Genomic DNA, 57,671 nt, shown 5'->3' with positions numbered 1-57,671 from the left:
ATAATGGTTTAAGATCAGGTGCTCGTAAGCGCCCTGGACTGTCTTCAGGTTCTTATTCTCTTCTCCTGCCGGGAACACGTAGGATGTGACCTCACGGCAGCAACCGGAAAGGATCTTTGTCACTTCATCAAGATACAAGTCAGCCACGTTGGAATCCGCGATGATGCAGATCTTTTTCTTCTCAGTGCCCAGCGCGGAGATCTCCTTTGCAAGGGCGTCAAAAGAATCTTCCAGTACGATATCATAAATGGTCTTCCCGTCGAGATGGACAGGGATCCGGTTTACATGTTCTGTGATCATAAGGCTAACCTCCTATTTATAGCGGTACACCACGACAGATGTCCGCCCCTTTTTCGTAAGATTTCCTGGCTCGCCAAACCGGAATTTGCCGATGCCGCGGATCGATAAGATCTCTCCGCCCCGAAGATTCAGCGATACATTCGTGCAGACAGCCCCGTTGACAGAGACCTTCTCGTCTTCGATATATGATGCTGCCCTCGTCCTGGAAAGTCTTCCGCAAAGCGCGATAACAGAATCCAGGCGGACGGAACTCACTGTTCCTGAAATTTCCTCCATCTCTGGCTCCGGAAGCTCAGAAAAATCTGCCGTGATCTCCGTGACAACAGAGGTGTGCCGGATCATCGTGAGATTCTCCGCAAGATATCTGCTCATCTTTTCCATGACAAACGCCCAGGCATTTCCATCCTGCAGGACGATGTCCCCGATCATGGCCCTCTCGATTCCGAGATTCATGATCGCCCCGAGATAGTCTCTGTGGGTGAGCTTCTCCGCGAAGCGCCTGTTTGCGGGAACGATCTTTAAACACACGAAGGGCGGCGCGTAAAGTTCCTCCTCATAGGACGCCAGAAAGCACAAAACCTTTCTTTCAGACATCGGAAAGCCGCCGGAAAGTACGAACTTCACCGGCGGCAGTGTAGCCGACATATTCTGGAAGACAGTCTGTTCTGCGAGCGTCAGAAAATCTGTGTGAAGCGGGATATCGCGGGAGTAAGCGTTTTCTGCCAGTTCCTGGATCCGCTTCCTAAAAAGCTGTTCTTCCTTTTCCATATGGATCCTTAATTAAAGATGGATGTTGAGTCCGGATACGTCTAAGTTTCCTCCGGTAAGAAGATCCTGGAAGTCACCGGACAGCTCAACGGACTGCGGGGTTGCGATAAAAATGTAGTTGGAAATTTTCTGGAGATTTCCGTTCATGGAATATGTGGATCCGGATGTGAAATCGATGATCCGCTGTGCGGTCTCGGTGTGGATTCCCTCCATATTAAGGACTACTGCCTTTCCGGCAAGCAGGTAATCGCAGATCTCCTTTGCGTCATCTAAGGAGGTCGGTTTAATTAAGGAAACTTCCATTCCGCTTCCGCGGCGCATCGGAACAACCTTATTGCTGTTGGTGGTGCGGGGTAAAAATCTTGGCTTCTCCTCCTCATAATCATCGAAATCATCAGCTGTCTGCTTCTTGAAAAGGTTCTTTCTCGCCGGCTTTTCATCCTCATAATCGTCATCTAAGAAGTAATCGTCATCTTCATCGTCGTTCAGACGCATCGTATCCATAATCTTGCCTAAAAAGCTCATATCTAGTTCTCTCCAATCTATCTGGAACCAAAGATTCCGGTTCCTACTCTAATCATGGTTGCACCCTCCTCAACGGCTACCTCGAAGTCACCGGTCATACCCATGGACAGCACACTCATAGTACCATTATCAATGTTTTTATTTTTGATGTCAACATATAATTGATATAATTCTTTAAAATATTTTCGATTTTCTTCTGCATTTTCGACATTTGGTGCAATGGTCATCATTCCCTTTACGCAGACATGGGGAAATGCCTGGATCTCCTTTAAATTCGGAATTACGTCCTCTAAGAACATGCCGAATTTGCTCTCCTCTCTCGCCACATTGACCTCAAGGAGCACATTGGCGATCATATCGCGCTTTGCGGCTTCCTTCTCGATCTTCTCTGCCAGGTGGACGCTGTCACAGGAGTGGATCAGGACCACTTTGTCGATGACTTGTCCGACCTTGTTTGTTTGGAGATGGCCGATCATGTGGAACTTTGCGTCCTCCGGGATCTGCGGGCGCTTCTCCGTGATCTCCTGTACCTTATTCTCGCCGTAGTCGCGCTCTCCCGCCTCATAGGCCTCCATCAACATGGAGACCGGCTTCGTCTTGCTGACGGAGATCAGGGTGACCTCCTTCGGATCTCTTCCCGCGCGAAGGCAGGCTGCGTTTATGCGTTCCCTTACGTTCTTTATATTCTCTGCAACTGACATGATAAAAACCTCCTACTGATAGATGATCATTCCGTTTCCGGTCACGGCGTTGGCATCCAGGACGATGTGGTCGTAGACGGACAGACCATAATCGGTGCCCTTTTTGATGGTGTAATACTCATCATTCGAAGAAAGGATCTCAATCCTTCTGAATACCGCGTATCCACGGTTGATATTGTAGACGCCCTGTACCGTCTGGGTCATTCCGATCTGGTAACGCTCTTCGGAATCGTCCTTTGTAAGGAAATCCCCGGCTTTCAGTTCACTGTTCTCCCCGGCATCTACGTAATAGTATTCATCATCCGCGTAGTAGATCGTGCACGAAGTGATGACACCCACCGTCTTTCCATCCGCGTAGGTCTCCTTGCGGAAGCCGCTTTGGGAGACGGAGGAGGAATCGGAAGCATCCTTCTTTGCGCTCACGTAATAATCCTTCGGGATCACATAGAAAGTCACATCGGTGACGGAGCTTCTCGGGATCTTGAGTCCCCGGACCTCATCGGTCACGATCTCAAAATCCACATACCGGTCGGAAACAAACTGTTCCATATATTTAGAAAAATCGAGTTTTCCGTATGTCTTTCCATCTCCGCCTGTCACTGTGGAGAACGCGCCGGAGGTCTCAAGATCCCTGCCGTTAAACTTCACGGCGAGGGAAGTCTTTCCATTATAAGTGGTAAGTTCCTGCTCCGACATCGGGAACACGATGGACCAGTCCTCGGAGGTGATGATCTTGTAGGCCGGTGCCCCGGTCTCCACGAGCTGTCCTGAGCGCACGCTGGATTTCTTGTAGGAACTCTTGTCAAACATATCCGCTGTCACCTGGTTCGGTGTCAGTGTCTCCATGGAATCCACCGAGTAGGACACAATGCCGGACTGATCCGCCCGCACCTGGGTGAAATTTCCGCCCAGTTCAGAGACTGCGCTGTCGAGATTTTTTAAGGTATCAACGCTCACATACTCCAGGACTTCCGCATCCAGGGTGTTTTTCGTATCATAGACCTCCCGGAAATCTTCGTTCGTGAATGTCTGGCTAAAGCTGGACAGCTGCTTTTTTAAGGAAGCGAGGTTTTCCTTTGAGAGGGCTACAGACCCGTCCGTTTTTTCCGCGAGCAGGGCGGAAAGAGTTCCCGTCTCATCAATGGAATAGACTCTCGTACCGACAGCTGCCCTTTTCCCCTCTCTCAGATAAAAGTTGATATTTCCGGCACGGTCCGTGTATTTCGGCTCCTCTGTCCGGAAAATGATTCCGGTGTGCCTCGTATCGTTTACGATACTTCCCTCCACAACTTCATAAAACTCCACCTTGTCCCTGCGAAGGTAGGTATAGAGATAAAACGCCATATATAAGAAAATGAGGGCAAAAATGATCATGCCCACATTGATATTCAGGGGTCGGCGATAACGAACGACTTTCTTGTTCTTTTTCTTCGCCAATTGATAAACCTCCCAACGGTCATATTCCGTAATATGATACCATCATTCGGAAAAAAGTGCAAGCAGACAGACAAAAAAACAGAAAAAAAGCCGGTCCCCGGAAAATTCCGAAGACCGGCGAAAATCTGAAATTTCAGCACCTGGTTAAACGAGCAGAGGATTATTTCTCCTCTTCCTTTTTAACCTCGACCGGACGGTTTACACGGCCAGCGATCTCAGCCTTGATGTTTGCGATAAATACGTTGAGATCTTCAGCGCCCTCATCGCCTTTGAAGCGGCTTCTTACGGATACAGTTCCATCTGCCTGCTCCTTCTGGCCGACAACTAACATGTACGGGATCTTCTGCCCCTGTGCCTCACGGATCTTGTAGCCGATCTTCTCAGAACGGAGGTCGATCTCAGCACGGATGTCAGCCGCGTCAAGAGCTGCTTTGACAGATTTTGCGTACTCCTCGTACTTCTCGGAGATCGGGAGAACCTTAACCTGAACCGGTGCAAGCCATGTCGGGAATGCGCCAGCGAAATGCTCAATCAGGATACCGATGAAACGCTCGATGGAACCGAAGCATACGCGGTGGATCATGATCGGTCTGTGCTTCTCACCGTCAGCGCCGATGTACTCAAGCTCGAAACGCTGCGGAAGCTGGAAGTCAAGCTGGATCGTACCGCATTGCCATGTTCTGCCGATCGCGTCTACCAGATGGAAGTCGATCTTCGGACCGTAGAATGCGCCGTCTCCTTCGTTGATCACATAGTCAAGTCCAAGGTCGTCTAATGCGCCCTGTAAGGAGTTTGTTGCAAGCTCCCAGTCCTCGTCGCTTCCCATGGAGTCTTCCGGTCTTGTGGAAAGCTCTACATGATATTTGAATCCGAACAGGGAATATACCTGGTTGATCAGACCTGCTACGTTCTTGATCTCATCACGGATCTGCTCCGGAGTCATGAAGATATGGGCATCATCCTGTGTGAAACAGCGTACACGCATGAGTCCGTGAAGCTGACCGGATTTCTCATGGCGGTGAACGATACCGAGCTCACCCATACGGAGCGGAAGGTCACGGTAGGAACGCGGCTCGGAAGCGTAAACAAGAACGCCGCCCGGGCAGTTCATCGGTTTGATGGCGTAATCTTCGCCGTCGATGACGGTTGTATACATGTTGTTTTTATAGTGATCCCAGTGACCGGATGTCTCCCAGAGGCTTCTGTTTAAGATGATCGGTGTGGAGATTTCTACATAACCTGCTTTTTTGTGGATCTCGCGCCAGTAGTCAAGCAGTGTGTTCTTTAAGATCATTCCCTTTGGAAGGAAGAACGGGAATCCTGGGCCTGCATCGCTCATCATGAAGAGACCGAGCTCTTTGCCGAGCTTTCTGTGGTCACGCTTCTTCGCCTCTTCCATCATGGTAACGTAAGCGTCTAAGTCCTCTTTTTTCGCAAAGGCTGTTGCGTAGATACGGGTCAGCATCTTGTTCTTCTCGCTTCCGCGCCAGTAAGCGCCTGCGATGTTCATGAGCTTGAATGCCTTGCCGACTTCCTTTGTGTTCATGAGGTGCGGACCTGCACAGAGGTCGGTGAACTCACCCTGCTTGTAGAAGCTGATGATGGAATCTTCCGGAAGATCCTCAATGAGCTCTACCTTGTACGGCTCGTTCTTCTCTTTCATAAGGGCGATCGCCTCTGCTCTCGGAAGCTCAAAACGCTCTAACGGGAGAGCTTCCTTGATGATCTTCTTCATCTCAGCCTCGATCTTTGCGAGGTCGTCGGATGTTACCGGCTCATCACGGTCGATATCGTAGTAGAAACCGTCAGCGATGGACGGACCGATGGCAAGCTTTGTCTCCGGCCAGATTCGCTTGATCGCCTGAGCCATCACATGGCTTGCTGTGTGGCGGAGTGCTGCAAGTCCTTCCGGATCCTTTGCTGTGAAGATATTTAAAGTGCAGTCCTTGTCAACGATAGTGCGCAGATCCTTTACTTCTCCGTCGATCTCTGCGACACAGGCCATTCTTGCAAGACCTTCGCTGATGTCTTTTGCGATGTCGATGACAGCCATCGGCTGTGCATACTCTTTAAAAGAGCCGTCTTTTAATGTTACTTTCATGTTCATTCTCCTTTTTCTCTTGGAAAAATTTCGTGCAGCCGAGATATTTTACAGCTGCTTTTTCTCAGTGAAAATCTCACGCGAGCCGTGGCTTGTAATACCGCGTTTTCAGTTTCCTGTGTGAACACAGTCTCTGTTTTGTCACTCGCGCAAACAAGTGAAAACACGCTTCGCGAGTTTCCCCTTGTTATCGCGGCAGTTGCCAAGGTCTCGCACAAGCGCGGACTTTGGCTCGTTGTTCGCGTAAATAAAAAAGTCCCTTGATTATGCGTTTTCACATAATCAAGGGACGAGATTACCCGTGGTTCCACCCTGCTTGTATAGAATTTCTATACCACTTCATTTGATGATAACGGAATCACCGTTCCCGATTAGGGGACACTCCAGGGTGGTCTTCAGCTCGTTCCGTGCAGGATAACTCTCACCAAATGTATCCCTCTCTGAGCAGTTTCCGAACGTACTCTTCCTGTCAACGTGTTGTTTTTTTCACTTGTCATTTAGTATATCACCGGAATCAGATTTGTCAAGATGAATTTGCCGTAATTTTCCGAGTTCCGTTCCGATCCGGAGAAGTTCCCGGTTTTTTTTATTCATAGTTCCGAAGACGTTTAACGGGCAGAAAACGGCCTCACAGGACTCTAGCACTTTCTTCGCCCTAAGAAACGCCTGCTCTCCCACCGGTTCGAAGGCCGCTTCCCGGATCACTTCTGCTGCCAGCACTCTCGCTGTCTGGTACTCCATATCGTTTTCATGGATCACGCCCGCAGCAAAGGGAATCCCCGCCCGGTTTAAGGCATGGTACACAGGAATCCCGCTCCCCATGCCGCCGATGACAAAGACCCTCGGCGCTCCGTCTGTTCTCGGGAGTTCCGGAAATCCAAGGGACGTCAGATAGCTCCCGTGTTCGATTCCGTAGAGCTTTGCGATATAGTCTCCCTCAAACACCTCCCGGGGCGTCCCTGTTCTCCCGATGGTCCCGTTTTCCGCGCAGAGCACATAGTCAGAGATCCTCTCCGCAAGATCCAGCTCGTGAAGCGACATGAGGACTGCCACATTGCGCTCATGGACCAGTTTCTTTAAGATATCGAGAAGCTCCAGTTTGTGCCGGATATCGAGAAAGGATGTGGGCTCGTCGAGAACGAGAAGCTCCGGTTCCTGGCAGATCGCCCGGGCTAAGAGGATCCGCTGTTTCTGCCCATCGCTGGTGTTCTGGAACAGGACATCCGCAAGGCTTTCGCACCGGACCATTTCGAGGGCATCCATGACCTTTTTCTTGTCTTCTTTGGACAGGATCCCGAACCGCCCGGTATACGGATATCTTCCTGCTGCCGCCACGTCAAAACACGTCATAAGCTCCGGATCCGGCCGACCCGTCATGACCACCGCGGTCTTTTTCGCAAAATCAGGATCCGAGTAATCCTCCAGGGCTGTGCCGTCAAGAAATACACTTCCGCCTAATGGGGAAAGTTCCCGGATGATACTCTTTAAGATCGTGGATTTTCCAGCCCCGTTCGGTCCAATCAGCGTGACGATGGATCCGCGGCGGATGTTCATGGAGATGTCGGACAGGATCGGTTTTCCGCGGTATCCGACGGTTAAATTGTCTGCTGTCAGGTAGTTCTGCATGGGCTCTCCTTTCAGACTATTCCTATCAACGTTTCACTCTTTTTATCATCATGGCAATCACCACCGGCGCTCCGAACACCGCCGTCACAGAACTGATGGAAAGTTCTGTCGGTGAAAACAACGTTCTCGCCAGCAGATCGCTGAACAGGCAGAATACTGCACCGCCAAGGAAACATCCCGGGATCACAACGATGGGCTTCGCGGTCTTAAACAGCTGTTTGATCATATGGGGCACCGCGATCCCCACGAAGGAGACGGGGCCCGCAAAGGCTGTCACTGTAGCGGAAAGAACGCTGGATAACAGGATCAGCTCGATCCGGAACCGTTTGATATTGACACCCATGTTTCTCGCGTAGACCTCCCCCAGCTGATAGGCACCCATGGCTTTTGAGAGCAGCATGGAACAAACGAGAGCTGTAGCAGTCACAAGGAGACAGATCTTTACCCCATCAATGGAGATGCCGGAAAAACTTCCCATGGACCAGTTGTGGAGGTTCACGATATTGGAGTCATCGGCGAAGGTTACGATAAAATCCGTTGCCGCCGAACAGATATATCCGATCATGATCCCGCTTACCACTAACATGGACATCTGAGGAAGCTTTTTTGAGACCGCCAGCACGAAGCCCATGGAGGCCATGGCACCGAGAAAAGCCGCACCGATCATGACCCAGGAATTCATGATGAGTCCCTGTCCGAGAAACAGGATCATGAAGATCGAAACGACGAGCTTCGCTCCGGAAGAGATTCCAAGGACGAAGGGGCCGGCGATGGGATTCGAGAAAAATGTCTGCAGCAGGAAGCCCGACACCGATAACGCCCCGCCGAGGATCAACGCCGCCAGCATTCTGGGGAGGCGGATATCAAAGATAATATGACGGGTCATATCAGTCCTATCTTTTCCACCCAGGGCCGCAAGAATATCTGCTGCCGATACGCGCACGCTGCCGACGGCCAGGCTCAGAAAGCTTAAGGCTGCAAGCAGGACAAATAACAGCAGGTAGGCCCGGACGATCCGCTTAGACTGGGTTGACATAAGCGTTCTTCCCCTTTCATTTATAATTTTTCGTGTTCTCATCAGCAGGTGTGAATTCAACGCAGTGACGATCCCGTGCTGTTGATCAGCTGTCACCTGCGTGTCACTTCAGTTGATGAAGATATGTAAAGCTATATTCGGTATCGTCGGCAAACACCGCGTTCATATCCCGGATCATATCCCCCAGGCCCATGGTCTCCTGGAACATGTTCTTCCCGGTACACCAGACATTGCCCTCTTTCACTGCCTTGAAATCCGCAAAAAGCTGATTCTTTGCGCAAAGCTCATCGATCGCGGTGAGTTCCCCGTCAATGGTACTGTTGTAGATCAGCACATCCGCATCCTTCGCGGCGGCATAGAAGGACTCAAAATCCATGTTCATCGTTGAAAGTGCGTTCTCATCAGAACCGGCATTCCCGGGAATGTAAGTTCCGCCTGCCAGGGCGATCATTTTTGCGATATAGTCCCCATTCTTCCTGACATTGACGCTGCCGGAATTCGTCACATAGAAAAAAGCGGCCGTTTTTCCGGATGGTTCCATGTCGAGGACATCGGACAGAGCGTCCATATTTTCGCGAAATACCTGTTCCGCCTCAGCCTCTTTTCCCGTCAGGACACCGTAGAGCCGGATCCACTCCATTCTTCCCAGGGGATGGCCCTCATAGCTGGACCGCTCCACGAGAACCGGGATCCCAAGGCGTTCCAACTGTTCTTTTACCTCGGGAGTATGGTAGATCATGGTGGACTCCACGGCGAGACCGCAGTCACTGCTTAAGATCTTCTCGTAGTCCGGAGCGCTGTACTTTCCTGCATAGGCAATTTTTCCCTCTTCCATTGCCGTTCTTGCTTCCGGCAGATACCATCCGGTGTCCTTTGTGCCGGAGAGCGCAATCAAATCCATTGCGTCCAGGTGAATGAAATCATCCATAGCGGATGTCGCCACAAGATAGATATTTTTTACCGGTTTCTGGAGGATTTTGATGGAATCCGGCAGTCCGACCGGCGCGGACATCCCTTCCGGCAGAAGAAGGAACTGGTCTGTATCCCCGATGGTGATGAGCGAGATGTCATTCTCATAATAATCCACGGAAAACTGATCCGCATAGAGAAGATCCATGGAACTTACCGGGGACATATTGTTCCAGCTGCGGGAAGCTGTAGCAGCTGTCTCCGTTTTTGGGGCTGCCTCAGTGCTGCTGCCGGCTTCGTTTTGCCGGCTGTCTGCCGCAGCGGTCTGTTCCCCAGAGCCACCGGCAGAGCTTCCCACTGCGTCTTTCCCGGTGCACCCAGCACATAGCATGACTACACTCAAAAGAATCACGGTGAGGCATCTGACATACCGCCTGTACCTCTTATCTGTCTCCCGCCTTCTGCGGAATAAATGAATTCTGTTCTTGTCCATACCGTGTTATTGTTTCTGCTCTTCCAGCGTGCTGGAATCAAAGGTCAGCGTGTATTCGATCTCATGCGGAGTGCTCATGGCCGTCGTGTCGGCGTAAACAGTCAACGGGCTGTCAAAACCAGTCACCGTGATCACAAAGGTGGAATTTCCTTCCGTATTGACCGGAAGAAACTTCTCCTCGTCCACCCGCATATAGTCGTAGTTGGAGCTGCTCCATATGATCGTCGCTTCTGCCTTTCCGTCCTTTACCTCGACCACCGCCGGGGACTCCACAGACGCACGGCCGGACCCGCCGGTCAGAGCGGCTTCTACCGTATAGGTTCCATCTGCGAGACCGAGATCTTCCACAGTCTTTAAGGATGTATTGAGAAACGCATCTGCCGGAATTCCCGATGCCTCAAAGACGAGTTCTCTGTCATACCATTTCTCTTTCTTCTTGCTGAACGCGGTGCACGGAAGCACCTCATTTAATGTCTCCACCGGGACCGTAAAGCTGTGGGTCCCATCAGAATCCTCTTCAAAGGAGATCAGGTCGGATTCCGGAACCTTCGATGCCTCCTCGCCGGTTCCCATGTAGACATAGAGATATCCGGTTCCGCCCATGGTCATTCTCGCGGTCATCGCGCCTTCCTTGACGGTCAGGGCACAGGATATGATCTTAAACATGGAGGAACTGGACTCTACGGAAATATCGTAAGTTCCATCTTTCAGGTCCGCTGCGGATACCGGAACGAGGCCCACGGTGTCAATCGTCTGTTCCGCAGCGGTCTCATTGCCGGAGGCAACGGCGGCTTTTGATTCAACGGCAGCAGTCGTCTCCACCGTAGTTTCAGCCTTGGTTTCTGCAGCAGAGGCAGACGGTGTCTCAGCCGTGCCGGACTGTCCGCATGCTGTGGACAGGGCGCAGACCGCCACGAGCGCAAATGTAAACTGTTTCAATTTATGCATAAAATTTTTCTCTCCCTTCAAATTATCAGTGCAGTGCCTGCTATCAGCATTCTGGCTGCTTCAGATAAGTCAGCATCACTACATTCCTGTATCAGAAAAAGGCGGTCGAATCATCGACCGCCCATAGTGAGCTATCTTATTTTGCGAGACTGTCAATGGCAGCCTGGGCATGCTGCACAAAGAGCTGCTGGATCGGCTCGAGTTCACCGAGTCCTCTTACAAGGCAGGTAACCTCATAACCTGCAGCCTTAAACTGGCTCTTCCAGGAATCGTCATCGTCACCGGCCATATCGTTGTTCGCATGGTCACCAGCTACGATCATAAGCGGCTCTAAAACGACCTTCTTGTAGGAGCCCTCTTTTACCTGTGCAATAACATCCTCACAGGACGGAGTTGCCTCAACAGTACCTACATAATAGTTGTAAAAGCCCTCTTCCTTTAACATATCCTGCATTTTCTGGTAAACAGCGTTGGAATCGGCCTCTGTGCCATGACCCATGAAGCAGATCGCTGTCTCGCCGTCATCATACTCCTTTGTTGCGTCTGTGATTGCGGAGATCACAGTCTTGAAGTCATCGTCGGAAGTTAAAAGCGGCTCGCCGACAGCAACATGCTCGAAGGCATCGGAGTTTTCTGCTAACTCATTTACAAGATCTGTGTACTCAAGACCATTCATAAGGTGGGTCGGCTGTACAACAAGATTCTTGACACCGTTGTCGATGGCACGGTTTAAAGCCTCTGCCACGTTATCGATCGCAATATTGTCTCTTTTCTTTACATGGTCAATGATGATCTGGCTAGTGAAGCCTCTTCTGACGGAATAGTCCGGGAATGCGTTCTCGATGGCGTTCTCGATGGCGCCGACTGTCAGTCTGCGGCTGTCATTATAGCTTGTACCAAAGCTTACTACGAGAAGCTCATTCTCGCCGATCTCATCCTGATTTCTTGTGTTATCCATGGAAGCATCTCCTGTATCGTAATTCTCTTCGTCCTCTTCTTCAGCCTCTGTCGCTTCTGCTGTAGTTTCCTCCGCGGTTGTCTCTGCGACTGTAGTAGTCTCTGCAGCAGTTGTTGCTGCTGTCTGGCTTCCGGAGCATCCGGAAAGGATTGCCATGGATACGGCTGCCGCTGTCATAACGGCATAAAGGTTTGCTTTTCTCATTTACTCTTCTCCTCGCTTGAAAAATGAATTTTCAGGTCCCAGCCTGGTTCTTTTTTCTCCCAGCAGACATCCGGCAGGTTTCCTGGCTCATCCATCATCGCGCATGAGACGCCTTCCCGGCAGAAACTGCCAGTGACTGTCCGTTTGTGACGGACAATGCTCATGTACTCCGGATCTACAGTGACGGGCTCGCACAGGCTTTTGACCTGTTTCCCTTTTAACTCTCATGACGCCTGGGCATATGGATAAAACAACAGCCCGGTGGTTCATGACAGCACCGCATGTATATGGACCTGTAACGATTATCATAACATCCCCGCAATAAAAAAGCAATCGGATATCACGGAAAAACCTTGAAACCCAAGGAGTATTTCCGTAATACCTGACTGCTGATGTGCTAAAGCACGGTCTGATACCTTTAGTGCGCCTTCCGGTTAATAAACTCCGCCTTCGTCTTGGAGTATGTAAACTTCTGTCCGCTGTAGAGACCATAATATCCCGACAGCGTAAAGCTGATGGCGACCGCCACCGCAAAGTACGGCATTGCCTCAAAGCCAAATAGCTCGAATCCCAGGAACATGGTCGCGATCGGGCAGTTTGTGACACCGACAAAGGTAGCGAGCATTCCTGCTGCCGCACAGAGGGACGGTTCGAAGCCTGTGAGCAGTCCGAAGGTGCATCCGAAGGAAGATCCCACCGCCAGTGTTGGAACAATCTCTCCGCCTTTAAATCCGCCGCCCAGGGCGACTGCCGTGAAGATCATTTTCAACAAAAATCCAAGATATGCTGATTCCCCGTCAACCGCTTTCTCTACAAGGTTGAATCCGGCTCCGCAGTAATCCCGTCCGAAGATAAGTGCCAGCGCGATGGAAAGTCCTGCCGCAACAAGGATCCGCACATAGACATTCCCGATCTTATTCTTATAGAGATGCTGGGTCTCATGGAGCAGGATGCAGAAGCAGACACTTAAAAGAGCGCAGGTAAGACCAAGACCAACGGTGTAGAGCGCCGGGACAAGAGAAAACTCCGGAATATGAAGGATCAGGAAGGATTCGCCGTGAAGACCGAGAGCTCCTGAAATCTGCGCCCCGATAAAGGAAGCAAATACGCAGGGAACGAGAGCCGCGTAGTAGGCGACACCAATGCTGATGACCTCAATTCCGAACATGGCTGCCGCAAGCGGCGTCCCGAAAATCGCACCAAAGCAGCCGCTCATGCCGCTCATGATCATGACTTTCTTATCTCTCTCATCCATATGGAACACATCGCCGAAATAATTTCCGATGCATCCGCCGATCTGTAAGGCCGCTCCCTCTTTTCCGGCGGAAGCACCTACAGCCTGGCTTAAGATCGTCGAGATAAAGATACAGGGCAGCGTTGCCATCGGGATCCGCTCGTCCGAGGAGATGGACTCTAAGATCAGGTTCGTTCCCCTGTTTCCGAGCTCATGGAACATCTGGTGAAGCAGGACGATCAGGACGCCGGCCACAGGCATCAGGTACAGCATAAAGCTGTGGGTCTTAAACAGCCGCTGGGCATAGATGACCCCGTATCCAAACGCCGTTCCGATAAGGCCACAGACGGTTCCCATCACGATGGAGATCGCGGTCCAACGGATAAAATACAGGATATTCTTATTAAGCGCTGTCTTAGTTTCGCTTCTGTACATACATTTTCCCCTTTATTAAGTAACAAATTGCCAGATATCCAGGCATATCTTGCCCGGATCTGCCTGGACATCTGGCAATAAATGAATATTACATATAGATTCCGTTCGTCTTAGTGATCACCGGGCAGTAGCCTGCTGCCTCTAAAGCCTTGATGATCTGATCCTTATGCTCGGTTCCGAAGGACTCGAGAGTGATCGTGAGCTCTACGCCTGCGGTACGGTTTACGTTGGCAAATACGTTGTGCTCCAGCTTGATCACGTTGCCCTGCTCCTTTGCAATCAGTGAGGAAACAGCTGCCAGCTGACCCGGCTTATCCGGAAGCATAACGCTTACGGTGAAGATACGGTCTCTCTGCATCAGTCCATTCTGGACAACGGTAGCCATGGTGAGAACGTCCATGTTTCCACCGCTCAATACGGATACGACTTTCTTACCCTTAAAGTCAAGATGCTTTAAGGCCGCTACAGTTAAAAGTCCGGAGTTCTCGACGATCATCTTGTGATTCTCTGCCATATCGAGGAAGGATAAGGTCAGTTCAGAGTCGTCCACGGTGATCACATGATCCACGTTTGCCTGAAGGTACGGGAACAGCTTGTCACCAGGTGTCTGTACCGCGGTACCGTCGGCGATGGTATTGATCTTTGATACCGTTGTCACCTCTCCTGCCTCTAAGGATGCCTTTAAGCAGGCAGCTCCTGCCGGTTCAACGGCGATGACCTTGATCTTCGGGTTTAAGAGCTTTGCCAGGGTGGAAACGCCTGTGCAGAGTCCGCCGCCGCCAACCGGAACGAGGATATAGTCTACGGTCGGGAGCTCCTTGATGATCTCCATGGCGATGCTGCCCTGACCGGTAGCCACCTCTAAGTCATTGAACGGGTGAACAAAGGTATATCCGTGCTCATCAGCGAGCTCATAAGCGTGGGCGCATGCCTCATCGAAGACATTTCCGTAAAGGACAACTTCAGCACCGTAGGATTTCGTGCGGTTTACCTTGATGAGCGGTGTGGATACCGGCATAACGACTGTCGCCTTAACGCCTGCAAGCTTTGCGGCGTAAGCGACGCCCTGTGCATGGTTTCCGGCAGATGCTGTGATCAGACCGCGGGAGCGCTCTTCCGGTGTGAGCTGGCTGATCTTATAGTAAGCGCCGCGTACCTTGTAAGCACCGGTACGCTGCATGTTCTCCGGTTTAAAATAGATCTTGTTTCCGTAACGCTCAGAGAAATATTCGCTGTAGATCAGCTTTGTCTCCTGTGTCACTTTCTTTACGATCTCGGAAGCTTCTTCAAATTTTTCGAGGCTGAGTTCCTGCATTTCCATTTGTATTCTCCTTATTGTTACAGCTTACGCTGTCATTTACTGTATAATGCCGTGGACAGCCGCGTCTGACGCAGGCATCTGACAGGGCATATTTTTCGGGTTATTCCGGCTGCTTCGCGAACAGGGCCTTCACAAAGTCCTCGGAATTGAATTTCTGTAAGTCATCGATCTTCTCTCCGACTCCCACATATTTTACCGGGATGCCGAGCTCGGACTGGATCGCAACGGCGATGCCGCCCTTTGCGGTTCCGTCAAGCTTTGTGAGGATGATGCCGGTGATATCAGCTGCTTCCATAAACTGGCGGGCCTGTACCAGGGCGTTCTGTCCTGTGGTTCCGTCGAGGACTACGAGAGTCTCACGGTAAGCTTCCGGGTATTCTTTATCGATGATGCGGTTGATCTTCTTAAGCTCCTCCATGAGGTTTTTCTTATTGTGAAGTCTTCCCGCCGTATCGCAGATCAGCACATCCGCATTTCTGGATTTTGCTGCGGAGATGGCGTCGTAGATCACGGCAGCAGGATCGGATCCCTCTTTCTGGGCGATCAGCTCCACGCCCGCGCGGTTCGCCCACTCGGCAAGCTGGTCGATGGCTGCAGCCCGGAAGGTATCAGCTGCGGCGAGGACGACTTTCTTTCCCTCTGCCTTTAACTGGTCCGCAAGCTTTCCGATGGATGTGGTCTTTCCGACACCGTTGACACCGATGACAAGAACAACGGATTTTCGGTGTTCGAATTCATATGCGTTCTCACCGAGGTCCATCTTGCTGCGGATGCTGGCGATCAGGGCTTCCCGGCACTGCTCCGGGTCCTTGATATGCTGTTCTTTTACGTTCTTCTTGAGGTCCTCGATGACCGCCATGGTGGTCTGGATCCCCATATCGCCCATAATCAGGGTCTCCTCAAGCTCCTCATAGAAATCGTCATCGATCGCGGAGAAGCCGGAAAATATGGAATCCATTCCGGACACAATGTTTTCTCTGGTCTTTGTGAGACCTTCGACGAGGCGCGAGAAAAAGCCTTTTTTCTTCTCTTCCATACGAATCCTCCCTATTTTAAATCATTTTCAATCAGGTTCACGGAGACAAGCGTGGATACGCCTTTCTCCTGCATCGTGATTCCGTAGAGACGGTCAGCGGCGACCATGGTGCCTCTCCGGTGTGTGATGACGATGAACTGGGTATGTTTTGTCAGTTTATGCAGATATTTTGCGTAGCGGTCCACATTGGAATCGTCCAGGGCCGCCTCAATCTCATCTAAGAGACAGAACGGGGACGGTTTTAAGTTCTGGATCGCGAAAAGCAGAGCGATGGCCGTCAGTGCCTTTTCTCCGCCGGACATCTGCATCATGTTCTGGAGCTTCTTTCCCGGCGGCTGGGAAATGATCTGGATTCCTGCCTCCAGGATATCTTCATCCTCGATGAGCTCCAGACTTCCGTGTCCGCCTCCGAAGAGTTCCCGGAATACCTTGTCAAACTCTGCCCGGATCATGGCGAATTTCTCTGTGAACTGCTTCCGCATCCCGATATCCAGCTCCTCGATGATCTTATAGAGGGCATCCTGTGCCGTAATAAGGTCATCGTGCTGGGTCTTCATGAACTCGTACCGCTCTGAGATCTCCTTGTAATCCTCGATGGCATTGACGTTGACATTTCCAAGACCGCGGATCGCGTTTTTCCGCTCGGCGATCTGTCGTTTCATGTCCGCCACATTGTCGAGGGATCCGTCCCGCAAGAGCTCCGCCGTCGAGAATGTGAGACCATATTCGTTCCACATATACTCCACCTGGGCATCCTGGCGTTCTGCCAGTTTGTCGCTCTGGTTCTGCAGACGGAGAAGCTCTTTGTCAAGGTCAGAGATCCTCGCGGAGAGCGCTTCCCGCTTCTCAAAGAATCCCTTCTGGGCTTCATTCTTTGCCGCCTTTTCATCCTGAGCGGCAGTCATCTCCTGGTAGTAGGTTTCCGCGTCTTTTCCGGCATTCTCAATCTTCTGCTTTAATTCTTCAATCTGTGCGAGGCGCTTCTCCACCTCGTTTTTACTGTCCGTGTGTCCGTCCCGCAGGGACATTTTTTCAGTGAGAAGACGGTTCTTCTCCTCCTCGAGACGATGGATATTCTGGTCGAGGAAGGAATCCTGCTGTTTTAAGTTCGCGGCTTCCAACTGGACCTCGGAGAGCGCCGCGGATGCGTTATCCCGGTCCGCCTTCGCCTGCTCTAAAGCTGCGGAATCCGATTCGATCTTTTCATTCCGGTCGGTATTTTCCTGTTCCAGACGCTTCATCTCTTCTGCGATGGCAGCGAGACTGTCCCGCAGCTCGTGGATCTGCTCTTCCAGCTGACGGTTCTCCAGGTTCATATCCGCGGAGGACTCGTAGAGTTCCTCTTTCTTTCCCTCCAGCTGCTTCAGCGCGATCTTTGCCGTATTTTCTTCCAGATATTTCTTCTGAAGGTCACTCTTTACATTTTCCAGTTCGCCGCTCTTTTCCTGGAAGATCCCTTCCTGGAATATGGTCTCCGCCTGGATCTTATCGACGGTGGTCAGGGCTTTCTTACAGGCTTCTTCTAATTCCTCCATCTCCCTCTTCCTTCCGAGAAGGTTGCTGGAGTTTTTAAAGGCACCGCCGCTCATGGATCCGCCTGGATTTAAGAGATCTCCCTCCGGCGTTACAATGCGGATGGAGTGGCGGTATTTTCTCGCAATGGCGATGGCGTTGTCAATGTGATCCACCACGAGGACGCGGCCGAGAAGGTATCTCGCCAGGGTCTGGTATTCCGGCCGCACATGGACGAGATCCGCGGCGATTCCGATGGCACCAGGTTCTTTTAAGGCACCCGGTGTATTAAATCCATTTCCCGCCGAGATTGCGGATAATGGAAGAAATGTGGCACGTCCGAACCGGTTCTTTTTCAGGTGTTCGATCAGTACCTTCGCGGTCTGTTCGGAGTCCGTGACGATGTTCTGGATCGATCCGCCGAGAGCAGTCTCGATAGCGATCTCATATTCCTTCGGAACATCGATCAGGTCCGCCACAACGCCGTGGATGCCTTTTACCCGGTCACGGACCTCCATGACACGCTTGATGCTGTTTCCGTAGCCGTCATAGCGCTCCACCAGGTTCCTTAAGGATTCCAGCTTTGTGTGGGCCGTGTGGTAATCCTGTTCCGTGTGGCTTAGGTTTCTGTTTAAGCGGCGGATCTCTTCGTTTGCCGCCTTTGCTTCCTCTTCCAGGGATTCTGCCTGGGAAAGAAGTTTTTCAATCTCGGCGTCGATGGCTGTCAGGCGCTCGTTCTGCTCCGCAATCTGGTTATTCCAGTTTTCCTCGTCGCTCTTGACCTTTAAGAGCTTTTGGGCGACTTCGGATCTGCGGACCTGTACCTGCTCCAGCATCGTATCATAGCGCTGTTTCTTTACGGATAACTCTGATTTTTCATTCAAGGCCGCGATCAGCGCACCCTTTAAATGCTCGATGGACTGTTCAAGGCTGTCGGCGTGGGTGCTGGAAATCTTTAAGGCACCTTCCGCATCGGAGAGATGTTCCAGGACTTCCTGGATCTTATTTCCGAGAGCCTCCCGCTCCTCTTTGAGAGCTTCCTGCTCTTTATTTTTCGCGGATAATTCCTCGTCGATGGCAGCAGTCCTGTTTTTAATGTGTTCCGCGTTCAACTCCTCGGCATGGATCTGCTCCCTTAAGACATTGATCTGGCCTTCCAAGTTCCCTGCGGACATCTTCGCTTCATTCGCGGCGTTCTGCTTTTCGGAGATCTTTTCGTCCAACACGCGGACCGCCTCGGAGATCCGGTCATATTCCTCTTTTAAGGCTTCGGCAGCGGCTTTGGATTCCTCCATATCGCCTGTTACCGTGTGCTCTTTTCTTGTGAGTTCCAGTTTCTGGTCCTCGATGGCTTTTAAATCAGCGAGGAAGAGATTTACATCGAAACGTTTCAACTCTTCCCGGAGTCTTAAATACTCTTTCGCCGTCTCAGCCTGCTTTGCGAGAGGTCCCACCTGTTTTTCCAGTTCGCTTAAAATATCAGAAACACGGACGAGATTCTGCTTCTCATCCTCAAGTTTCTTCTGGGCGATGGCCTTTCTTCTCTTGAATTTTACGATTCCTGCCGCCTCATCGAAGAGTTCCCGGCGGTCCTCAGGACGTCCGCTCAAGATCTTATCGATCTGACCCTGTCCGATGATGGAATAGCCTTCTTTACCAATACCGGTATCATAGAAAAGCTCGTTGATATCCTTTAAGCGGCAGGCACTGCCGTTTAAGAGATATTCACTCTCACCTGAGCGGTAGATCCGCCTGGAAACTGTGACTTCGTCGTAATCGATGGCAAGCTGGTGGTCAGAGTTATCCAGTGTGATAGCCACATAGGCAAATCCCTGGGGTTTTCTCATCTCCGTACCGGAGAAGATCACATCCTGCATGGAGGAACTTCTGAGCTGTTTTACCTTCTGTTCACCGAGCACCCAGCGGACTGCATCGGCAACATTGCTTTTTCCGCTTCCGTTCGGGCCAACGATGCCGGTAATTCCGTTGTGGAATTCAAATATGATCTTATTAGCAAAGGATTTGAATCCCTGTACTTCGATACTCTTTAAATACATGCGTTAATTTTCCTATTTCTTAAAATACGTGATCTGTGTCTTACTGGATCTTACAGATTCCGTGGTAGGCGGCAACCTGTTCCGCCGCTTTCTTCGTACGTCCGAGACCTCTTCCGATCTCCTCATCCCCGATTTTTACGCAGACCTCAAAAGACTTGTTGTGGTCCGGCCCCTCTTCCTTGAGAAGTTCATAGACAAGCGTTTCTTTGTACTTTGCCTGAACCATTTCCTGCAGGATAGTTTTGCTATCGTAAAAGAGCTGTTTATGTTCAATATCATTCAGAATAAAACGATGGATGAACTCTTTTGCATTAGCAAGACCACCATCCAGATAAATTGCGCCGATGACCGCCTCCATCGCGTCAGAGACAACAGACGGCCGCTTCCTTCCGCCGGTCAGATCCTCGCCTTTTCCGAGAAGCAGATAGTCGCCAAGCGGTATCACATCCGCACAGTAAGCCAACGTCGGCTCGCAGACAAGGCTGGCACGGAGTTTCGTCATCTCGCCCTCCGGCATAGACTCGTATGTGTGGAACAGGAAGTCGCTGGAAATCACCTCGAGCACGGCATCACCAAGGAATTCCAGACGTTCATTGCAGCGTGTCTTATCCCAATGCTTTTCGTTTGCGTAGGAACTGTGAGTCAGGGCGTGAGTCAGAAGTCCTGGATCCTTGAACTGGTAACCGATCATTTCCTGAAGTTTTTCAAGTTTTTCTTTCATGATTAGCCTTTCTTTAAAAGAAGGTGTCCCTGTGAAGAGACACCTTTTCCTGCGATTAATTTAATGCGTTTTTGATTGCCTCAACAGCATCGCCGACACTTGCGATCTTCTCAGCTTCCTCAGTCGGGATCTCAATGTCGAACTCTTCCTCGATACCCATAATGATCTGGAATACATCCAGGGAATCTGCGCCGAGATCATCAACGAATGTAGTGTTCATTGTGATCTCCTCCGGATCGATATTGAGAACCTCTGCGATGATCTGCTGTAATTTTTCAAACTCCATAATTTCCATCCTCTCCTATTTTGCTTAATAATTTAGATTTAGTTTTATAATGTGTAACGGTTCAGTCCGCAGCGCACATAACGCCCGGCCAAACGGTTATGCTTCTGTCTCTTCCGGGGCAAGACACCCTTTTATTTTATCAGAAATCTCATTCTCCTTAAAGGAGATACACTGGATGATCGAGTTCTTGACCTCTTTCGCCTTTGAACTTCCGTGGGTTTTCACGACGAGTCCCTTTAAGCCTAAGAGCGGTGCGCCGCCGTACTGGCTCGCGTCGAAGCTCTTTAACGTAGATTTTAATGCCGGTTTGATGAGAAGCGCACCGATCTTGCTTCTGAGATTGCTCATCAGGCCCTTCTTCACCATCGTCATCATCGTCGCGCCCACACCCTCGTAGAGCTTTAAGATCACGTTACCCACAAATGCCTCGCAGACGATCACATCCGCGCCGCCGTGGGGGATCTCACGAGCTTCGATACTTCCGATGAAGTTTATATTTTTACACTCTTTTAAGAGCGGGAATGTCTCTTTCACAAGGGTATTTCCCTTTTCCTCTTCCACACCGATATTGACGATCGCCACACGCGGATTCTCGATTCCCATCACATATTTCATATAGAGGGAACCCATCTGGGCAAACTGTACCAGGTGAGACGGTCTCGCGTCAACGTTTGCGCCGCAATCGATCAGAAGAGAGACTCCCTTTTCCGTAGGAATAAGCGGTGCTAACGGCGGGCGTTCCACACCTTTGACACGTCCGACGATGACCTGTCCGCCAACGAGAACAGCTCCGGAGCTTCCGGCAGATACAAAGCCGTCCGCTTCCCCGTTTTTTACGAGGTTCAGACCGACCACAAGGGAAGAATTCTTTTTCTTACGGATCGCATTGACCGGCGGTTCTCCCGTCTCGATCACTTCCGGGGCATCAACGATCTCAATCTGCTCTATTTTATAGGTATATTTTGAGAGCTCTTTCTCGATGACATCTTTCTGTCCAGTTAAACAGACGGTAATGTCTTTTCGTTCTGTGACCGCATCGACAGCACCTTTTACGATCTCTCCAGGGGCGTTGTCCCCGCCCATGGCGTCTACAGCAATTTTTATCATGTTTTTCTCTCCAATTCCTGTCCGCGCTCAGAAAAGCGTTGATAAATATTTCCATAGCACGGAGCATCCCATCGAACGGCGTAAAAACGCACTGCCGCTCTCCGGGACTTTTATAGTAATTAATATACTAAATACCTTTCATAAAATCAATACCTTTTTCATGCAGTTTTCATGAACAGGGAATGACAGGTTTTTGGAAAAAAATACCTTATATAAAGAAGAAAGAGATAAAAAAGCCATGATGATCGGTCTAAGATTCAGATCCTATTATCATGACTTTTTCTAATTCATATGCCCTTACCACTTATCAGACCTGTCCTTACCAGGTTCCTTACGAGGCATGCATATCCGTTTAACGGCTTCTTCGCATTTTATTCCTGCACAAGTTTATGGATCATCCCGCTCACCTGTGGCGGGTTTGCTTTTCCTTTCATCTCCTTCATGACCTGTCCCATAAGGAATCCGATGACTTTGTCTTTTCCTTCCTTTAACTCGCCCACAGCTTTCGGGTTTGCGTCCAGGATCTTCTTCACTGTTTCCTCCAGAAGTCCGGAATCACTCTCGATCTTTAGTCCATGTTCCTCAACATAAGCTGCCGGATCCACATCAGACTCAAACATGACAGCAAACACATCCTTTGCAGTCTGGTTGTTGATGACGCTCTTCTCAAGGAGTGCGATAAGAGATGCCAGATGCTCTGCTGTGAAGGTGATCTTCGATGCCTCTGATTCCTTCTCCTTTAAAAGACGAAGCGTCTCGCCGGTCAGCCAGTTCGCTGCCTTCTTCGGTGCCGCACCTGCCTTGATGGTGTTCTCGAAAAGTTCAGCCAGCGCCTTATCCCCTGTGAGGATATCCGCATCATAAGCACTCAGCCCGTACTCGGACTGGTATCTCCTGGATTTTGCTTTCTTTAACTCCGGCTGAGCTGCACGGATGGAAGCGATCCATGCGTCGGAAATATCGATCGGCGGAAGATCCGGGTCCGGGAAGTAACGATAGTCCTTCGCGTCTTCCTTGGAACGCATCGCATGGGAAGATTCCTTGTTGTCATCCCAGCGGCGTGTCTCCTGGACAACAGCACGACCCTCCTCAAGAAGCTCTATCTGGCGCTCTCTTTCTCCCTCGATGGCGTGGGCAATGGCCTTGAAGGAGTTTAAGTTCTTCATCTCAGTTCTCGTCCCAAATACCGGGCTTCCCACCTCGCGGACAGAAAGGTTTACGTCGGCACGCATGGAACCTTCCTGGAGACGGCAGTCGGAAACGCCGAGGTACTGCATGGTGGACTGAAGATGCTCTAAGTACTGGATGACCTCATCGACGCTTCTCATATCCGGTTCGGATACGATCTCAATCAGCGGAACGCCGCTTCGGTTGTAATCTACCAGGGAACTGTCGGTCCACTCGTCATGAACCAGCTTTCCCGCATCCTCCTCCATATGAATCTCATGGATGCCGATGCGCTTTGTTCCAGCTGCCGTCTCAAGCTCCACATAACCGTCGTGGCAGATCGGCAGATATAACTGGGAGATCTGGTAGTTCTGTGGGTTATCCGGGTAGAAGTAGTTCTTACGGTCAAACTTGCAGAACTGGTTGATCTGGCAGTTTAAAGCAAGGCCCGCGCGAAGTGCGAACTCCACGACCTGCTTATTTAATATAGGAAGAGATCCCGGCATACCCGTACAGATCGGGCAGACATGGGTGTTCGGCGCTGCGCCGAAATCTGTTTTGCATCCGCAGAAAATTTTCGTCTTTGTGGCTAACTCCACATGGACCTCAAGACCGATGACGGTTTCATACTGTTTCATGATAAGGTCTCCTTTCTGGCAAACGGAAGTGTCCATCCACCGCGGACATTCTCGATGGCGGATGCTGCGGCAAACAGGGTCTTTTCTCTGAAGCAGTCACCGAGAAGCTGGACACCGATCGGTAGTCCCTTTTCGTTTATGCTGCACGGGACTGTGAGTCCCGGAAGACCTGCAAGGTTTACGGCAACCGTATAAATATCGCTTAAATACATCTTCATCGGATCGCTTAAAGAAGTTCCGATCTTTGGAGCTGCCGTCGGGGCTGCCGGTCCGAGAATGATGTCGTACTTTGCAAATGCCTCGTCAAAGGCTTTCTTGATCAGGGCACGTACCTTTAACGCTTTCAGGTAATATGCGTCATAATATCCGGAGCTTAAAACGAAGGAACCCAGCATAATTCTTCTCTTGACCTCCGGCCCGAATCCCTCGGATCTGGAACGCTTGTACATGTCGTGGAGACCTTCGTACTCTTTCGCGCGGTAGCCGTATTTGACACCGTCGAAACGCTCTAAGTTAGAGCTTGCCTCCGCAGCCGCGATCACGTAATATGCCGGGATCGTGTACTCCATAAGACCGAGGTCAAAGTATTCTACATCTGCCCCGCACTCCTTTAAGTAGGCTGCACACTGCTCGATGGCTGCTCTCACATCATCGTCAAGTCCGTCCGACAGATACTCCTTCGGGATACCGATCTTCATGCCGCGGATATCTTTTCCGATGGCGGAAGTGAAATCCGTGTCCGTTCTCTCCATGGAGGTGCTGTCTTTCTCGTCATGGCTTGTGATGGTCTCAAGAAGGGCCGCACAGTCGGCTGCATTCTTGCCGATCGGTCCGATCTGGTCCAGGGAAGACGCGTAAGCCACAAGGCCAAAACGGGAAACCGTTCCGTATGTCGGTTTGATTCCGGTAACGCCGCAGTAGGAGCTCGGCTGGCGGATGGATCCGCCGGTATCAGAGCCGAGAGCCGCGAAGCATTCACCGGCTGCGACCGCCGCGCAGGAACCGCCGGAGGAACCGCCCGGAACATGTTCCGTATCCCACGGGTTCTTTGTAACCGCAAATGCGGAAGTCTCGGTGGTACTTCCCATGGCGAACTCATCCATGTTTGTCTTTCCGAGAATCACCATGCCGGCATCTGTGATCCTTGTGACCGCCGTCGCATCATAGAACGGGACAAAGTTTTCAAGGATCTTTGAAGCACATGTGGTCCTCATGTCTTTTGTACAGATATTATCTTTCACTGCGATCGGGACACCTGCCAACGGGCCTGTGTATTTTCCGGAACGGATTCCATTGTCCACTTCCTTTGCCCGTGCTAAGACCTTCTCCTCATCCACGGTGAGGTACGCGCGGATCTTCTGATCTTCCTTCGCGATCTGCGCCAGGGACGCCTTTGCGGCTTCCTCTGAGGTGATCTCGCCTGCTTTTATCTTCTTTGCCAGCTCTGTGGCGGAAAGTTCCAGTATTTTCATATCCGTCTCCTCCTAACCGATGGTTTTTGGAACAAGGAACTGTCCGTCCTTTTCCTTCGGCGCATTCTTTAACAATTCTTCCTTCGGGGTACTCTCAAGAACAACGTCCTCGCGGAACACGTTCTTGATCGGGAAGATGTGGGTCAACGGTTCCACATCGGAGGTATCTAATTGATTCAGCATATCAACATAATCGAGCATCTGCTGAAGATCCTGTCTTGATTTTTCTTTCTCGTCTTCTGTCAGGTGAAGTTTTGCCAGGATCTCAATCTCATCCATCGTCTTATCGGTGATCATCTCTGCCATAATCTCAAATCCTTTCTCTATACCATCACGGTTTTAATCTTGTCATATCTCTCGGGAACAGGCATGCCTCACGGACGTTGTCCTCTCCGATCATCTTCATGGTCAGGCGCTCAAGGCCGATTCCGAGACCACCGTGGGGCGGCATTCCGTATTTGAAGCAGTCAAGATAATCTTCCATCCCCTCGATGTCCATGCCTTTTTCCGCGATCTTCTTTAAGAGCGTCTCGTAATCATGGATCCGCTGGCCGCCTGTGGTGATCTCAAGACCGCGGAATAAAAGGTCAAAGCTTAAGGTGAATTCCTTGTTCTCCGGATCGTCCATCGCATAGAACGGACGTTTCTTTGACGGATAGTGGGTAACGAAAACAAAATCTGCTCCGTACTCAGATTTGAAGTACTCGCCGATCAGCGCCTCTTCCTCCGGCTCTAAGTCATGTGGGCTTCTGATCTGTCTGTCATACTTTTCAGCGATCAGCCGTTTCGCTTCATCGAAGCGGACGAATGGGATTTTTTCCACGTTCGGAAGTTCGATCTTTAACAGGGCGACCTCCTTCGCGTAGTCTTTCTTCAGAAGTTCTACCACGTACTGCAGCATCGCTGTCTCCATCTTGCAGATATCCATGAAGCTGTCGATGAATCCCATCTCAAAATCAAGGCTTGTGTACTCGTTTAAATGTCTCTTTGTGTTGTGCTTCTCTGCACGGAACACCGGACCGGTCTCAAAGACTCTGTCGAACACGCCGACCATCATCTGTTTGTAGAACTGCGGGCTCTGCGCCAGAACTGCCGGTCTGTGGAAGTACTGGAGCTTAAAGAGGTTTGCACCGCCCTCTGCGGATTTCGCGCCGATCTTCGGGGTATGGATCTCGGTAAATCCCTGGCTTGTCATAAACTCGCGGAAGCCGCGGCAGATACCTTCCTGGATGCGGAATTTCGCTCGCTCGCGGACGTTTCTTAATGCGATGGCGCGGCGGTTTAAGTTTGCCTCCAGGGATGTGGGAAGTTTCCACTTGTCGATGGCAATTGGCATCGGCTCTTCCGGTTTTGAAAGGATCCTTGCATCGGCAAGATGGATCTCAATTCCGTGGGGTGCGCGCTCTTCCTTGAAAACAGTTCCAGTCACGCGAACTGCCTGACCTTCACGGATCTCGGAGAGGACTTCCTTTCCGGTTCCTGCCTGGATCACGGTCTGTAAGAGACCATCGCGGCTTCTTAAGATCACAAAGGAAATTTCTCCCATATCGCGGATGCTGTGTACCATGCCTTCAACGGTAACTTCGGTACCAACGGACTCTTCTCTTTCCAATTCTTCAAGAGTTTTTACTTTTCTGTCTTCTAATCCTGTTACAAACTCCATAATCTGATCCTCCTAAATTTGTGGGGTAAAATTTGAGGCCTTTTAGCTTGAACAACAAAAATCCCGCCCCGGAGACTTTTGCTTTTAAAAGTTCTCCGGGACGGGATCTATATCACCCGCGGTACCACCCGCATTGCATTTCCATGCCACTCATGAGTCGCCGCTTTCGCTGTCGGACCATCATCCTAACGACTCGGCCGCGTAACGTGCAGCTTGCGTGCTGTCCTACCATCGTATCCGATCTTCGAGCAGCCGGCTCCGGAGCGTTCCCGCCTTTCTCGTTTCTTCCATGCTCTCAGCTGTCACACGGTTCTCTGTAAAGTCTTTCGAAAGGGAGTTTCCTTCAACGCCTTTGTTTGATATCTTTTTGATGTTTTATGTTTTATCAGAGATTTTTGATTCTGTCAAGTGCTTTTAAAGAATTTTCGTAAGTTCCGAAAGCAGTGATCCGGAAATATCCCTCTCCGGACGGACCGAATCCTGCACCAGGAGTGCCCACGATACCAGCATTGTTTAACAGATAATCAAAGAAATCCCAGGACTTCATGTCGTTCGGAGTCTTTAACCAGATATACGGGGAGTTTACACCGCCGTATACGGTATAGCCTGCGTCCTTTAAGCCTGTATAGATGGTCTTTGCATTCTTCATGTAGCGGGCGATCTGCTCAGCGACCTGCACCTTTCCTTCCGGAGAGTAGACAGCCTCACCGGCACGCTGGATGATATACGGGGTTCCATTGTACTTGGAGCCCTGACGGCGCATCCACATGGCATTTAAGCTGACATCGCCGCACTTTAAGTCCTTCGGGATCACAGCAAAGCCGAGACGCATGCCTGTAAAGCCGGCCTTCTTGGAAAAGCTGCGCAGCTCGATGGCGCAGGTCTTTGCACCCTCACACTCATAGATGGAGTGCGGGATTCCTTCTTCTGTGATATAAGCCTCGTAAGCGGAATCGAAGATGATGACAGCGCCATTCTTATTTGCATAGTCCACCCATGCCTGAAGATCAGCCTTCTTGATCGCTTCACCGGTCGGATTGTTCGGGAAGCAGAGATAGATCACGTCTACATGTTCCTTCGGGAACTCCGGAAGGAATCCGTTGTCAGCCGTACACGGCATATATACGATCTTGTCGAAACGGCCTGTCTCACCGTTGTAAAGACCGCTGCGGCCTGCCATAACATTGGAATCCACGTATACCGGGTATACCGGGTCGCATACAGCGATAACGCTGTCTAAGGAGAATAATTCCTGGATATTTCCGCAGTCGCACTTTGCACCGTCGGATATGAAGATCTCGTCAGCAGAGATGTCGCAGCCTTTCTCCTGGAAATCTTCTTTTGCAATAATATTTCTTAAAAAGTCATAGCCCTGCTCCGGAGCGTAGCCGTGGAAAGTCTCGGCATGTCCCATCTCATCGACAGCTTTGTGCATCGCCTCAATGATCGCCGGTGCGATCGGCTGTGTCACATCACCGATTCCAAGACGGATAATCTCCTTTTCCGGGTGCTCTGCCTGAAATGCGGATACTCTCTTTGCGATATTTGCGAAGAGATAGCTGCCCGGCAGCTTGGCAAAATTTTCATTGACTTTAAACATGTCTCAAATCCTCTCTTTCTGTAAATGCATGTGGGGTCTGGTTGTCAAATGACTAAGCGGCTCTGCGTGCATGCACGCTATCCGGTTAGTCGCTTTGCAACACTTTTATATGTAAATATACCACACATATGCAAAAACTGCAGTAAAAATCCGGAAAATACTTTAACTTTTTGTTACAGTTCAGCCATGCGCTGGTTTGAATGAGAAAGTGTGTTGCAAGCTTGCTTGCATAAGCACTTTTTCATCCAAATCAGCATATGGTGGAACCACCAAGCTTCTTGTTTTCATGAATATGAAAACAAGAAGCTATAATGACTGAACTGTAACAATTTTTTTCGCAATAACCAGGTAAAGTGCCGGATGATTACCGACTTGCAGGTCCAGCTTGGCTCTCCGCACACGGCGGGGATAAACATTAATCTTCCTGGATCAGCATGGTGACCATATGGGCGCTCTCCGTCATGGTTCTTCCTGTGTCCATGCTGGTCTTCTGGAGATAGCGGTGCGCTTCCGGCTCGGAAAGATGATTTCTCTTCATGAGAAGCTTCTTTGCACGTCTGAGCACGCCCTGCTCCTCCGCACTTTCAACAAAGCCTGCGAAAAGCGGATGTGCATGGTTCGGTCTTGATTTTAATTCTGGATGAGCCTGGATTCCCACATAGAACGGGTGATCCGGGAGCTCGATCATCTCAACGATATGACCGTCCGGGGACTGACCGGAGATCATCATGCCATGGGATGTAAAATCATCGCGGTAATGGTTGTTGATCTCAAAGCGGTGTCTGTGACGCTCATTGATCAATTGTGTTCCATAAAGGGCATATGCCTTGGACTTTTTGTCGAGAACACACGGATAGGAACCAAGACGTAAGGTTCCGCCAAGGTTCTCAATGCCGTTCTGATCCGGCATCAGATCAACCACCGGATGTGTTGTATCCGGATTCAGTTCGGAGCTGTTTGCATCCTCATATCCCAGAACATTTCTCGCAAATGCGACCATGGCCATCTGCATGCCGAGGCAGATTCCGAGGAATGGGATCTTGTTCTCTCTCGCATAGTTGGCTGCCAGGATCATTCCCTCGGTTCCTCTGGAACCAAAACCGCCCGGAATAATGATTCCGTCCACACCGGCAAAGGTGTCATCGAGGATCTCCGGAGTTAAGAACTCGGAATCCACCCACTTGATGGATACCTTTGTGCGGTTTGCGATGCCTCCGTGCTTTAATGCCTCCATAACGCTGAGGTATGCGTCATGAAGCTGGATATATTTTCCTACCAGGGCGATGGTCACTTCGCTCGTCGGATTCTTTAACGCGTCCACCATCTGTTTCCAATCGCCGAGCTGCGGCTCCGGGCACGGAATGTTCAGGCACTCACATACGACCTGGGCCAGGCGCTCTTTTTCCATTGCAAGTGGAGCTTCGTATAAATATTCAACATCCAGGTTCTGGAGCACATGATCCTCCGGGACGTTGCAGAATAATGCGATCTTGCTCTCAATGCCATCCTCAAGCGGAACCTCAGTACGGCATACGATCACATCCGGGAAGATTCCCATTCCCTGAAGGGCTTTAACACTCTGCTGGGTCGGTTTTGTCTTTAATTCGCCGGATGCCTTTAAATATGGAACAAGCGTTACATGGATCAGAACTGAGTTCTGGTATCCGATCTCGTGGCGGAACTGACGGATCGCCTCTAAGAACGGCTGGCTCTCGATATCGCCGACGGTACCGCCGACCTCAATGATCGCGATGCGGTCCTCATCCGGGGATTTCGCGCGGTAAAATCTTGCTTTGATCTCGTTTGTGATGTGTGGGATCACCTGTACGGTACCTCCGCCGAAGTCTCCGTGACGCTCTTTTTGAAGAACGGTCCAGTAGATCTTTCCGGTGGTTACGTTGGAGTTCTTATCAAGGCTCTCATCAATGAAGCGTTCATAATGTCCAAGGTCCAGGTCGGTCTCTGTTCCATCGTCTGTGACGAACACTTCTCCATGCTGGATCGGATTCATGGTACCCGGATCAATATTGATATAAGGATCGAACTTCTGCATCGTTACCTGGTAACCTCTTGCCTTTAAGAGACGTCCAAGGGATGCGGCGGTAATACCTTTGCCGAGTCCGGAGACAACGCCTCCCGTGACGAATACGTATTTAACTGCCATACCTTACCTCCAAATTTATATTACTGTTAATGTGGGGAAACTGTAGTTTCATATAATGCTGAAAGCCAGCTGCTCCGTGGCTTCGGCACTCCCGCAGCTACCGCCAGCATTCGTAATCCGGGCTATCGCCCTGCTTACCATACCGGCTTGGCCGTCAAATGCCTATTCTTCACTGCGTGCAGGCACGCAGAATGTCTAACCGCTTGACAACGCTTTCAAGTAAAAAAAGGTGACAGAAGTACTAAGACTCTGACACCTTTGTCTAATTCATTCCATCACTATGAAACTTATTTTTACGCAGGATTAATTGCTCATAGGTATTGACTGCGCTAAAAAAATATGGAACTACTATATTCCATTTTTTCAAATTTGTAAAGTAGTTTTTTCGCAGTTTGTTAAAGTTTTTTCATCCAATTCCTTCCATACGGGATCCGCAGCCTGAAAAGACGATTCTTATGTCCTGACATAGAATTGTTTAAAACTGTTTTGACTCCTTGAAACGGCAGAACAACTGTAAGACCATCCGAAACAGAAAAATGTTTAATAATAGGAACGCTGTCTGTGATCAAAAAAAGATTCAAAAAAATGTGTTGACAAATCCTGAAAAACGAGTATATTATACCACCATAAGAGCAAGGGCGCTTGGGTGCATGAAACATACACCCCGGTGCCCTTCTCGCATTTTACGGATCTTCCCCATAACCCCCTATACTTAAATATCGATCCGTAAAGTGACTACTGTCTGTTCCCCACCCCGGAACAGGCAGCAAATCAAGTATAATTTCCCGCATATGGGAGCAAAGAAGTTCCCCAGCGGAGTTGAAAGGAGAAACATCTATGAGCAAAAGCATTCCTGAACTGTATGGAAGTCTTGTATTCAACGACTCCGAAATGAAAGCACGTCTCCCGAAGGATATCTACAAAGCACTTGCAAAGACCATCAACAGCGGTTCCCATCTGGAACTGGATGTCGCAAACTCTGTAGCTGTTGCCATGAAAGAATGGGCTCTGGAGCATGGCGCTACCCATTTCACCCACTGGTTCCAGCCGATGACAGGCATCACCGCTGAGAAGCATGACAGTTTTCTCTCTCCGACCGGTGTCGGCGAAGCAATCATGGAATTTTCCGGAAAAGAACTCGTAAAAGGTGAGCCGGACGCGTCCAGCTTCCCGTCAGGCGGTTTACGCGCTACCTTCGAAGCCCGCGGCTATACCGCATGGGATCCTACCTCTTTCGCATTCATCAAGGGACATACGCTCTGTATCCCAACTGCCTTTTGTTCTTACAGCGGCGAGGCACTCGATAAAAAGACTCCGCTGCTCCGCTCCATGGAAGCTGTCAGCAAAGAAGCTACCCACTTACTCCACATTTTAGGAAAAACAGATGTCAAACGCGTCAACACTACGGTAGGCGCTGAGCAGGAATATTTCCTGGTAGACAAAGAGTGCTACCGCTTAAGAAAAGACCTGATCTTCTGCAGACGTACCTTATTCGGCGCTCCGGCTCCGAAGGGACAGGAAATGGATGACCACTACTTTGGTTCCATCAAGCCGAGAGTGGAAGCCTTCATGGAAGAATTAAATGAAGAACTCTGGAAGCTCGGAATTCCGGCAAAGACTGAACACAACGAGGTTGCTCCTGCGCAGCATGAGCTTGCTCCTGTCTTTGAAACCGTCAATGTTGCTGTTGACCACAACCAGCTCGTTATGGAGATGATGAAGAAGGTTGCTGACCGCCACGGTCTTGCGTGCCTGCTCCATGAGAAACCGTTCGAGGGCATCAACGGAAGCGGAAAACACAACAACTGGGCACTCTCCACGGATACCGGTGAAAATCTTCTGAATCCAGGAAAGACACCGGCAGAAAACACACAGTTCTTACTGTTCTTAGCAGCCGTTGTGGAAGCTGTTGATGATTATGCGGATCTTTTAAGAATCTCCGTTGCAACGGCCGGAAACGATCACCGTCTCGGAGCAAACGAGGCACCGCCTGCAGTCGTTTCCTTGTTCTTAGGTGAAGAGCTGGAGGCTGTTGTCGATTCCATTAAATCCGAAACATATTTTGAAGGAAAGGGTGCCGTTCAGATGTCCATCGGCCCGAAGGTACTCCCGCACTTCACAAAAGATAACACAGATCGTAACCGTACATCTCCGTTCGCCTTCACAGGAAATAAGTTTGAGTTCCGTATGCCGGGCTCCTCTCTCTCCCTGTCAGGTCCGAACGTGATCTTAAATACAGCAGTTGCAGAGTCTCTCGCAGGCTTCTGCAAGGTCTTAGAAGGGCTTACCGGCTCAGAGCTTGATTTGGCGATCCACAAGCTTTTAAAGGATACCTTCACAGACCATGCAAGGATCATTTTCAACGGCAACGGATATACCGATGAGTGGTTAGCGGAAGCCAAGAAACGCGGACTCCCGAACCTGAAATCAACACCGGAGGCTCTTCCGCATTTAATTGCCGAAAAGAACATCGAGCTTTTCACAAAGCATCATGTATTGACAAAAGAAGAACTCTTCTCCCGTTACGAGATCCTTCTTGAGGATTACGTAAAAACGATCCATATCGAGGCTAAGACTATGGAGGAAATGGTACAGAAAGACTTCCTTCCGTCTCTGTTCTCCTATGTAAATGATCTCGCATGCACAGGCAGCACCAAGAAAGAGCTTGTTCCTGGCATTACAACAAAGGCGGAAGAAAAGCTGATCACAAAGCTCTCCGGACTCGCAGATACGATCTCTGATGAGCTTGATACCTTAAAGGATATGATCGGTACCGCGGAAGGCATGGATGACTACTTAAAGGCTGGTACTTACTACCATGACACGATCCTTGCCGAGATGGAAACGATCCGTCTGGCTGTCAACGATGCGGAAGTCCTGATCCCGGAGGATTATCTCCCGTATCCGACATACGATGCATTGCTCTTCTACATTTAATTGTTTTGCTCATAGGGAAGACCGCCGGTTACCAGAGAAATCTGGACCGGCGGTCTTTTCGTATCATATTTTACTATGCGCCATTTGCATTTAAAATTGCTGCAATCATTTTCAGCGTCACGTTCTTATCCACTCTTGCATTGCTTTATGAAAGTTTAACTTTCTTGAACTCTTCCATGAAATCAACAATATAGTTTGCTGTGGTCTCGAGCATTTCCTTGCCCCACTCTTCTGTAGCGGTACTCGGATGATCCGGTCCAATCCATCCGTTGTCTGTAACATGCGGAGTTTTGCGGGGAATCTCAACGGTAACTCCCTTATACTCAACAGAACGAAAACCAGTTGTCTTCAGATTATCAGACAGGTGCTTAAACTGGAGTTCACCACCTATCTCACTCTTGTCAACTAAAGACGGATCAATTCCAAGAATCGCAGCTGTTTCCTCACCGCCGCCGTGACCGCCTTTCCATGCTGGGTTCATATCCCATGCCATCAGCCACCAGTTAAGCATAGCAACCAGACAGCCTTTATCCTCGAATTCCATGCCAAGGCGCTGAATCATCTTGATGTTACCGCCATGTCCGTTCAGAAAAACGAATTTTCTTGCGCCGTGACGATACAGACTCAGGAAAACCTGACGGCAAAACTGATAGAGTACCTCGCTGTCAATATCAATTGAACCAGGATACGGAGCTAAACCTGGGCTGGAACCATATGGAATGGTCGGAGCAATCAAAACATCACTCTTCTTCTCGATTTTCTCCAACAAATGATTTGGAATCAGTGTATCGGTTCCAAGCGGCATGTGACGACCGTGACACTCAATACTGCCGATAGATATAAGTACCATATCATTTTTTTCAAAATATTCCTGTGCTTTCGGCCAAGTCAAATTTTCAAGTCTCATAGTTTCTTTCCTTTCACATAATAATTATTATCTGCTGAAAAATCGGACGATCCGAAAACCAGACAGCCCGACATTCATCAATTACTGTGTTGCCGTTAATTACTGTGCAACCTTAACCTTATCCAAGCTGTAGTAACCATTTGCGTCCATAATGAATCCTTCAACATTTTTATTGATATCTTTCCATTGACATCCCAATTTCGTAATGTCTGAACAGATACGCCTATAATTTTTGAAAATTTATGTATAGAATAATATTTACTCAGAGTATTAACTCCTTTTAATAGTACTCTACCCTATATCCTATAAAACTCAACATCTATCTATATGATTTATCTCAGTCGAGAAGACTCTCACCTCTTCAGGTGGCGAGTAATAACAAATTAGTCTCAGTGGGAGTTAGTCTCCGACTGAGATAAACGCTCCACGAGGATGTACAGTGATTCTGTAAAGAATATGTCAGCTTACGCTGAGCAGAATCACGCACCAAGTCTCACGGACGTTTGACTTAAAATTTAACTGTTAATAACCTCCTGTGCCTCTTTAGCATTGAATTTTTATCTGACAATTTAAAAGTTTCGTACCATTCTTGCTAAAATAAGTATAGTCTATGCCAATAGGATTGTCAATAATTTTAGCTTTCTCTTAACAATAAAAAAAGATATTCATTATTTCGTTAATTTTTTGTATTATTTTTTATTATGACAGCATTTTCAGAAGTTTTCATGACTGCCTAACACACTCTTTTTATGCTTTGGCAATCATATTATAAAACAATAATTATTAATGATATTATTGTGTTCCTTTTGTGTAATAGGAAATTTATTATTGCACAAAATAAAGCTTTCGTTTTTATTAACAATCTATTATAATTATAATGAGTTTTTAGCTAACGGACAAAAACATCCGTGTAACCTTTTTCTACTGGTAAGGAGGAAATGAAACATGCGAAAAATTGGTGGTATGTTCCACTACGAACCCAACACACCTATCGAAAACGGATACTTTTCGCGTATCTGCTCACCTGGTGATGATCTGGCATTTACCATGTCCGGACGATGCGGTATCTATTATTGTTTACAGGATATTGCACGGTACGATACGCGTAAAGTCGCGTATGTGCCTATGTATACCTGTGGAACGGTCCTTGCTCCTTTTAAGAAAGCCGGATATCAGCTGAAATTTTATGAGCTGGACCAGAATTTGCACAGCATTTTTGACACAGCGGTTATCGATGAAATCAGTGTTTTATCTCTTTGCGGTTACTATGGCTTCTGCAACTATGATCACAGCTTTGTTAAAGCCTGCAAAGAAAAAGGAGTTGTTATTTTTGAAGATGTAACTCATTCCATGCTTTCAGCTGACGGTATCGATCCTCTCTGTGATTATTTTGCCGGAAGCTTCCGAAAATGGATGGGGGTTGCCTGCGGGGGATTTGCTGTTAAACGAAACGGAACCTTTGAAACACCTCTTCTGCCGGTAGAATTAACACATCTCAAGCAACGCAAAGAATCCATCGAGACAGAAAACAGAGATATTTTCTGGGAGGGAGAACTTCGACTTCGTCAGATGTTTGATAGCTTTGCCAGTGATGATAATTCAGAATATCTCCTACGCCATGCTGACTTCGATTCCATTTGCAGGACAAGGCGTGAAAACTATGCTGCACTTTTAAAAGCCCTTGCAGCACCGCTTCGCGGTGTGCAGATAGTCTTTTCCGAACTTCCGGAGTCTGCTGTTCCAAGCCATTTCTGCCTGTATGCCGAAAAACGCAGCGAATTACAGCAATACCTGACAGATCACCAGATTCTCTCGACTGTCTACTGGCCAATGGGACCGCTGGTTCATCCGCTACCGGAATCATCAGTACAATACATTTATGACCACATTGTATCCCTTCCCTGCGATCAGCGCTTCTCACCTTCTGATATGCAGTATGTCGCGCAGATCTTAATGGATTATTCTGAAAATTTCACGAGATAAATATGCAGGAACAACGAAAAGCTTCAAATGCAAAAAACCAGATACCGCGGTATCTGGCTTCTTGCTGTAGACGAAAAAATCCCCCGGGGGAAAACCACCGGAGGATCTCATAATTCTTAATTAGTCTTCAACTTTAACGATTTCACGCTTGTTGTAGCTGCCGCATGCCTTGCATACTCTATGAGGCATCATTAAAGCACCGCACTTGCTGCACTTTACTAAGTTCATAGCGGACATTTTCCAGTTCGCTCTGCGGCTGTCTCTTCTCGCTTTGGAAGATTTATTCTTAGGACAGATAGACATGGTTACACCTCCTTAAACTGTTTGAAAATATCCTGGATGGCTGCCATCCGCGGGTCAGGAACCCATGTATCACAGCCGCAATCTCCCTTGTTGAGATTTGCTCCACATCTACTGCAGATTCCCTTGCAATTATCCTTGCAAAGGACCTTCATAGGCAGGTACAATGATAACTCATTGCAAACCAGCATATCGGCATCCAGATTATAACCAGATAAATAAGATTGTTCATCCAAGTCCTTCACTCTGTCCTCATCGGAAGCATTCATATCGATCTCCTGGTCAAACTCAATATCTGTGGTGTAATTCACCGGTTCCAGACATCTTGAACAGGGAATCGCAAGAGTCACGGAAGTATTTCCCGTAAGACTCAGCTTTCTGTTTCCAAGGTTTTTTACAGTGATCTTTACCGGGTTCGCAGAAACCACCGGATACTCAACTCGGGAGCCCTTGTAAGCTTTCGCTTCAAACGGTACTTCCCAGGTTTTCTCTTTGCCTTCCAGAGTAAAAACTTCAGATAAATTAATCAGCATATTATGTTTCTCCTAATACGCACTAAGATATTATATATGAACAGGAACAATTTGTCAACAATTTTTCTAATAAAATATTAAATTTTAAAAGCTCTGTTTTTCATGCATTTCTGCGCTCAAACCATATTCTTGTGACAAATTCTTAACCGCGCCAGAGCGCGCATCAAGAGCACCAGGAACGAAATACTTTCGTACCTGTAAGAAACCCCAGCGTATGCCATGAGGGCTTCAAAGCCATCCTGAAGACGTTAAAACCTCCAGACAGCACAGAAGCCAACCCGCTCATCTCCTGCTCTCACAGGGTTCTGAACGGGTCAGCGTCATTGCGAATCAGTTCACCATACAGATATCCGCACGGACAAACTGTCAAAAATTATTTTACGAGAGCCAGAGTCTCTCTTGCGATCGCAAGCTCCTCGTTTGTCGGGATTACCATAACTTTAACCTTGGAATCCGGTGTGGAGATTACGATATCTTTTCCTCTTACGCTGTTAGCCTCGTCGTCGATCTTGATGCCAAGGTAGGATAAATGCTCGCAAACAGCTTTTCTCATGGACTTGCCGTTCTCACCAAGACCTGCTGTGAATGCGATCACATCTACGCCGTCCATAGCTGCTGTGTAAGCACCGATGTACTTAACAACGCGGTAGTTGTAAGCTGCAAGAGCTTTCGCTGCGCGGTCGTTGCCAGCCTCAGCTGCTTCCTCAATGTCACGGAAGTCGCTGGATACACCGGAAAGGCCAAGAACACCGGACTTCTTGTTCAGAACGTTCATAACGCCTGCGATGTCGAGGTTCTCTTTCTTAGCGATGAACTCCATGATAGCCGGATCCATATCACCGGAACGTGTTCCCATGATAAGTCCCTCAAGCGGAGTAAGACCCATGCTTGTATCTACAGATTTGCCGTTCTTTACAGCGGAAAGGCTTGCACCGTTACCAAGATGGCAAACGATGATCTTTAAATCCTCGTACGGTTTTCCGGCAACCTCAGCAGCTCTCTTGGATACAAAGCTGTGGGATGTTCCGTGGAAGCCGTATCTTCTTACTTTGTACTTCTCATAGTACTCGTACGGAAGACCGTAAAGGTAAGCCTCCTCCGGCATTGTCTGATGGAAAGCAGTATCGAATACAGCTACCATCGGTACGTTCGGCATAAGCTCCTGACAAGCGCGGATACCGATCAGGTTTGCCGGGTTGTGAAGCGGTGCAAGGTCGTTGCACTCTTCGATCGCTTTCATAGCCTCATCTGTGATTACTGTGGAAGAAGTAAACTTCTCACCGCCGTGTACGACACGGTGACCAACAGCGCCAACCTCTGCAAGACTTGCGATAACGCCACTCTTCTTGTTTGTAAGAGCGTCTAATACCATCTGGATAGCCTGTGTGTGTGTCGGCATCGGGGAAACAGTGACTTCCTTCTCTCCGCCTGCTGGCTGGTATGTGATCTGGCTTCCTTCGATACCGATTCTCTCGCAAAGACCCTTTGCAAGAACTGCCTCTGTGTCAGAGTTGATTAACTGGTACTTTAAGGAAGAGCTTCCGCAGTTGATAACTAAAATATTCATGACAGATAAAACTCCTTGTTTAAAATAAGTTTAAAAAGGGAACGCCGTCTCCTCATATCGATTATGCGCCGTTCCCTTATGTTGTTGAGCAATTATAGATTAAGCCATCTGAGCCTGTACAGCTGTGAGGGCTACTACACCAACGATATCCTCAGCGGAGCATCCACGGGAAAGATCGTTGACCGGTCTTGCGATACCCTGAAGCATCGGACCATAAGCTTCTGCTTTTGCAAGTCTCTGAACCAGCTTGTAACCAATGTTACCACAGTCAAGGTTCGGGAAGATCAGTACATTAGCATGTCCGGCAACTTCGCTTCCTTTTGCTTTTGCCTTTGCTACGGACGGAACGATTGCAGCATCAAGCTGTAACTCACCGTCAAGGTCAAGCTGCGGGTACTTCTCGTTTGCGATCTTTGTAGCTTCTACAACTTTATCTACAAGTGCATGTTTCGCACTGCCCTTTGTGGAGTGGGAAAGCATAGCCACGATCGGCTTTTCTCCAACAAGTGCGCGGAAGCTCTTAGCGGAGCTGTCAGCGATTGCAGCGAGCTCTGCAGATGTCGGATCCTGGTTTAATCCGCAGTCAGCGAAGAGGAATGTGCCGTTTGCACCGTATTCGCAGTTCGGAACGTCCATGATGAAGAAACCGGATACAAGCTCTGTTCCCGGAGCTGTCTTTAAGATCTGAAGAGCCGGTCTCAATGTATCAGCTGTTGCGTGGCAAGCACCTGCAACAAGTCCGTCAGCGTCTTTTTCTTTTACCATCATAACGCCGTATGTGATGTAGTCTGTCTTTAAGATCTCCTGTGCTTTCTCGAGAGTCATGCCCTTTTTCTCTCTTAATTTGAACAGTGTCTCTGCATAATGGTCGAATTTCGGATCTGTATCCGGATCTACGACTTTAAGACCTGTAAGGTCCACTTCCAGCCAGTGAGCACCATCCATGATCTTCTCCTCTTTTCCGATCATGATCAGGTCAGCGGTCTTCTCCTTTAATACCTGTGCTGCTGCGATAAGAGTTCTCTTATCGTTGCTCTCTGGCAGGATGATGGTCATTACATCCTGTTTCGCCTTTTCCTTCATAAGATCAATAAATGCCATGATGATTGACTCCTTCCTCAATATAGGTTTTCATACGTATTTTTATTATATCGCAGCTAAATACTGGATACAAGACTATATTCCCCAATTTTTTGCACTTTTTTCAGTACCTCTCGTTAAATTAAAAACAATGATAAAAATATAAGAGCTCCGGCAAGCAAAGACTGCCAAAGCTCCTACAATTTCTAATTATCTATTGGGGTAATTTCCTTCTGGAATATAAAAGGTACTTTCCATCCACATTGATTGTCTGTTATCAGATCTTTTCATACCGCTCAACATCCACAACGAAGATCGTTGCGCCGCCAACATCGACAGACATCGGCATGGTTGCACAATGGACCATAGAGGAACCGGATACATATGGCATATTGATGGTGATCTTCTGGTGATGGCCGCATTCTTTCTTAATAATATCGATAGCCTCGTCGACACGTTCCGGCTCAGTAACGATCATCAGAGTTGTATTACCTTTTTTCAGGAATCCACCGGTAGTAGAAAGACGTGTCACACTGAATTTGTGTTTTGTAAGAGAAGTTGTAACATCGTCCTCATTGTCATAACGGATAATTGCGTAAATCAGTTTCATATAGCATCCATCCTTTCTGCGTCTTATTTCCAAAGATTGCGGTGACCGCCGCAAAGATGTAAAATATAGTCTTAAAAACATATGCGTAAAAATCTGACATCTGTTCAGTTGTGAAATCGTCAGAACTTTCACACATTGTTTAAACGCAGTATATCACATTTTTCCTTTGATAACAATAAATATTGCATTAAGTTTTTGTTTCGTCTATATTATTAGATAATGATTTGTATTTTCGGCACGGTATGACACTGCCTTACTCGCAGCAATAAATCAATTTCACTCTGCCAAAAGAACTGCAAATTTATTTTTGACCACTGATCGACTTTATTTAAGGAGTTTACACCATGAAAACAGCCGCTATCATCGCAGAATATAATCCGTTCCACAATGGCCATAAATATCAGATTGAAGAGACAAAACGCCAGACAGGCGCCAATTTCATTGTCGTTGTCATGAGCGGTGATTTTGTACAGCGGGGGATTCCGGCAATGTACAGCAAAACCTTCCGTACCCGCTCTGCCCTTCTCTCAGGGGCTGATCTCGTGATCGAGATGCCGATCTTTGGAACCTTAAGCGCTGCCCAAGATTTTGCCCGCTGCGGCGTCTCTCTGTTTCACCATATGGGAATGATCGATGTCCTTTCCTTTGGCAGTGAATCCGGCAATATCGAAGAATTGTGGCAACTGGCTAATCATTCCGCATTGGAAACGAACGAACAGTCCGCCCTGATCCGCGAAGGTCTTCGAAGTGGTCTCACATACCCGCAGGCTCTGACTCTCGCAAAGAAAGAGACTGTGCCAGCTTCTCCAAATGACATTCTCGCAGTTGAATATCTGAAAGCATTAAAAGAATTCTCTTCCGATATTAGTCCTTGGACTCTGAAACGCTCAGACCCAGGCTACCATTCTGAGGATCGGAACGGCTCCTTCGCTTCCGCAACAGCTATCCGAAAAGCGGTTTTTTCGAAGGATCTGGAATTTCTCACTGCTGTTCTACCGGATTCGCATTTTGAATGCATGAAAGAAGAATCTGAGATTCCGCTGTTTCCAAATGATTTTTCTCTCCTCCTGAACCAGAAAATTTTAACTTCCGATCTGGAGAAACTTCAGAACATTTTCGGAATGCCGGGAGATCTTGCGGCAAAGCTCTATAAAAACCGATTAGAATTCTTTCGGGCGGATACTCTGACTGCTCTCAGGAAAGACCGACAGTATACTTATGCCAGAGTCAGCCGTGCACTCATGAATCTCATGCTTGATATTAGCGTCGAAGACCAGTGTATGTTTGCAGATTTATTCCGTGCTCCATGGATCCGGATCCTGGGATTCAAAAGATCTTCCTCACTGCTTCTTTCAGAATTAAAAAGGCACTGTGATATCCCGGTTATTGCAAAAACTGCTGACGCAAAAAATATCCTCTCCTCTTCCGCGTATGAACTTTTTAAGAAAAATCTAACTGCGTCTGAACTCACCAGGATGGTGCGGGAACTAAAATCCGGGAAATCGCAGAAAAACGAATTTACACAGGCACCTGTCATGATTCCATAAATATATATTTTCGTTGGGAGCCACTTTCCGTTGGCTCCCAACGTTTTTACATAAATACGGACACCCCATCGGCTGAATAATCCCCTAATACCGTTATGCTGCTTCCAACTCTCTCTCCGCTGCGATTTTTTGTTATTACAATTTTCTTGTCGATCCTGTCTTTCAGCTCTGAAACATGAGAAATGATGCCAACCAGTTTTTTCCCTTCTGCCAGATTTCCCAATGCCTTTACTGCTTGATTTAATGCGTCTTCATCCAGAGAACCAAACCCCTCGTCCACGAACATGGCATCCATCTGTATTCCACCGGCCATAGACTGGATCTCATCTGAAAGGCCAAGTGCAAGAGACAGAGATGCCTGAAAAGTCTCGCCTCCGGAAAGTGTCTTTACACTCCGCTCACTTCCGTTGTAATGGTCGATGACATTTAGCTCCAACCCACTTTTATCCTTTTTATTGTCAGCACTTTCCCGCCGCTTCATCTCATACTGTCCGCTGCTCATCGTCATCAGCCGAAGATTCGCCCGCCGTAAGATCCGGTCAAAATATGCCATCTGGACATAGGTTTCAAGTTCAACTTTACTTTTACCGTTTAATGTTCCGCCTGCCGTATCCGCAAGGGAATGGATCCAGACATATTCCTTTTCCGTCTGTTTCATTCTGCCCTGCTGGCCACATACAGCTTCATAGATTCTGAGATTATTGTGCCAGGACGAATGTATTTTTTCACGAAGCTTTGATGTCTCTGCCTTCTCTGTTTCCAAATATTCCATTGTCTCTGAAAGTTCTTTTTCTGGAATATCTTCGAATCCCCGAATCTGCTTTTTAAGAGCTTCCGCTGCTGAATTCAGACTGGCATTCTGGTTCTGACATCGCTCCAGAGCCTTTTTCGCGTCAATTGCTTCCTGATCAAGTTCACTTTTTCTGGTTTTCATGGCTTGCAGATTATTTTCAATCTCCACAGCATTTTGACCTTCCAGCTTTCTCTGAAACTCTTCCACATGCTTCCGCAGCATTGTTAATACTGTCACCAGATTCTGTTCTGAAAGAGCAAGTTCTTTGTTTCTTTCTCCTGCAGCATTCAGATCTGTTTCCAGACGGTTTATCATACCACCCAATCCATCCAGCACTTTCTGCTGTTCTGTGTTCGCTTTTATGCGGATCTCCAAAGCCCGGAGTTCATCATCTAATTTTTCAATTACCGGATCTGCTGCAGTCACAAGCTCGTCTGGACCAGTTACAATTAAGGCCTCTTTGACCAGATTTTTTTCCGTTCCGCAGATCAGCTCAGCTGTATTTCTCATTTCCTGATCTAAATTCCTTTTAAAAAAGCTGGCTCTTTCACTAAGTCTCTGGACCTTTTCTTCTGCCTGCGCCTTTTCCTGTTCTTTTCGCTTCAGTTCCTTCTGGTCCGGAATCTCTTCTGAAAGTTTCGCCGGAGCCGGATGATGAATCGAACCGCATACCGGGCAGGGCATTCCAGCCTGTAAATTTTGGGCCAGAATTCCAGCCTGAGCATCCAAAAATAAGCGTTCAAGATGTGCATAGACACTGCGAATCTCATCGCACTGATCAACAGCACTCCGGTATTCCTCCTGAGCATTTTTTAACTCTCTATTGATAGACTCCACCCGGTTCATTTGTTCTTCCAGTTCATTTTTTCGGTGTAAAAGTTTCTCTTTTGCACGTGTGAGCCGTTCTCTTTCTACCGGCACTCCCAGATTATGCTCTTTCTCCCCGCGCCTGTCTTCCAGTTCTTTCTGGAGGCTGCTGACTTGATTTTCATTTTCCTTTTTTTCTTCCTGAATCTTCAAAAGAAGCTTTTCTTTTCCGTCGATCTCTTCACGAGTCTTATCCAGCTCGATAAAGCTTTGACGGCTAAGTTCAAGTTTCTGAATCCGTTCTGTCAGTTTCTCGCGTGTTCCTTCCTGCTTTTCTATCCTGTTCCACTCAGCGAGCACCCGTCCATATTCCGGTTGCAGTAACTCCAACTCCTGCTGTTTTGCTTCAAGTTCAGCTGCTGTCTTTTTTAGTAGGTCCGCTTTTCCCTTTTTTTCACTAACACTGCAAATCTGCTCTTCAATTTTCCTTAGCGTTTCATCCAGTACCTCCAAACGCTCCTGCTCTTTTTTCGTCTCAGCACGCAGTAAATTGATTCCATCAGTTATTTTCCCCTCGAAACCGGCTTTCTTTAAAGCAAGGAACTCCTGACCGGCAGCCGGATCCTCCTCAAAACTGGCATCATTCAAATACTGGCTGATACTCCGGCGCAGTTCATCGTAATCTTTTCTTCTTCTCCGTTCTTCGTCCCTGAGACGTATCTGAATTGTCTGATAGATTTCCGTATGAAAAATCTGCCGGAAGATTTCCCCACGTTCGGCAGTTCCTGCGATCAGGAGTTTCTGAAAATCCCCCTGTGCGATCATCGCGATCTGGGTAAATTGCTTATAGTCAAGCCCCATAAGTTCCGTTACCGCCTTTGTCACTGCCCCCATCTTTGTAACAGGCTGACGTTCGTCGGGATAAAAGAGCTCCGCATCTGCTTTTTTCGTTGTAAATCCGGTTCCGCGTTTCTTTTGGGTCTGATATTCCGGATTTCTCCGGATTTTATATTCTTTTCGCTGGTAGGAAAAAGTCAATTCTACGAATGTTTCTGTCTCTGCCTTTGCGTATTTGCTGCGGAACATTCCGGATTCCCGCACAGTCCCACTCGCTTCCCCATACAGGGCAAATGTGATTGCGTCAAAGACCGTTGTCTTACCGGCACCTGTATCCCCCGTAATCAAGTAGAGCCCGTGTTCTCCAAGTTTTTCAAAATCAATCGTGCTCTCTCCCGCATAGGGGCCAAAAGCACTGATCACCAGTTTTTTTGGCTTCATTCTTTTATCTCCCGGATCAATTTTTCTGCAAACTCTTCCTGCTGTTTCATCATAGGCTGGTTATTCTGAAGCTCATAAAACTCCCGGAACAGTTCTAACTCTGTTTTTTCTTCTACATCCTGAACCGCGTCAATCTGGCTGCTGGCTCTTGTCCTTTGATTATCATACAAAAGCTGCATAATATTCGGATAGATGACTCTCAGCTTCTGAAGTCCATCCGGCACATCATCCTCATCCGTCAACGTTACCTGAATATAGTCTTCACAGTTCATATCCCGATAAAACGAACGGGCAGTCAGTTCCATATATGTTCCCCGGAGCTTTCGCATATCCCGAAATGGTTTTAAAGGCAGAAGTCTGATCTTTACCGTTCCCTTTTCTTCCATCTCCACGACCGTGATCGATTTTTCCTGATCCGTCTCAGAGAAGGAATATTTCAGGGGCGTTCCGCAGTAGCGCACCATGCCCTTTCCCACATTCTGAGGACTATGGATATGCCCTAAAGCTGTATAATCAAATGCCTCAAAGACTGAGGCATCAATATTATCAAGACCTCCGATCTGGATATCCTCCGATTCGCATCGGGACGCTCCTGTAACAAACTGGTGCGCCACGAGGATATTTCTCTCATTCGGATCGATCTCCATGTGGCTGATCACTGCACGTACTGCAGACTGGACATCTGTAATCAAATCTGACTCATCTTCAAATACGCGGCGCACAGCTGCCGGACGGATAAACGGAAGAAGATGGATCCAGACCGTCCCATACTGATCTGCGATCGGAATTTTCATGACGGTTCCGTCATAGACGGGGGAGAGATAAATTCCCCGGCTTTTTAGCAGTCTTCCCCCAAAAGCCAGTCGTTCCGCAGAATCATGGTTTCCGCTGATAACAAAGACGGGAAGCTTTCTCTCCGCAAGCTTTGTGATAAACTCATCGAACACCTGAACCGCTTCCGCGGAGGGAATCTGTTTATCATAGATATCTCCTGCCAGGATCACTCCGTCCGGCATCTCTTTCTCCGCGAGATCCAGAATCCCTTCAAGAATATATTTCTGGTCCTCGATCATAGAAAATTCATTCACTCTCTTTCCGATATGAAGATCTGATAAATGGAATAATCTCATCTGTGCCTCCTGTGGTCTCTGCTGTTAATCCTATTGTAATGTCTCTCACCGGCAATAGCAAGCCATTGTCTTATAAAGAATAAGACCCCGGAACATATATCTGTCCATGGGATCTTATTCTCTGGTCAAAAAACGGTCCTTACCGCAACACTCATATCCGGGAAACATCTTTTTGAGGATCACTTTATATACGGATTCCCCGGTGTCTCCGCATAGTATTCCACGGAAATCATATTTCCGGCGCGTATCTCATCTGAAACCATTCCGTTTATCAATTTCAGCTCATAAACGTATTCCCGTACCGACATACCGGAGTGGTGATAATAAGTTTTTGCAATCGACCAGAGTGTATCACCTTTTTCTACCTCGATCGTCGTATAATAGCGGTTATAGACTGTATCATCACTCTCTTCATTCGCCATAACCAGAGTCTTTCCGAAAAAGCAGGACATAATCATTACAATCATAACAAGGGCTATCAAATACTTCTTCATACAGCTTCCTCCTTTGTATCCAGCAAGTCCAAACTTATGTTTGCGAACATCTGTTCTGTCTTGAATTCTATCATGCGAACATATGTTTGTCAATTCTTTTTCGGTATTTTTCGAACAAAGGTTTGCTTTTTCCCGTATTTTATGGTACTATGTATACAGATGAAAAAAGGAGGGATTTCATGAGTCAGGGAAAAATTACTGATAAGCAGAGAGAAATACTTGAATATATAAAAGAAATGATCTTAAAGAAAGGTTATCCGCCGGCTGTGCGCGAGATCTGTGAAGCGGTACACTTAAAGTCCACTTCCTCCGTGCACTCTCATCTGGAATCCTTGGAAAAAAACGGCTATATCCGTCGTGATCCGACAAAGCCGAGAACCATCGAGATCCTTGATGACGATTTCGCCCTGACGAGACGCGAACTCGTAAACGTGCCGGTGATCGGTACGGTCGCTGCCGGAACGCCGATCCTTGCGGAACAGAACATCGAAGATTATCTCCCGATTCCTGCAGAAATTCTCCCAAATAAGGAAGTATTTATGTTGAAGGTAAAGGGAAACAGTATGATCGAAGCCGGAATCTATAACGGCGATAAAGTGATCGTTGCAAAGCAGCCAAACGCTGAAAACGGCGATAAGGTCGTTGCTCTGGTGGACGATTCCGCAACTGTAAAAACTTTCTATAAGGAAAACGGCCATTTCCGCCTCCAACCGGAAAATTCCTCGATGGATCCGATCATTCTTGATCAGGTCGAGATCCTTGGAAAGGTCATCGGTCTTTTCCGTATGATGAATTAAACCGATTTTTATTTTTACGGATATTTCTTAAAGAATCGCTGTGATCCTCGAGGAACATCTCTTCCTGCCTGAGACCTCACTCCCACCGTGATGAACTTGCGATGGCTTGCCACTTGAAAAAAGCAGACATCTTATCTGACCGAGAGAAAAAGCCCCACCGGATATCTATGACTATACGACATCATTCGAGATCCGATGGGGCTTCATGTTTTATTGTATTTCAAATTCTGCCGGTACCGAATATACTCTGCCGTCCGGCAAATAAATCTCTTTTATCATTTTATATCTGCCTTTCTGGAGTTCTCCGTATAACCATGCAAAATCTATATCCATAAACCGAGATTCTCCGGGTTCCAATTCGTAGGCAATCTCTATAAAACCATAATCTTCGGGTAAAACCGGAAGTTTCTCCCAGCTATCATCCCGAAAGGCCTCCATTGTATACGCTTCCCCATAGATTATCGTTTCATTGCTGACATTGGAAAGCTTCAGCTGAAGGCTGTCAGAAGTTGCCAGCCTAATTTCCGCATGTACATAATCAAGATACTCCACAGTTTCTTCCTTTGTAGCCTTTTCTGCTTCAAAGAGTGCAAAACCTGAATCATACTTTACATATAGTTTTTGAGGAGATTCCGGATCCCTGTAAACCTCCTGCCCTACGTTTAAATGGGTGCCGTTTAAATCTTTTGTAGGGTATTCCAAGTTATTCACAAAGGCTATCTGACCTAAATACTCCCAGCTTCCCTTTTGTTGGAAATCAAAGCCGGTGGCATTATACAAATACAGGGAACCATCATAAAATAAAGAGATGCGTTGTACCTCTTCAGAAGCATAACCAGTAGGGGGGATCGTGTTTGTTTCCTGCGCTGCATTGGGTACAGTATGGCAGCCGGCCAGAAGCAGGCCGAAGATTCCAAATATGACTAATAATCTTTTTCTCATTACGACACCACCTCTCCATATGTTTGTATTACAAGACAACATTTCTATTATTATTATAGATAAACTCATGACCGTATGCCATAAAGTTTTCCTTACATTTATCTTTACAATTCTTACTGTTCTTATACCCGCCTTGCTTTATACTTGTTTTTCTGAGATAATAAAGTCTGATAAGCAAAAACCTATAATGAAAGGAATTTTCAATATGAAAAAAGCAATTACAGCGCTTCTGGCTCTTACCATGGCTGCTTCTCTGGCAGGATGCGGCAGCAAGCCTGCAGATGAACCGACGAAATCCCCGGAGACGGTGATTGAATCGGCGGTTGATTTTTATACAGAAGTTTGGGATGCTTTGGGCGAGGACAGGCAGTTTGCGGCTGTAGGTGGTGATGCAGAGCACGAAGCGGAAGCGCCGGCAAAATTCGCCATGACTGATGAGAATAAGGAGACATTTGAGTATCTTCTTCATGTAAACGATGAGCTTTATGATATGCTGGATGATGATACAGCTACCCTGCAGCATATGATGAACACCAATACTTTCAGTTCTGCCTTTGCGAAGCTTAAGGACACCTCGAAAGCTGAAGAATTTGCCGAGGATTACAAAGCTGAGATTCAGGGTCAGCACTGGATGTGCGGATTCCCGGATAAAGTGGTTGTCATCTCGGTTGCGGATTATGTCATGATGGCATATGGCGCTGAGGAATGTGTCGATGATCTGGTTGAGGCCTGCGCGGAAGTGGCACCGGATTCCACCGTTCTGGTGGATGCACCGGCTGTACTTGATTAGGAGGAACCTATGCTTTTTTCGAGCATACCATTTTTATTCTGGTTTCTGCCCGGTGTCCTGATCCTCTATGCAGCAGCACCGGGATCATTGAAAAATACGGTTCTCCTGCTTTCCAGCCTTTTTTTCTATGGCTGGGGAGAACCGAGGTATGTGATTTGGATGATGCTTGCCATCCTGATGGCTTATATATTTGGATTGCTGATCGAACGTTACCAGAGTGTTCCGAAGCTCGCCAGGCCTTTTCTCGCACTTTCGGTTTCATCCAGCCTTCTCATGCTTGGCTATTTTAAATACGCAGATTTTTTTATCCGTAATGTAAATGCCGTCACCGGATGTTCGATTTCCCTGCTTAACATCACACTTCCCATCGGAATCAGCTTTTATACCTTCCAGATACTCAGTTATACGGTGGATGTATACAGGCAGGATGTGAAAGCCCAGAGAAATCCGATAGACCTGGCTGCATATGTGGCACTCTTTCCTCAGCTGATCGCCGGTCCCATCGTCCGCTATTCGGATATTGCAGAACAGTTGAAGGGGCGTATTCATACTATGGGCAAGACGGCTCAGGGAATCCGCCGATTTATCTTAGGACTCGGCAAGAAGATTCTGATCGCCAATCTGCTTGGAGAATTGTGCAGCATCTTCCGGACTTCGGATGATAAATCGGTACTTTTCTTCTGGCTCTATGCAGTCGCCTATACCCTTCATGTATATTTTGATTTTTCAGGATACAGTGATATGGCCATCGGACTTGGAAAGCTATTTGGATTTGATTTTCTGGAAAATTTTAATTATCCTTTTATCTCGAAAAGTATAACTGAATTCTGGCGTCGCTGGCATATGTCTCTCGGCACCTGGTTTCGGGATTATGTCTATATTCCTCTGGGAGGCAGTCATGTAAGTTTACCGCGGCATCTGTTTAATATATTCCTGGTCTGGATGCTGACGGGCTTCTGGCATGGTGCCGCCTGGAATTTCGTAATCTGGGGACTTTATTTTGCTCTGCTGCTGATTCTGGAGAAGATATGGCTTCTGGAAATCCTTAAAAAGAGCCATGTCTTAAACCGCATCTATGTATTGACTGCTGCTGCAATCAGTTTTGTGATCTTTGATGCCACTGATATGTCCCAGGCATTCTCGTACCTGAAAGCCATGTTTGGAACAGGCGGATATCCATTGACTTCTGCAGCATGCAGCTACTATTTCCGCAGCTATTTTGTGGTCTTGATGATAGCCCTGCTTGGTGCGACACCGATTCCAAACTCCTTTTACAGACGGATCCAGCAATGGAAAACAGGAACAGCAGTTATGTTATTCGCAGAACCACTGGCACTTTCAGCCCTGCTGCTTATCTGTACGGCTTTTCTTGTGGATGGCTCCTTTAACCCATTTCTTTATTTCAGGTTTTAGGAATTCTGAGGTCGGGAAGGAATGATAGATGATAGAATGTAAGAATATAAAAAGCATAAAGAATACAAACAATGCAAAAAATATCAATCATATAAACAACATAGTTACAGTAGTTGTGCTGGGAGTCGTATTTGTTAGCCTTACCATGGCGTCCTGGCTGCTGCCGCCCCAGGAGTTTTCTAACAACGAACGGCGAAAGCTTGCACAGCGCCCGAAATTTTCCCTGGATACCATGTCCGATGGAAGCTTTATGACGGAATTTGAAAAGTATACTCTTGATCAATTTCCGCTGCGGGATCAGTTCCGGACATTGAAAGCCTATACTACCTACGATGTGTTTGGTCAGCTTGATAATCATGATATTTATATACAGGATGGTTATGCAGCAAAGCTTGAATATCCGCTTCAAATGGATTCTCTGGAACATGCAGCGGACCGGTTTGCATATATCTATGAGAAATACCTGGCTGACAAGGAGATGAATATCTATCTCTCCATTGTCCCGGATAAAAGCTACTTTCTTGCGGAGAAACATGGATACCTCTCCATGGACTATGAAAAACTGTTCCATGTGATGCGGAATCACATGAACTACGCAGACTATATCGATATCACAGGAACGCTGGATATTACGGATTATTATAAGACCGATACCCATTGGCGTCAGGAGAAGCTTCCAGAGACGGCAGCTGTTCTTGCGGAGGGCATGGGGACGTCTATCTCAGGAGCTTACACAGAATATGCGCTGGATGTCCCTTTTTATGGTGTATATTATGGTCTGTCTGCTCTTCCACTGCCGCCGGAAACGCTATATTATTTATCCAATGATGTTTTAGATGGCTGTATCGTGACCAATCATGAGGATCAGACGATGGGTTCCATCTACAATATGGAGAAAAAATCCGGCAAAGATCCTTATGAGATCTTTCTTTCCGGTCCCCGCTCTCTGATAACCATCGAGAATCCGAACTGTGAATCGGACAAAGAGCTTGTCATTTTCCGGGATTCCTTTGGCAGCAGTATCGCGTCTCTTCTTTCGGAAGGGTATGCCAAAATCACTCTGGTGGATATCCGGTATCTGAGGGCAGATTTACTTGAACGTTTTATAGAATTTAAGAATCAGGATGTACTGTTTCTGTACAGTACATCGGTACTGAATCATAGTGAGACATTGACCTGATTGTAAACCTTGCAGAAGCATTGATCTGCCAAAATCAAAACAGATTTTACTCGCCCACCTTCTATTGTCCATGCCAATCAGCTTTCTAAATAAACCGTCCGGCCGGATAAATTTCGCTGTTCAATCCGCTGCGTTCGTGATAGAATGAAAGCAAGTGTTTCGGGATAGTACAGAATCATGGAGGGATGCAAATGGAACCGATGTATTTGTCAATCCAGCCCGTGGAAACCGGGAAGCGGATAAAGCAGCTGCTTTCGGAGCAAAACTATACGATCCGCGAGATCCAGGGTGCGTTCGGCTTTGAAAACCCACAGGCAATCTATAAGTGGATCGCCGGAAAATCGCTGCCGAGCCTGGACAACTTTATCATTCTCAGCAGATTATTACATACCAGTATTGAAAATATCCTCGTCATTGACGGGGATATTCCTCGTTTATGGGTCAGTTTAAACCAGTGGTTCAATGACATCTTCTCTCTCCTGCCTTATAATCGTGTCATAAGGAAGTGATGCGAAGGAGGCGAAACACATTATGAAAATAACTTCGGCTTATGCCAATAAACTGCTCAAAAGTCTGGCGGACGAAAAATCTTACTGGGAGGCCCAGGAAGCGTCATCCCGCACTTACGTTGCCGCTGTCGGCGAGGAACCGGTCATCCCGAAATATGACTATTCCGCCGTTTCTGAGACGTTAAAAGAAATCGACCGAAAAGCCGTCATCATCAAGCACGCCCTGAACCTGGCCAATGCCACCGCAAAGATCATGGTAGGCGATACGGAAATGAGTGTCGACAGCATTCTGGTAAGAATCGCACAACTTAGCTCCCGCAAATCGACTCTGGACACCATGCGGAAATATCTGCCAAAAATGAGGGAATCTTCCCATGCATTCAGCTCCAGAAATGCCGTTCCTGAATACCGCTACACCAATTATGATCCAGAACTGGTAAAACGTGATTATGAATGCATCTCCGGTGAGATCATGGAAATGCAGATTGCCCTTGACCGGTACAATCAGACTTTCCTGTTTGAAGCGGACATTTAAAGGATTTTTCCGTACAGGGTCATTTTAAAAATGCAGATGGTCTTGTTAATGTTCAGTGGCATAGATTGTTTTGTTATCTTTTATCCATTGTATCTTTCGGTTCATGGTAAATTAATTCAAAAAATAAAAAGGTAAACAATTCCCCTGTAGAAAACCCGTGAGTGATCACGCCGGTGCCAGGGTACGGTTTCAGGCACCACGGCTGCGGAATGCAAATTTCGCAGCATTTTCCTTACAGACAGCTATCACAAAGGAGGAGCCTATGAAAAATTTTCTGAGACTGGACGGCCGGTCCATCCTGTCCGTCCCATATATGTACATCGACCACAAGGACTATCTTGCAGATTCCCTGCTCACACAGAACCATGTTTCCGTGCGGTTCGGAAGTGAATTCTCACGGGACAATTCCTCGTACCGCATCATTATCTGCAAAGTCAGAAAGAAAGATACGGCGGAATTTGAGAAATCCATGGAATTGCTGTGCAACAAGATGCTTCTTTTCGGACACAACGATTACATGGAATTCTGCAATAACATCATGGAAACACTGGGACAGAATCGAGGTGCCGCATGAAGAAATCATTTGTTCCGATCAGCAAACAGAGTAAGAAAGCACAAAAGACATACCATTCCGCACAGCGTTCCACCTGGGGAATTTTGAACCCGGCAACGCGGACCATGCCGAACGGCAAGGCATATTACCGGAAGAAACAGAAAGCCCATGACAGAAGCGGCAGGGAATCCTCCTTCGATTCCCCACCTCTTCCTTTTTGTCCGTCCCTGCATATCAATCCCACAGGTTCCGAAAATACTTCGTCATAAGCTCCATGCCCTGCTTCAGGCACTGGTCCCGATACTCACGCAGTTCGCCCTCTGCCGCCAGCCACTTTCCCGAGATTTCTACATATTCCGGCACATCGCTCATCATATACAACCGGTGTGTATGCTCCCGCTTTTCTCTCGCAATCTCCTCTTCCGTCTTCAGCTTCTCACCGAACATGCCGTATTTTGTCGTGAATTCTTCCTGTGCCAAGTCATGCTCTTCCTCATACAGATTCTTCTTTCTGCATGTATCCTCATTTGCTTCCCGGAACAGAAATTCCATTCTTCCCAGAATACGATCCCATTTCCGGATATTTTCTTCTTCCGGTCCTTCAAAGAAGCTGGGATAACCATGGCTGTTGACACGAAGGTCATGAATCATGTTCGGAACAACCGTAAGAAACCATTGGTCAATCGACCAGATGTCACGGTAACAGTATCCGTACCGCAGTCTTTGATAAATACAGATGACGTCCTCTTTCCATATGGAAATCCTTTCCCATAATGATTCTTTCTTCCGATGTGACAGGAAAACGGAACATTCTTCCTTGTAACTCTTTCTGTTTTCCTTCGGACTCATTCGCTTTGCAATTCTCTTTACAGTATCCATGGACAGTTTCTCCTTTCCCGTAATATCCCTGATACGACAGTTATATCACGGCACAGGAAAAACTGCATTGAACCTGCGGTTTAATTCTTGCGAATATACGAAAGACAATCCCTACCTAAGCAGAGACTGCCTTTCTTTTGCTATTCAAAAATCATGTTTTTGCACGGGTTATTCCACCAACTTTAATATCCTGCAATTCCATCACCTCATCGGCATCCATATATGCATAATTTTCTCCCATCGCTTGTCTCCTTTCAATTCTTTACGCTCCCATCACCCACTTAAACACTTTGAAGTTCGTATCATCCCGCGGCGGGCAATAGACCGCAAATTCAATGGTTTTAAATGCGTACAGATAATCCGCAATCACTTCTTTGGCAGCACGCGCCACCACTTCCGGCTTATTTTGGAACGCCCCACATCCGAAAGCGCCCAGAATTACCGCTTCGTCACCGTTCAGTACGGCAACATCCAGAATCCTGGTCAGCCTCTGCTTATGGATTTCCAGCAGTTCCCGGTCACTGACTTTTACCGCCCGGTCGCCGTTACCCTGGTTGAACCGGTTGCTCGGCCGTTCCCGCAGGTTCGGTGCCGCACAGGTGATCACATCCACTTCATACCAGTCTTTTTCATCCATCAGCTTCGGCTTGTTCGTATCTGTCTTAAATACAGTCACATCCGGCGTATAGATGATATCCGCATTGTTGATCGGATTCTTTTCATTCCGATGAGGGTAATAGAATCCTTTCATCATTTCCGGTACGCTCAGGCAGAAATACAGGCCGGAACACCGACACAGACATTCCTCCTGTGCGCTGGATCCTCTTGTCACGCCGCCGCCCGGATTTGTGGCAGAGGCAAAGTTATGTACCGCCACCTTCTGACCTGCATAACCTGCAGCCGCCTCGAAAGTCCGCTCTGTGGATACAACAATCTTCGCTTCATCCGAGAAACGCGTCTTATCCACAGGAGACAGCTCCTCTCCTTCCAGGATGAGTTTCTGGTTTTTCACCGACCGTGCAAGAACTTCCTTAATCTTTCCGTTTGTCTCGCACAGCTTTTTAGTATCTTCAAAAACCTCTACATTCTCAAAACTGCTCATATGTTTATCATTCCTTTTTCTCTCTGTTAATTTCAGATCTAACGCTATGAAAACGGCCGCGGAATCGCTCCCGCAGCCCAGTACCTGGCATTGTCTGCCTTACATGCCATCATCACGAAAATACTCGTTTACCATACGTAACAGCAAAATCATATCCACTTCTGATACGCATGATGCATCCAGCTCAAACTCATAGACGCTGTTCTTTGTTCTGATTGTCAATGAACCATCTTCCACCTGGATACTTCCGTAGGTTGTATGCAGGTATTTGCCGGGACATTTACTTGCCGGACTTGTGAAAAAGTAAATCATATACTTCTCATACCGGCTGTCGGATTTATAGACCATGATCAGTCCTAGCTGATCCATATACGGTATCCGCCAATCCATGTATTTCCGACCGTTCTTATCTTCTGCTTTACGCAGGATTCCCAATGCCGACTGATCCAAATGCATCTCATCAACTCCTTAATCTTATCACACGGGTATTTCGCCGACCGCCGCAATAAAATCCCGATCCCGGTATCCGACTTCGTCGAATTTCCGCAGCCCGGCTTCCGCTTCAAATACGTGACCGCAGCAACAACACTTAAGCTTTCGTGTAACAACAATTCCCGGCTCGCCCAGAAGTAACTCCAAGGATGATTTTCCCTCACTGGCTGCCACATACGCATCCATCTTCGCCTGTTCCTCATCCGTCAGCTGGATATGCCACCAATTATGTTCCTCATGGCACTTGGGACACGGCGGGTTGATTTTATAAAGCCTTCCCATAGTCTGGTCTCCTTTCGATTTTCACTCACTTTGAATTCTTTGCAAATCTTGACAGCATTTTCGCTATCTCGTTCTTTGTAATCTCCGAAACCAGAGAGAGAATTTTAATATCTTCCTCTGTTAATTCATCGTGATAAAACACATGCATTTCTCACAGCAGTATTTGCTGGTGAGAATCTCAGGGACAAGTATTGCAATCCGTGCTTTTTATTGCAAATTCAGTAGATTCATCACCAGTTTCACCATTACTTCTTTTTCTTCTGGATTGGATTCAGCAATCATCAACGTAACGGCCACCAAGGTTCCATCGCTGAGTCGTTTTTCCCAATCTTGGAATAAAGCGTTGTTTTTATCCAGGAATTCAAGAAAAAGTGATGCCGCAATTCTCTTGCAGCCATCCGCATAAGGATGGTCCTTGATCATAAAATACAATAGATTTGCGGCTTTTTCTTCTAATGATGGATATGCATACTTGCCGAATATACTTTGATATACTGCAGCAAGGATTCCCTCAACCTTACCTTTTTCTTTTTCAACTCCAAAGACGTCCGAATGAAACGAATCCTCCATAGCATCGACCATATGACGGCAATCTTCATAAGTGATCCTGTAAATCGGCTGATTTCCTTTTGGCTTCTCCAATGTCTGGTGATCATACTGATCCAATAATACTAAGGCATCCGTATACAGATTTACAGCTCTTAATATGTCTGATTCCTCAACATTCAAAGTGCATGCCAGCATCCTGGTCTGGATATCAATTGTTTTCTGTAGAGCAGCTAATCGCTTTTCGTTGATTGCATACCCTTGAATAATGTACTGTTTCAAAACATTGTTCGCCCATCTTCGAAACGCGATGCCACGTTTTGAATTTACTCGGTATCCTACAGAAAGAATCATATCCAAATTATATATTTTAGGTTTTCTGCCACCTGTACTTTTGTCGGAAAATCCGCCAGAAGTTTCTCTCCCCTTCTCGGTTTCAACCGGAGCGTTTGTTCCCACAAGGTCTTGTCGAGGAAGGGCGGTCCGGCAGTGGTCTTGCCCACGATCAGTTAAGCTTTTGCCCTGTTATCCGTGCTCCGGCTTAAATCCGGACCCTTTTCTGTCGATAATAAGGATATGAAAAACATTTTTCTGTCGATAATAAGGATATGAAAAACATTTAGACAGGAGGTTCCGCAATGAAAATTCAAGATGCGAAGAAGGCATACGCCGCGCAGATGGATACGCTGTGGACACGGAAACGCGACCTGTCGCAGGCGCTCAAAAATTGCCAGCAGGGCGGCGCGCCCAATGTGGATCGTGTGGAGATCTCCCGTGAGCTGTCCGCCGTGGACGCGCAATACAACGAGGCCCAGGGCGTGATGGAGAGCATCATCGAGCGGGAGACTGCCATCCACAACGCCGAGGTTGCAAAGCAGCAGGGCAATGCTCTGTCGAAGGCCGCAGAGGAGATGGGCAAGATGCTGGAGATCTACCACCGCATCGCCTCCGGCGGTCAAGTCCCTCCGGAGGATGAACAGCGGCTGATGGAATACAGCCACGAGCTTTACATGGCGGCCAAGACCGCGGCCATGCTGCAAGAGGGAGACGGCGAGAAGTACGACTCCCTCTTTGAGGACGAGGAGGAAAAAAACGGCGAAGAAAAGACCGCCAGCGAGATCGCGGGCGAGGCGGAGATCTCCGTCCCCGGCGGAGGCGGGGACGCCGGTCTCGACATCGCCTCGGAGTGATGGCTATACCGCTCCTCCGTTTCTTTTTTAGGACAGTCAAAAATAGGCTTCGCCTATTCAACTCCCCTACCCCTCA

Annotated in this window: 51 protein-coding genes, 1 riboswitch and 1 other annotated feature (1 of these 53 running past the window's edge); of the genes, 12 read left to right on the top strand and 39 right to left on the bottom strand. The window is 47.9% G+C overall.

Going from position 1 to position 57,671, the window contains the following annotated elements; all coding sequences use genetic code 11:
* From aroB to DW826_RS09460, 24 genes are all read right to left on the bottom strand, one after another.
* Positions 1-300, bottom strand: partial view of a 3-dehydroquinate synthase gene (gene aroB, locus DW826_RS09575; protein ID WP_117552604.1) — the 5' portion only. Its footprint begins 801 nt before the window's first position; the window shows 300 of its 1,101 coding nt (coding positions 1-300); it begins with the start codon at positions 298-300; its stop codon lies off the left edge, out of view.
* 12 nt (positions 301-312) lie between these two features.
* Positions 313-1,068 (bottom strand): YlmH/Sll1252 family protein, encoded by a 756-nt coding sequence (locus DW826_RS09570; protein WP_117470267.1) that lies wholly within the window; start codon positions 1,066-1,068, stop codon positions 313-315.
* 12 nt (positions 1,069-1,080) lie between these two features.
* Entirely contained in the window at positions 1,081-1,593 is a 513-nt protein-coding gene (locus DW826_RS09565) for a cell division protein SepF (protein ID WP_015554529.1), read from the bottom strand.
* A gap of 17 nt (positions 1,594-1,610) precedes the next feature.
* Positions 1,611-2,294 (bottom strand): YggS family pyridoxal phosphate-dependent enzyme, encoded by a 684-nt coding sequence (locus DW826_RS09560; RefSeq protein ID WP_117552603.1) that lies wholly within the window; start codon positions 2,292-2,294, stop codon positions 1,611-1,613.
* A gap of 12 nt (positions 2,295-2,306) precedes the next feature.
* Positions 2,307-3,731: an HlyD family efflux transporter periplasmic adaptor subunit gene (locus tag DW826_RS09555; RefSeq protein WP_117552602.1), complete on the bottom strand. Its 1,425-nt coding sequence runs from the start codon at positions 3,729-3,731 to the stop codon at positions 2,307-2,309.
* Between the two features lie 160 nt (positions 3,732-3,891).
* Complete coding sequence (thrS, locus tag DW826_RS09550) at positions 3,892-5,832, bottom strand: threonine--tRNA ligase (RefSeq protein ID WP_181968039.1); 1,941 nt, start codon at positions 5,830-5,832, stop codon at positions 3,892-3,894.
* A 282-nt stretch (positions 5,833-6,114) separates the two neighbouring features.
* Positions 6,115-6,314 (bottom strand) — a binding site (T-box leader).
* 4 nt (positions 6,315-6,318) lie between these two features.
* Positions 6,319-7,458 carry an ABC transporter ATP-binding protein gene (locus DW826_RS09545; protein ID WP_117484539.1) on the bottom strand — a complete coding sequence of 380 codons (1,140 nt, stop codon included), beginning with the start codon at positions 7,456-7,458 and terminating at the stop codon, positions 6,319-6,321.
* Between the two features lie 25 nt (positions 7,459-7,483).
* A complete protein-coding gene (locus DW826_RS09540) occupies positions 7,484-8,494 on the bottom strand; it encodes an iron ABC transporter permease (RefSeq protein WP_117552601.1) in 1,011 nt (336 codons plus the stop codon).
* 103 nt (positions 8,495-8,597) lie between these two features.
* On the bottom strand, positions 8,598-9,896 hold the full coding sequence (locus DW826_RS09535) for an ABC transporter substrate-binding protein (protein WP_242994074.1): 1,299 nt from the start codon (positions 9,894-9,896) through the stop codon (positions 8,598-8,600).
* A gap of 6 nt (positions 9,897-9,902) precedes the next feature.
* Positions 9,903-10,844, bottom strand: coding sequence for a hypothetical protein (locus DW826_RS09530; protein WP_117552600.1), 942 nt, complete (start codon positions 10,842-10,844; stop codon positions 9,903-9,905).
* Between the two features lie 136 nt (positions 10,845-10,980).
* The gene (locus DW826_RS09525; RefSeq protein ID WP_117552599.1) at positions 10,981-12,006 is read right to left on the bottom strand and encodes a sirohydrochlorin cobaltochelatase; all 1,026 of its coding nucleotides are present in this window, start codon (positions 12,004-12,006) and stop codon (positions 10,981-10,983) included.
* A gap of 54 nt (positions 12,007-12,060) precedes the next feature.
* Positions 12,061-12,258: riboswitch (cobalamin riboswitch) on the bottom strand.
* Between the two features lie 166 nt (positions 12,259-12,424).
* The gene (locus DW826_RS09520; RefSeq protein ID WP_117514906.1) at positions 12,425-13,675 is read right to left on the bottom strand and encodes a chloride channel protein; all 1,251 of its coding nucleotides are present in this window, start codon (positions 13,673-13,675) and stop codon (positions 12,425-12,427) included.
* An 88-nt stretch (positions 13,676-13,763) separates the two neighbouring features.
* The gene (gene ilvA, locus DW826_RS09515; RefSeq protein ID WP_117470315.1) at positions 13,764-14,990 is read right to left on the bottom strand and encodes a threonine ammonia-lyase; all 1,227 of its coding nucleotides are present in this window, start codon (positions 14,988-14,990) and stop codon (positions 13,764-13,766) included.
* A 106-nt stretch (positions 14,991-15,096) separates the two neighbouring features.
* Complete coding sequence (gene ftsY / locus DW826_RS09510) at positions 15,097-16,032, bottom strand: signal recognition particle-docking protein FtsY (protein ID WP_021905056.1); 936 nt, start codon at positions 16,030-16,032, stop codon at positions 15,097-15,099.
* A gap of 11 nt (positions 16,033-16,043) precedes the next feature.
* Positions 16,044-19,601, bottom strand: a complete 3,558-nt coding sequence (gene smc / locus DW826_RS09505) for a chromosome segregation protein SMC (protein ID WP_117552598.1) — start codon at positions 19,599-19,601, stop codon at positions 16,044-16,046.
* 40 nt (positions 19,602-19,641) lie between these two features.
* Positions 19,642-20,322, bottom strand: a complete 681-nt coding sequence (rnc, locus tag DW826_RS09500; protein WP_015554517.1) for a ribonuclease III — start codon at positions 20,320-20,322, stop codon at positions 19,642-19,644.
* 55 nt (positions 20,323-20,377) lie between these two features.
* On the bottom strand, positions 20,378-20,608 hold the full coding sequence (gene acpP / locus DW826_RS09495; RefSeq protein ID WP_015554516.1) for an acyl carrier protein: 231 nt from the start codon (positions 20,606-20,608) through the stop codon (positions 20,378-20,380).
* Between the two features lie 96 nt (positions 20,609-20,704).
* Positions 20,705-21,715, bottom strand: coding sequence for a phosphate acyltransferase PlsX (gene plsX, locus DW826_RS09490; protein ID WP_117484546.1), 1,011 nt, complete (start codon positions 21,713-21,715; stop codon positions 20,705-20,707).
* Between the two features lie 371 nt (positions 21,716-22,086).
* The gene (gatB, locus tag DW826_RS09485) at positions 22,087-23,520 is read right to left on the bottom strand and encodes an Asp-tRNA(Asn)/Glu-tRNA(Gln) amidotransferase subunit GatB (RefSeq protein WP_181968038.1); all 1,434 of its coding nucleotides are present in this window, start codon (positions 23,518-23,520) and stop codon (positions 22,087-22,089) included.
* Positions 23,517-24,992 (bottom strand): Asp-tRNA(Asn)/Glu-tRNA(Gln) amidotransferase subunit GatA, encoded by a 1,476-nt coding sequence (gene gatA, locus DW826_RS09480; protein ID WP_117552597.1) that lies wholly within the window; start codon positions 24,990-24,992, stop codon positions 23,517-23,519. Before gatA ends, gatB begins: the two co-directional genes overlap by 4 nt.
* 12 nt (positions 24,993-25,004) lie before the next feature.
* Positions 25,005-25,298, bottom strand: a complete 294-nt coding sequence (gene gatC, locus DW826_RS09475) for an Asp-tRNA(Asn)/Glu-tRNA(Gln) amidotransferase subunit GatC (RefSeq protein WP_015554512.1) — start codon at positions 25,296-25,298, stop codon at positions 25,005-25,007.
* A 25-nt stretch (positions 25,299-25,323) separates the two neighbouring features.
* Positions 25,324-26,655: an aspartate--tRNA(Asn) ligase gene (gene aspS / locus DW826_RS09470; protein ID WP_117552596.1), complete on the bottom strand. Its 1,332-nt coding sequence runs from the start codon at positions 26,653-26,655 to the stop codon at positions 25,324-25,326.
* A 385-nt stretch (positions 26,656-27,040) separates the two neighbouring features.
* Positions 27,041-28,255, bottom strand: a complete 1,215-nt coding sequence (locus DW826_RS09465; RefSeq protein ID WP_117552595.1) for an LL-diaminopimelate aminotransferase — start codon at positions 28,253-28,255, stop codon at positions 27,041-27,043.
* Positions 28,256-28,670: 415 nt separating this feature from the next.
* Entirely contained in the window at positions 28,671-30,419 is a 1,749-nt protein-coding gene (locus DW826_RS09460) for a CTP synthase (RefSeq protein ID WP_117552594.1), read from the bottom strand.
* A gap of 837 nt (positions 30,420-31,256) precedes the next feature.
* On the opposite strand from DW826_RS09460, the gene DW826_RS09455 reads away from it, so the two are divergent.
* On the top strand, positions 31,257-33,356 hold the full coding sequence (locus tag DW826_RS09455) for a glutamine synthetase III (protein ID WP_117552593.1): 2,100 nt from the start codon (positions 31,257-31,259) through the stop codon (positions 33,354-33,356).
* Between the two features lie 145 nt (positions 33,357-33,501).
* Here the strand turns inward: DW826_RS09455 and DW826_RS09450 are convergent, their stop codons facing one another.
* Positions 33,502-34,263, bottom strand: a complete 762-nt coding sequence (locus DW826_RS09450; protein ID WP_117470286.1) for a creatininase family protein — start codon at positions 34,261-34,263, stop codon at positions 33,502-33,504.
* A gap of 1,125 nt (positions 34,264-35,388) precedes the next feature.
* Between DW826_RS09450 and DW826_RS09440 the strand changes: the two genes are divergently transcribed.
* A complete protein-coding gene (locus DW826_RS09440; RefSeq protein ID WP_242994073.1) occupies positions 35,389-36,246 on the top strand; it encodes a DegT/DnrJ/EryC1/StrS aminotransferase in 858 nt (285 codons plus the stop codon).
* A gap of 120 nt (positions 36,247-36,366) precedes the next feature.
* Here the strand turns inward: DW826_RS09440 and rpmF are convergent, their stop codons facing one another.
* From rpmF to DW826_RS09415, 5 genes are all read right to left on the bottom strand, one after another.
* Positions 36,367-36,549, bottom strand: coding sequence for a 50S ribosomal protein L32 (rpmF, locus tag DW826_RS09435; RefSeq protein WP_015554505.1), 183 nt, complete (start codon positions 36,547-36,549; stop codon positions 36,367-36,369).
* Between the two features lie 2 nt (positions 36,550-36,551).
* Positions 36,552-37,079: a DUF177 domain-containing protein gene (locus DW826_RS09430; RefSeq protein ID WP_117470287.1), complete on the bottom strand. Its 528-nt coding sequence runs from the start codon at positions 37,077-37,079 to the stop codon at positions 36,552-36,554.
* A gap of 373 nt (positions 37,080-37,452) precedes the next feature.
* Complete coding sequence (locus DW826_RS09425; RefSeq protein WP_015554503.1) at positions 37,453-38,646, bottom strand: acetate kinase; 1,194 nt, start codon at positions 38,644-38,646, stop codon at positions 37,453-37,455.
* Between the two features lie 99 nt (positions 38,647-38,745).
* Positions 38,746-39,747, bottom strand: coding sequence for a phosphate acetyltransferase (gene pta / locus DW826_RS09420; RefSeq protein ID WP_117470288.1), 1,002 nt, complete (start codon positions 39,745-39,747; stop codon positions 38,746-38,748).
* A gap of 256 nt (positions 39,748-40,003) precedes the next feature.
* On the bottom strand, positions 40,004-40,336 hold the full coding sequence (locus DW826_RS09415) for a cyclic-di-AMP receptor (RefSeq protein WP_015554501.1): 333 nt from the start codon (positions 40,334-40,336) through the stop codon (positions 40,004-40,006).
* Between the two features lie 344 nt (positions 40,337-40,680).
* Here DW826_RS09415 and DW826_RS09410 point away from each other — a divergent pair, with 344 nt between their 5' ends.
* Entirely contained in the window at positions 40,681-41,883 is a 1,203-nt protein-coding gene (locus tag DW826_RS09410; RefSeq protein ID WP_117552591.1) for a nucleotidyltransferase family protein, read from the top strand.
* A gap of 46 nt (positions 41,884-41,929) precedes the next feature.
* On the opposite strand, the gene DW826_RS09405 is transcribed toward DW826_RS09410, so the two are convergent.
* The 3 genes from DW826_RS09405 to DW826_RS09395 form a co-directional block, all read right to left on the bottom strand.
* Entirely contained in the window at positions 41,930-44,761 is a 2,832-nt protein-coding gene (locus DW826_RS09405; protein WP_117552590.1) for an SMC family ATPase, read from the bottom strand.
* Complete coding sequence (locus DW826_RS09400) at positions 44,758-45,891, bottom strand: exonuclease SbcCD subunit D (RefSeq protein WP_117552589.1); 1,134 nt, start codon at positions 45,889-45,891, stop codon at positions 44,758-44,760. Before DW826_RS09400 ends, DW826_RS09405 begins: the two co-directional genes overlap by 4 nt.
* A gap of 179 nt (positions 45,892-46,070) precedes the next feature.
* The gene (locus tag DW826_RS09395; protein ID WP_117470292.1) at positions 46,071-46,385 is read right to left on the bottom strand and encodes a LysM peptidoglycan-binding domain-containing protein; all 315 of its coding nucleotides are present in this window, start codon (positions 46,383-46,385) and stop codon (positions 46,071-46,073) included.
* Positions 46,386-46,564: 179 nt separating this feature from the next.
* Between DW826_RS09395 and lexA the strand changes: the two genes are divergently transcribed.
* Positions 46,565-47,182 carry a transcriptional repressor LexA gene (lexA, locus tag DW826_RS09390; RefSeq protein WP_117552588.1) on the top strand — a complete coding sequence of 206 codons (618 nt, stop codon included), beginning with the start codon at positions 46,565-46,567 and terminating at the stop codon, positions 47,180-47,182.
* A gap of 210 nt (positions 47,183-47,392) precedes the next feature.
* Here the strand turns inward: lexA and DW826_RS09385 are convergent, their stop codons facing one another.
* Positions 47,393-48,124: an immunoglobulin-like domain-containing protein gene (locus DW826_RS09385; RefSeq protein ID WP_117552587.1), complete on the bottom strand. Its 732-nt coding sequence runs from the start codon at positions 48,122-48,124 to the stop codon at positions 47,393-47,395.
* Positions 48,125-48,329: 205 nt separating this feature from the next.
* On the opposite strand from DW826_RS09385, the gene DW826_RS09380 reads away from it, so the two are divergent.
* From DW826_RS09380 to DW826_RS09350, 7 genes are all read left to right on the top strand, one after another.
* Positions 48,330-48,914, top strand: coding sequence for a hypothetical protein (locus tag DW826_RS09380; protein WP_147327140.1), 585 nt, complete (start codon positions 48,330-48,332; stop codon positions 48,912-48,914).
* A gap of 9 nt (positions 48,915-48,923) precedes the next feature.
* Positions 48,924-50,327, top strand: coding sequence for an MBOAT family O-acyltransferase (locus DW826_RS09375; RefSeq protein ID WP_117552585.1), 1,404 nt, complete (start codon positions 48,924-48,926; stop codon positions 50,325-50,327).
* A 28-nt stretch (positions 50,328-50,355) separates the two neighbouring features.
* On the top strand, positions 50,356-51,507 hold the full coding sequence (locus tag DW826_RS09370; protein ID WP_117552584.1) for a hypothetical protein: 1,152 nt from the start codon (positions 50,356-50,358) through the stop codon (positions 51,505-51,507).
* A 191-nt stretch (positions 51,508-51,698) separates the two neighbouring features.
* The gene (locus DW826_RS09365; RefSeq protein ID WP_015554491.1) at positions 51,699-52,016 is read left to right on the top strand and encodes a helix-turn-helix transcriptional regulator; all 318 of its coding nucleotides are present in this window, start codon (positions 51,699-51,701) and stop codon (positions 52,014-52,016) included.
* Positions 52,017-52,038: 22 nt separating this feature from the next.
* On the top strand, positions 52,039-52,551 hold the full coding sequence (locus DW826_RS09360) for a hypothetical protein (RefSeq protein WP_181968037.1): 513 nt from the start codon (positions 52,039-52,041) through the stop codon (positions 52,549-52,551).
* 262 nt (positions 52,552-52,813) lie between these two features.
* Positions 52,814-53,125: a hypothetical protein gene (locus DW826_RS09355; protein ID WP_117552582.1), complete on the top strand. Its 312-nt coding sequence runs from the start codon at positions 52,814-52,816 to the stop codon at positions 53,123-53,125.
* On the top strand, positions 53,122-53,373 hold the full coding sequence (locus tag DW826_RS09350; RefSeq protein ID WP_015554488.1) for a hypothetical protein: 252 nt from the start codon (positions 53,122-53,124) through the stop codon (positions 53,371-53,373). The genes DW826_RS09355 and DW826_RS09350 overlap by 4 nt, the downstream gene beginning before the upstream one ends.
* Here the strand turns inward: DW826_RS09350 and DW826_RS09345 are convergent.
* From DW826_RS09345 to rhuM, 5 genes are all read right to left on the bottom strand, one after another.
* Positions 53,339-53,983 (bottom strand): hypothetical protein, encoded by a 645-nt coding sequence (locus DW826_RS09345; protein ID WP_117484557.1) that lies wholly within the window; start codon positions 53,981-53,983, stop codon positions 53,339-53,341. The two genes, DW826_RS09350 and DW826_RS09345, sit on opposite strands and share 35 nt — an antisense overlap.
* A 262-nt stretch (positions 53,984-54,245) precedes the next feature.
* Positions 54,246-55,085: a TIGR02452 family protein gene (locus tag DW826_RS09340; protein WP_117552581.1), complete on the bottom strand. Its 840-nt coding sequence runs from the start codon at positions 55,083-55,085 to the stop codon at positions 54,246-54,248.
* Between the two features lie 99 nt (positions 55,086-55,184).
* Positions 55,185-55,541 carry a hypothetical protein gene (locus DW826_RS09335; RefSeq protein WP_117470300.1) on the bottom strand — a complete coding sequence of 119 codons (357 nt, stop codon included), beginning with the start codon at positions 55,539-55,541 and terminating at the stop codon, positions 55,185-55,187.
* Positions 55,542-55,562: 21 nt separating this feature from the next.
* Positions 55,563-55,859 (bottom strand): hypothetical protein, encoded by a 297-nt coding sequence (locus DW826_RS09330; protein ID WP_117470301.1) that lies wholly within the window; start codon positions 55,857-55,859, stop codon positions 55,563-55,565.
* 207 nt (positions 55,860-56,066) lie between these two features.
* On the bottom strand, positions 56,067-56,864 hold the full coding sequence (gene rhuM / locus DW826_RS09325; RefSeq protein WP_117552580.1) for a RhuM family protein: 798 nt from the start codon (positions 56,862-56,864) through the stop codon (positions 56,067-56,069).
* 179 nt (positions 56,865-57,043) lie between these two features.
* Between rhuM and DW826_RS09320 the strand changes: the two genes are divergently transcribed.
* Complete coding sequence (locus DW826_RS09320; RefSeq protein WP_117552579.1) at positions 57,044-57,595, top strand: hypothetical protein; 552 nt, start codon at positions 57,044-57,046, stop codon at positions 57,593-57,595.
* Positions 57,596-57,671 lie beyond the last annotated feature (76 nt).

This window comes from Clostridium sp. AM34-11AC, assembly GCF_003435375.1.
Taxonomy (GTDB): domain Bacteria; phylum Bacillota; class Clostridia; order Lachnospirales; family Lachnospiraceae; genus Pilosibacter; species Pilosibacter fragilis.
Note: the sequence above shows the minus strand (reverse complement) of the source record. Positions and strands in the feature narration are given on the sequence as shown.

Coding starts and splice junctions, on each gene's coding strand:
- DW826_RS09570 (WP_117470267.1), bottom strand. CDS start 1,068: ATGGAAAAGGAAGAACAGCTTTTTAGGAAGCGGATCCAGGAACTGGCA.
- DW826_RS09565 (WP_015554529.1), bottom strand. CDS start 1,593: ATGAGCTTTTTAGGCAAGATTATGGATACGATGCGTCTGAACGACGAT.
- DW826_RS09560 (WP_117552603.1), bottom strand. CDS start 2,294: ATGTCAGTTGCAGAGAATATAAAGAACGTAAGGGAACGCATAAACGCA.
- thrS (WP_181968039.1), bottom strand. CDS start 5,832: ATGAAAGTAACATTAAAAGACGGCTCTTTTAAAGAGTATGCACAGCCG.
- DW826_RS09545 (WP_117484539.1), bottom strand. CDS start 7,458: ATGCAGAACTACCTGACAGCAGACAATTTAACCGTCGGATACCGCGGA.
- DW826_RS09540 (WP_117552601.1), bottom strand. CDS start 8,494: ATGTCAACCCAGTCTAAGCGGATCGTCCGGGCCTACCTGCTGTTATTT.
- DW826_RS09535 (WP_242994074.1), bottom strand. CDS start 9,896: ATGGACAAGAACAGAATTCATTTATTCCGCAGAAGGCGGGAGACAGAT.
- DW826_RS09530 (WP_117552600.1), bottom strand. CDS start 10,844: ATGCATAAATTGAAACAGTTTACATTTGCGCTCGTGGCGGTCTGCGCC.
- DW826_RS09525 (WP_117552599.1), bottom strand. CDS start 12,006: ATGAGAAAAGCAAACCTTTATGCCGTTATGACAGCGGCAGCCGTATCC.
- DW826_RS09520 (WP_117514906.1), bottom strand. CDS start 13,675: ATGTACAGAAGCGAAACTAAGACAGCGCTTAATAAGAATATCCTGTAT.
- ilvA (WP_117470315.1), bottom strand. CDS start 14,990: ATGCAGGAACTCAGCCTCGAAAAATTTGAAGAAGCTTCCGAGATCGTA.
- ftsY (WP_021905056.1), bottom strand. CDS start 16,032: ATGGAAGAGAAGAAAAAAGGCTTTTTCTCGCGCCTCGTCGAAGGTCTC.
- smc (WP_117552598.1), bottom strand. CDS start 19,601: ATGTATTTAAAGAGTATCGAAGTACAGGGATTCAAATCCTTTGCTAAT.
- rnc (WP_015554517.1), bottom strand. CDS start 20,322: ATGAAAGAAAAACTTGAAAAACTTCAGGAAATGATCGGTTACCAGTTC.
- acpP (WP_015554516.1), bottom strand. CDS start 20,608: ATGGAGTTTGAAAAATTACAGCAGATCATCGCAGAGGTTCTCAATATC.
- plsX (WP_117484546.1), bottom strand. CDS start 21,715: ATGATAAAAATTGCTGTAGACGCCATGGGCGGGGACAACGCCCCTGGA.
- gatB (WP_181968038.1), bottom strand. CDS start 23,520: ATGAAACAGTATGAAACCGTCATCGGTCTTGAGGTCCATGTGGAGTTA.
- gatA (WP_117552597.1), bottom strand. CDS start 24,992: ATGAAAATACTGGAACTTTCCGCCACAGAGCTGGCAAAGAAGATAAAA.
- gatC (WP_015554512.1), bottom strand. CDS start 25,298: ATGGCAGAGATGATCACCGATAAGACGATGGATGAGATTGAGATCCTG.
- aspS (WP_117552596.1), bottom strand. CDS start 26,655: ATGGAGTTTGTAACAGGATTAGAAGACAGAAAAGTAAAAACTCTTGAA.
- DW826_RS09465 (WP_117552595.1), bottom strand. CDS start 28,255: ATGTTTAAAGTCAATGAAAATTTTGCCAAGCTGCCGGGCAGCTATCTC.
- DW826_RS09460 (WP_117552594.1), bottom strand. CDS start 30,419: ATGGCAGTTAAATACGTATTCGTCACGGGAGGCGTTGTCTCCGGACTC.
- DW826_RS09455 (WP_117552593.1), top strand. CDS start 31,257: ATGAGCAAAAGCATTCCTGAACTGTATGGAAGTCTTGTATTCAACGAC.
- DW826_RS09450 (WP_117470286.1), bottom strand. CDS start 34,263: ATGAGACTTGAAAATTTGACTTGGCCGAAAGCACAGGAATATTTTGAA.
- DW826_RS09440 (WP_242994073.1), top strand. CDS start 35,389: ATGTATACCTGTGGAACGGTCCTTGCTCCTTTTAAGAAAGCCGGATAT.
- rpmF (WP_015554505.1), bottom strand. CDS start 36,549: ATGTCTATCTGTCCTAAGAATAAATCTTCCAAAGCGAGAAGAGACAGC.
- DW826_RS09430 (WP_117470287.1), bottom strand. CDS start 37,079: ATGCTGATTAATTTATCTGAAGTTTTTACTCTGGAAGGCAAAGAGAAA.
- DW826_RS09425 (WP_015554503.1), bottom strand. CDS start 38,646: ATGAATATTTTAGTTATCAACTGCGGAAGCTCTTCCTTAAAGTACCAG.
- pta (WP_117470288.1), bottom strand. CDS start 39,747: ATGGCATTTATTGATCTTATGAAGGAAAAGGCGAAACAGGATGTAATG.
- DW826_RS09415 (WP_015554501.1), bottom strand. CDS start 40,336: ATGAAACTGATTTACGCAATTATCCGTTATGACAATGAGGACGATGTT.
- DW826_RS09410 (WP_117552591.1), top strand. CDS start 40,681: ATGAAAACAGCCGCTATCATCGCAGAATATAATCCGTTCCACAATGGC.
- DW826_RS09405 (WP_117552590.1), bottom strand. CDS start 44,761: ATGAAGCCAAAAAAACTGGTGATCAGTGCTTTTGGCCCCTATGCGGGA.
- DW826_RS09400 (WP_117552589.1), bottom strand. CDS start 45,891: ATGAGATTATTCCATTTATCAGATCTTCATATCGGAAAGAGAGTGAAT.
- DW826_RS09395 (WP_117470292.1), bottom strand. CDS start 46,385: ATGAAGAAGTATTTGATAGCCCTTGTTATGATTGTAATGATTATGTCC.
- lexA (WP_117552588.1), top strand. CDS start 46,565: ATGAGTCAGGGAAAAATTACTGATAAGCAGAGAGAAATACTTGAATAT.
- DW826_RS09385 (WP_117552587.1), bottom strand. CDS start 48,124: ATGAGAAAAAGATTATTAGTCATATTTGGAATCTTCGGCCTGCTTCTG.
- DW826_RS09380 (WP_147327140.1), top strand. CDS start 48,330: ATGAAAAAAGCAATTACAGCGCTTCTGGCTCTTACCATGGCTGCTTCT.
- DW826_RS09375 (WP_117552585.1), top strand. CDS start 48,924: ATGCTTTTTTCGAGCATACCATTTTTATTCTGGTTTCTGCCCGGTGTC.
- DW826_RS09370 (WP_117552584.1), top strand. CDS start 50,356: ATGATAGAATGTAAGAATATAAAAAGCATAAAGAATACAAACAATGCA.
- DW826_RS09365 (WP_015554491.1), top strand. CDS start 51,699: ATGGAACCGATGTATTTGTCAATCCAGCCCGTGGAAACCGGGAAGCGG.
- DW826_RS09360 (WP_181968037.1), top strand. CDS start 52,039: ATGAAAATAACTTCGGCTTATGCCAATAAACTGCTCAAAAGTCTGGCG.
- DW826_RS09355 (WP_117552582.1), top strand. CDS start 52,814: ATGAAAAATTTTCTGAGACTGGACGGCCGGTCCATCCTGTCCGTCCCA.
- DW826_RS09350 (WP_015554488.1), top strand. CDS start 53,122: ATGAAGAAATCATTTGTTCCGATCAGCAAACAGAGTAAGAAAGCACAA.
- DW826_RS09345 (WP_117484557.1), bottom strand. CDS start 53,983: ATGGATACTGTAAAGAGAATTGCAAAGCGAATGAGTCCGAAGGAAAAC.
- DW826_RS09340 (WP_117552581.1), bottom strand. CDS start 55,085: ATGAGCAGTTTTGAGAATGTAGAGGTTTTTGAAGATACTAAAAAGCTG.
- DW826_RS09335 (WP_117470300.1), bottom strand. CDS start 55,541: ATGCATTTGGATCAGTCGGCATTGGGAATCCTGCGTAAAGCAGAAGAT.
- DW826_RS09330 (WP_117470301.1), bottom strand. CDS start 55,859: ATGGGAAGGCTTTATAAAATCAACCCGCCGTGTCCCAAGTGCCATGAG.
- DW826_RS09320 (WP_117552579.1), top strand. CDS start 57,044: ATGAAAATTCAAGATGCGAAGAAGGCATACGCCGCGCAGATGGATACG.